The organism is Algoriphagus hitonicola (assembly GCF_900113375.1).
In the GTDB taxonomy this organism is placed as follows: Bacteria; Bacteroidota; Bacteroidia; order Cytophagales; family Cyclobacteriaceae; genus Algoriphagus; species Algoriphagus hitonicola.
Map to the genome: position 1 here is coordinate 57,672 of NZ_FOPC01000003.1, position 57,671 is coordinate 115,342.

Genomic DNA, 57,671 nt, shown 5'->3' on the forward strand with positions numbered 1-57,671 from the left:
CCAGCGGGAGAAATTCAAGATAATCCTGCTTATTCTTACCGTGGCTCTATGCTAGACGTGTCTCGCCATTTTTTGCCAGTGGAAGATGTCAAGCACTACTTGGATCAAATGGCAAACTTGAAACTCAATTACCTTCATCTTCACCTTTCGGATGATCAGGGATGGAGAATTGAAATCAAATCCTGGCCTCAGCTTACAGAGATTGGCGCTCAAACCGAAGTAGGTGGCGGAGAAGGAGGGTTTTTTACTCAGGAAGATTACAAGGAAATCGTTCGATATGCAGCAGAACGGTTTATTACCATCGTACCAGAGATCGATATGCCCGGACACACCAATGCAGCTTTGGCATCCTATGGAGACCTCAATCCAGGGATCAACTTGCCTGATGGAGATTTTGAGACAGTCACCAAAAGTGTGGACAAAGCGGAGGATGAATTCAAAGGCTCCAACATTACTAGAGAAGCAGCCGAACTTTATACTGGCAGAGAAGTGGGTTTTAGTACCTTGGATACGGACTTGGACTTGACTTATGAATTCATCGAAGATGTGGTAAGAGAAATCGCAGAAATCACTCCGGGTCCATATTTTCATATCGGTGGGGATGAATCCCATGTGACTGCCAAAGATGATTATGTATATTTTATCGAGCGAGTCCAGGAAATCGTAAGAGACCACGGCAAAACGAGCATTGGCTGGGATGAAGTTGCTACGAGTAAATTACTTCCAGGAAATGTCGCGCAATTCTGGGCACTCGAAGAAAATGCAAAATTAGCGGTAGATCAAGGAAATCAAATCCTGATGTCCCCTGCAAAGAAAGCCTATTTGGACATGCAATATGATTCCACCACTCGGATTGGACTTCATTGGGCTGCTTACATCGAACTGGATTCGGCCTATTTATGGGACCCGGCTACGTATGTAGACGGAATTTCAAAATCAGATATACTCGGGGTCGAAGCTCCACTTTGGACCGAAACAGTAGAAAATAGAGCCGATACAGAATACTTGGTTTTTCCGAGATTGGGAGCCCTAGCTGAAGTAGCATGGAGCCCTGCCTCTAGCCGGGATTGGGAGAGTTTTAAGTCCCGTATCCGAGTGATGGGACAGCGATGGGAAAATCAAGGGATCGGTTTTTATAAATCTCCTTTAGTAAATTGGGAATAAAGGAATTAGAAAATTTTTGCCCGATATGCCTCCGGGGATATCGGGCATTTCTATTAGGTAAACTGATCAAAAGCAATGATTTTTGGTAAAAATGCAGTAATATGGTGCTTTCTTACCTAAAACTATACGCCAAAATTATCGCCTAATCAATGGGAGACATCATTATTTATTTTGCCAACTGGATTTGGGGCACACCCATGCTTTTATTATTAATGGGGGGCGGACTAATTCTTCTAGTTCACTCTGGTTTTGTTCCCTTTCGGAAAATTGGTCATGCGGTCAGCCTACTCAGTGGCAAATATGATGACGATTTAGCACCAGGACAGATTACTTCATTTCAGGCTTTATCCGCTGCCATCGCTGCTACAGTGGGATTGGGGAATATCAGTGGGGTGGCCATTGCCATAAACATGGGCGGACCCGGAGCAATCTTTTGGATGTGGGTTTCGGCTTTTGTAGGTATGGCTACGAAGTTTTATAGTTGTAGTCTATCGATTATGTTTCGGGGAAAAGATTCGGCAGGAGTAGTGCAGGGTGGTCCCATGTATGTGATCGAGGAAGGAATGGGGAAGAAATGGAAATTCCTCTCTGTAATTTTCAGCGTGGCAGGCGTCATTGGACTTTTGGCAATTTTTCAGGCAAATCAGCTTTCAGCAGTTTTTAGAGCAGTAATGCTCGAGCCTTCGGGAATTTCCACCGGAGAAACCACCCGATGGATCATCGGTATCACGATGATGGTCTTGGTCGCTATTGTCATATTGGGAGGTATTCAGCGAATCGCAACAGTAGCCTCTAAATTGGTTCCTTTTATGGTAGGTTTGTATTTTGTTACGGTTCTTATCATTGTTTTTAAATACATAGGAGCGGTTCCTGAGATGCTTCTTCTGATCGTAACTGATGCATTCACGGGAGAAGCTGCTGCCGGAGGAGTTGTCGGAGCAGTGATCATTACCGGAGCGCGAAGAGCTGCCTTTTCAAATGAAGCAGGTATCGGTACTGCTCCCATGGTGCACGGAGCTTCCAAAAACCGGGAACCCATTCGTGAAGGTTTGATCGCTATGCTCGGGCCATTTATTGACACCATCGTGGTGTGTACCTTGACTGCTTTGGTGATTATGCTTACGGGAGTGTGGCAATCTTCTGAAGCTGATGGAGTTCGATTGACATTGAATGCTTTTGAGACCGCTCTTCCGGGAATCGGCAAATACTTATTGATGCTAGCAGTTTTAATTTTTGCATTATCCACCATGTTTACTTATTCCTATTATGGACATAAATGCTTCAATTACCTTTTTGGAGCTGATAAGGCTGATTATTACAATTACTTCTACCTGATTACCATCGTTGTCGGAGCTGTAGTTTCTTTGGAGGTGGTAATTAGTTTAGTAGATGGGATGTATGCGATTATGGCCATTCCTACGATGATTTCCACTATTTACTTGGCTCCAAAAGTCAGGGCAGCCTACCATGACTATTTCAATCGAATGAAAGCTGAAAAATGAATGTTCTGATTGCTCCAAATGCTTTCAAAGGAACCCTTTCTGCCTCTGAAGCGGGGAGTATCATCGAACAGGAAATTTTAAAAAAGTACCCGAAGGCTAATACCACGATCCATCCCATAGCAGATGGAGGAGATGGTACCTGTCAATTGCTTAGTCAGTATCTCCAACTTCCGACTTATTCTTTTTGGACCTTGGACGCTTTGGGAAGACCGGTATTTTCGAGTTTCGGTTTTGATCAGAAAACAAAAACCGCCTACTTGGATGTGTCCTCCGCATCGGGATTGGGAAGCCTTCGAGACTATGAACAAGATCCTTGGATCACCTCTTCTTATGGGACTGGATTAATGGTTGGCAAAGCAACTGACCTAGGTGCTGAGGAAATAGTTTTGGGATTGGGAGGAAGTGCCACCATAGATTTGGGGATCGGGATTTTACATGCCTTGGGTTGTATTTTTTTGGATCATAATGGAAGGGAATTGGTCCCCTTTTCCAAGCAATTTCCTTCCAAAGCGAGTTTCATCCAATTGAGTCCAACCAAGCCTAAAATCAAGTTTACCTGCCTATGTGACGTCAATAATTCTTTCTTCGGTTCTGAGGGTGCTATTCCTGTTTTTGGTTTGCAAAAGGGACTTAAAGAAGAGGAATTTGAGGCTTTTGAAACCCACTGCCAAAAGAGTATCGAACTCATTGGAAAAAAGGCCGGAAAAGAATTCAAAGATCAAGAAGGATTTGGCGCAGCAGGAGGAATTGCTCTGGGTCTGAGTTTTTTCTTTCCCGTACAAATCCATTTCGGATCCGCTTATTTCTTTGAATTAACTCAACTGGAAAAAGCGATTCAGCAAGCCGATCTTATCATTACTGGAGAGGGGAAGTTTGATACTCAGTCGAGTGGGGGAAAGGCCTGCTATGAACTGCTAAAACTCGCAAAAACTCATGGCAAAAAAACCTGTTTGATCAGTTCCGGAAAAGAAGCACTTGATGGGGGATTTGATCAAGTAATCATTCTGCCCGATCTCGACTTTTCCCAACCTGAGATTAAAAAAATCGCCCGAAAAAAGCTGATCCAAGCTTTGGAAAATCAATTAATTATCTGATAATCATACTCTTCGATAATCCGCTTTCCAGTTTTTAATCGACTTTTTGATTCTTTTGTTATCCCACTTTTCCTGAATAGCATTTTCCATCAAGGGAATTAATTCCTCATCTGAAGCAAATCGAAGCGCGATGATTTGACCCGTTCTTAGCTTCTCTTCTTGATCCTCAAATCGCTTCCCTGTCAATTCAAAATACCGCTGTCTCATTTCCAACACGATAATCCGATTTTGATTTTTCAAGGCATAAATTCTTGCCAGAAGAGGCAAAAGCACAATGATCACCGCCAGGAGAAGCGATTGGATAGCTTGGCTGACATACTGGTGTTGATTGATATGGTATATCGTATATCCCAGATAAATCAAGGTAAGTGGAGTCAGGACGAAATGGTGAAAAGGATAATAGCGCGAATGGTTCTCGAAATTTTGTGCTTTCATAAAAATTTTGGTACAAAAAAAGGAGGCCGATTAGCCTCCTTGATTAAGGATAATTATAATCAATGATTGTTTTTCTTGCTTTTTGAAAAGGTGCTACGGGCATCTATCGCCGAAAGACCTGCTCCTAAACCGATGAGAATGCAGACTATTAAAATAAATAACTGAGCTCCTGATGCAATGGGAGAGGTAAAGATATCTAGTAAAATCATGATTTGATCTATTTGTGTCTAAATGAGTGCCCGAAGATAAATTCAAAGCGTGAATTTACCAAGTCACAGGATCACAGGCTCCAAAATTATTACAAATCATCTTCGAAATCTTCCTCTAAATCGTCTTCGAATTCGTCGTCCTCATCAAAATCCATGATGTTGTCATCTACAAATTCATTTTCCTCATCGAGGTCATACTCATCTTCAAACTCAGAATCGAAATCATCCTCCTCTTCCAAGTCATCAAATTCATCGAAATCTTCTTCAAAATCCTCCATAGCGGTCTTTAAATCGGTTATTTAGTATTGATAGCACGAAATAAATTAAAAAAACAATTAGCGCAATATCAAGTCTGCTAATTTTTTTTCAGCTAAGGATAAATCTTCAATTTGTTGCTCTGAGGCCCATCTATTTCTCAGGAGCTTTGCCCAAGTTTGGAGGTAAAGAATGACGTCTTCTTTCCTGTTTTTACTTAGAGAATTTCTTCTTTCAAACGGAATGGCCTGTAAAACCTGCGGGGAGGAAAGCCGCTCCAAATGACCGAGATCCTCTAAACTCAGACCAAAATCCAACATTTTTTCAATGATCAAATCAATGGGATATCCACTGCTAGGGCAAAACTCCAACAGCTGATCATTCCAATCCCCCGAGCGCTCCATCGCATAGCGGTGAATCTCTGCTTTGCTAAGGTAGGTTAGCTCTTGGGCTAAATTGCCACAGTTGCAGGCACCCATATGTCCCCATTGATACGTTGCACCATCTTTTAATTTTTTGGCAGTTCGTTCTATTGCCGCGATAAGTTCAGGTTTGATCTTTTTCATGGTGATACTTTTTTATGTCAACTCAAAAATAAGAAAGAGTGTTGTCACCTTAGGCCTAAAAATTCTGAGGAAAAGTAATAATCGACAAAAGCAAAAATGAATTTCCGTCAAAGAGGAATAAAGGAGGGGAATTTGAATCAGTTAAAAATACTTTGAATGTATTTTTTGATCAAAGGTTTGGATAGATAGTCTTTCACGACTTGATACTTACTGGCTTTGTTGATATCCCGCTCATCCACAGAACTACTTAAAATGTAGATCTGAGCCTCATTGTTCTTTGGCTCAAAACTATCCAAAAAGTCCCAACCTGTCATCTCAGGCATATTTAGATCTAAAAAAAGATAGTTGGGATTGATCTCATAAATCTCCCTCAGTGCTGCTTTTGCACTTTGATACTTGTAGAACTGAACAGGCTGATTGACGTTTTTGGCAATCAATTTTTCAGTCACAAAAGTACTGATCGGATCATCATCTATGAGAACTATTGTTAACATTAAATACAATTATGTGGGGCCGAAATACAATAAAGCTGTTACAAAAATAACAGTCTTCTCAATATTATCAAATAGTTTGCCAATTATCTTCGTAAAATTTAGTGCTTTAATTTTTTGGGTAAAAAGGCTTCCTAGCCAATCAGCAAGTCAAAGAAAAGTTTGAAATCTGAAATTAGGCTGTAAAAGGGATATTAGAAGGTGGCTACCTTATTCTTTTCAAAGAAAAAATGCCCTATCTAAACAAAGCCATAGCCTCCAATCAGAATAGTAAAAATCCAAAAATAATTTCTTGATCCAATGGAACCCTTCAGGATCAAAAACAAAAATCCAATTTCGATGAAGCGTATGGCAGGTAGGATTTTGATGTTCACCTAAAAAATAGGATTAAAACTCCAGGATGATTGATACCTATGATATTGTTAATTTGAGGTGCTACTAATTTCAATCAGGAATCTTTCCAGGACTTTTTCGGTGGTTTTCAAGACTTTTTTTTGCTTATACTTTGGACTGCTTACTTCCGTAACTCCAGTCAAGGTCATCAAAAATTTGTCTTTCTCAGGATCAATAAAATCCATAATCACCTGTAACAGCTCGTATTCACTGCTTCTAGATCGGTTAAAATTATCATTGTAAAGGTATGGATTGTACATCCAAGGATCCCAAACCCGGAACCCCCACATGGGGAAGGGGGTGTTGTAATTTCTTATTTCCCGCTGCCGTTGATCCTCATTGGAGGTATAGCGAATAATCAAATCCGGATTTACCTTTTCATAGACAAAACCCTGACTTTCCAACAAGAGGCGAATTTCACTTTGAACGAGCTCATCGATTTTTGCATCAGAAAATCCCCGCATCCCTACTTCCTCGTTTACAATTACAAATGAGCGATAAGCCATAGCAGGACGTATTTCGCTATTTTCCTTAAAAACCTCGATAGAACTACAAGCGCCCAAAGCGAGGGTAGCTAAAAGAATAAAAAACAGATGAAGGAATGATTTGATCATAGGGATAAACTTTTTTAATCTTAACGAATAAAATTCGCCCCGGTTAATTTCAGGAAATATCCATAAAATTTCGAAGGTTTTTGGTGCATTCTTATTTCCGACGAGATCAAATGCTATTTTTGGACAAAATTTCATTCATGAGCAAACCCGATTTTGACGATATTTTTATGGAGCTGGCCGTAAACCTGGCCAAGCGATCACACTGCATTAAAAAACATGTGGGGGCAGTCCTCACCAAAGAAACTCGGATTATCTCCATTGGTTACAACGGACCTCCAGCGGGCACGCATAATTGCGACGAGGAATTTCCCGAGCATGGCTGCGCCCGGGATAGCAAAGGCAGCTGTTCACTAGCCCTACACGCCGAGCAAAATGCTATTCTGTATGCGGTCAAAAACAATACTTCGGTGGAAGGCTCCACGCTTTATGTGACTTTGGCTCCTTGTCTACCCTGCGCCAGGATTATTTTCTCCATGGGAATTTCAAAAGTGGTTTATTTATTTTCCTATGCCGAGTACAAAGGGATCGGAAGTGATGAAGGGGTAGACTTTTTGAAAAAATTCGGAATTGATGTGGAACGCTACCAAAAAGAAATCCTGGTAAATGATAATTTGGTTTAAAGGAAATTGACCTCTGGGCTGAGTTTGATTCCAAATTTTTCCTCTACGGATTTTTGAATCTTCTTTGAGAGTTCTTCAATAGCCGCTCCGTCGCCATTTCCATAATTAACCAGCACCAAGGCCTGCTTGTCATGTACGCCCACCTCTCCAAATTTCCGGCCCTTCCAGCCGGCTTGTTCGATCAGCCAGCCTGCAGGAACCTTGACTCCTTCCTTATTGGGGTATCCGGGAATACTCGGAAAATTGGATTGCAGCTCTTCAAACTGAGCAGAAGAGATGGTTGGGTTTTTGAAAAAAGATCCGGCATTTCCGATTTTGGCAGGATCTGGAAGCTTGGATAGACGGATATGAATCACCGCATCTGAAATCGCTTTTACCGTGGGGATTTCAGTGTTCATTGCCTTCAAGGTTTCCTGAATCGCTCCGTAAGCTGTATTGAGCTGTGGTTTTTTGCTCAATTTGAAGGTAACACTGGTAATGATATATTGATTTTTTAATCGGTGTTTGAAGACACTTTCCCGATATCCAAATTCACAGTCAGGACTCTGAAATTGGTGGATTTCTCCGCTTTTACGGTGAAGGGCTTCCAGGTTGTCGAAAACATCCTTGATTTCCACCCCATAAGCACCGATATTCTGCATAGGTGAAGCACCTACCGTGCCCGGGATGAGCGAAAGATTTTCGATTCCTCCCCAGTTTTGGGATATAGCATAGCGAACCAAGTCATGCCAGATTTCTCCCGCACCGACTTTTACCCATACAAAATCTTCATCGGACCCAGTTACCTTAATTCCCTTTAACTCATTCTTGACTACCAGTTTATCTTGATCAGAAGTCAGCAAAATATTGCTTCCTCCTCCGAGGACAAAAAGTTCGATCCCATTTTTCTCCGCAAAAGAAATTGCCTGCCGAAAATCATCGATAGAGGATGCGATAGCAAAAAATCGGGCCTTTTTGTCAATACCGAAGGTATTATAAGGTTTGAGAGAAATGTTTTCTTGTATCTTCATGGAGTCTTTAGGCTTGCGAAATAAACAAGTTTTATCTGAAATTGAAATTTATTTCCATTCATCATCTATGCGAGAAGTACAAATAAACGGAATAAAAATTCGTCCCGGTCAGGCAGTGAATATCGAATTGCCGATTGCTAAGCTCCCCACTCATACCCTGATCGATTTGCCGATTTTTATTCGTGCTGCAAAAGAGGAGGGGCCGGTTGTTTTGGTAAGTGGGGGTGTGCATGGTGATGAGATTAATGGAATTGTTACTGCCAGACGGGTTTTGGAAGAAATCGACGCTGGGCTCGAATTAATAAAGGGCACTTTGATTATTATTCCTTTGGTTAATATTTATGGTTTTTTGTCCAATAGCAGAACTTTTCCGGACGGAAGAGATCTCAATCGGAGTTTTCCGGGTAGTAAGAAGGGCTCCCTCGCCGGGAGAATTGCCTACATCCTCAACGAAGAAATCATCCCGCAAATTGACTATGGAATAGATTTTCATACCGGTGGTAGAATGCTCACCAACCATCCTCAAATCCGGGTGGATTTTAAAGATAAAAAAGGTCTTGAATTGGCTAAAGCCTTCGGCACGCACTACGTCGTCAACTCAAAAATGATTGATAAAACTTTCCGAAAAGCGGCTTACTTGGCAAAAAAACATATTCTCGTTTTTGAAGGTGGAGAGTCCATGCGAATCGACGAATTATCGACCGAAGAAGGAGTCAATGGAACTAAGCGCTTACTAAATTACCTTGGAATGATTGCCGAAAAACCTGAGGCAAAAGACACCTTGATTCTCTCTAATAGTGATTGGGTAAGATCCAGAGCATCAGGTATTTTCAACTCCTCGGTGAAACTGGGAGATCAGGTTAAAAAAGGGCAAATATTGGCTCGGATTTCCGATCCCTATGGACAGGTAAAAATTCCCGTAAAAGCTCCTTCAAACGGTTATGTAATCGGACTGAATAATCTCCCTGTCATCAATGTGGGAGAGGCGCTAGTCCATGTCGGAAAACTGTAGAATCTCCAAGATCAAAAAAAGAAAAGGCAACCCAGAGGCTGCCTTTTCTTTTCCAATTCAATTCCTTCAAGAAAAATACTTTTTTAACCCTTCCAGTCTTTCTTCGAGCTGAGCCTCTACCTTTCGGTAATCTGACCTTTTATTAAGGGGTGCATGTACCGAGAAATAGTATTTGATTTTGGGCTCGGTGCCGGATGGCCGGGCTGATATTTTGCTTCCGTCCTCTAGGTAAAACTGCATGACATTGGAGGATTCCATGTCCAGGTTTTCAGTTTTTCCGGTCAGCTGATGATGAATTTTCCCTTCTTTGACATCGATGATTTTTTCGACTGCCAACCCATTCATGGATATTGGAGGATTCAATCTGAAATCCATCATCAACGCTTGGATTTGCTCTGCACCGTCTTTTCCTTTTTTGGTGACTGAAATAAGCGCTTCCTTGTAAAATTCAAATCGCTGATAAATCTCAGCCAGTACATCAAAAACGGACTTACCTTTGGTCTTGTAGTAAGCGATCAATTCCGCCACAAGCGCACAGGCACTGACTCCGTCTTTATCCCGGACAAAATCTCCCACCAAATAACCATAAGACTCTTCACCGCCACCGATGAAGGTTTTCTTTCCTTCCAGGTCTCGGATAATCGCAGCAATGTTTTTAAATCCAGTCAGGACATTAAAGCACTCCACGCCAAAACCTCTGGCGATGACATTGATCAGTTCGGTGGTTACGATGGTATTGACCATGAATTGGTTTCCGTCCAATTTTCCAGCATCTTCCCATTTGCTGAGCAAATAATACGTAAGCAAAGTACCGGTTTGATTTCCATTGAGTAGCTCAAATTCCCCTTTTTCATTGGGGACGACCGCTGCATAGCGATCTCCATCGGGGTCACAAGCGAGAATTAAATCCGCATTTACTTTTTTGCCCAATTCAATCGACATGGTGAGCGCTTCGGCTTCTTCAGGATTGGGATAAATGACCGTGGGGAAATTGCCATCAGGTTCGGCCTGTTCTTTGACCACATGGACGTTTTCGAATCCATACTCCTTTAGTGCCATCGGAACCATCTTTCCTGAAGCTCCATGAATGGGAGAGAAGACGATAGACAAGTCTTTTTGTGCTTGAATAGCATCCGGCGAAAGGCTCAGGCCTTTGACTTTATCCATATAGATTCGGTCAAAATCTTCCTCGATATACTCAATCAAGTCGTCATTTTTGTTCCAGTTTACCAAATCAAATGAAGTGATTTTTTGAACTTCTTTGATGATGTTTTTATCATGTGGTGCCACTACTTGAGCTCCATCTTCCCAATAAGCCTTATAACCGTTGTATTCCTTGGGATTATGGGAGGCAGTGACCATGACGCCGCTTTTGCATCCGAAATGCCGGATAGCAAACGAAAGCATAGGTGTAGGTCGCATTTCCCGGAAATAGTATACTTTGATGCCATTTGCGGTAAATACATCCGCGGCGGTTTTGGTAAAAAGGGTATTATTGATCCGGCAATCATGGGTAAGTGCCACCGATATTTCCTGATCAGGAAAACAGTCTAGCAAATAATTGGCTAGCCCCTGAGTGGCCATTCCTACCGTATAAATATTCATTCGATTCGTACCGACTCCCATGAGTCCACGAAGGCCTCCAGTGCCAAATTCCAGATCTCTATAAAAGGAATCTACGAATTCCCCTGGATCATTTTCCTGAAGTCTTAAAATCTCTTTTTTTGTTTCTTGGTCTATTTCTCCTTCAAGCCAAGTTTTTGCTTTTGCTAGAATTGATGGATCTATTGAGTTCATATGGGTTAAAAATTAAGGTTGTTCCAATATATAGAAAATGTTAAAATTTGCCATCCCATTTGATCAATTGCTCGAATTAAGTAGCAAAAAAACCAGCCATCAGCCAGCCCTGATTTTTATATGGCCAGAATTCGATTAATTTTAAAATTCATTATCCTACCGATATGACTTCAACCCTTACTCATTTAATAGCTGTATTTTACTTTTTGATGCTGTCTCCATTTTTTCCAACTCCTGGAAAAATAACCAAGGGGAGCGATACGATTTCGATAAGAGAATCCACCATAGACTATCAGCTTCGAGTAGGAGACAGGTTATTTGTTTTCGGAAAAAAATCAGCCGGGCTGGAAAAAATCAAGGTGGGCATGCGAATGTTGGATTTTTACCAACAATCTAAAAATGAGGAATCAGTTTCAGATCAAAGCTTGAAATGGTCTCGCCAGAGTGATGGTTCGGTTGTCTTAGAAAAGTGGTCTGATGCGATTCTTCATTCCAAATGGACCGTTTTTACTTCAGGACAGATTCAATTTGAAAAAATGGTATCGGCTGATCATTCTTTTGATCTTGGATTTCGATTTCTCGATGAAAGATTGTTCGCATACAACTGGCAAAAAGCCAATCAGGCAATTTCTACCTCTACAGATCCTATAGATGTTTCGGAAATTTCCTCCAAAGAAGCCTTGAGGATTGAACAATTTGACCGCTTAAACTTAAACTTTGAAGATCTCAGTGTGAAAATCACTCCCATGGATCAACCGGTTTTAGCAGAGATTCTCCCCAGCGAAGATCTTTCCCAATTTAAAGCGATTAGTTTCAAATCCTTTTCCAACGCAAAAAATACCACTAAAAAACTAGAGCAACCCTCAACTGGTATTGAGACAGCGGATACAATACCCTTTCAATCGCTCAAATTGAACTTTGAATTTTACCTTTAATTACCCTTTTCTCTATGAAAAAGCTGCTACTTCTCTTGTTTTTACCGCTTTGCTCCTATGTGCATGCTCAGTCACCAACATTAAAAACCGAGTGGGCAGATCAGGTGGATCGCCAAAATCCACATGCTGAATATCCCAGACCTCAACTGGTCCGGGAAAACTGGCAAAACTTAAACGGAGCCTGGGAATATTCCATTTTGCCAAAAGGAAGTCTTCCCGAAATGGGTTTTGCGGGGGAAATTCTCGTTCCATTCCCCGTAGAATCACAGCTATCCGGCGTCCAACAGACCGTGGGGCCCGAAATGGAACTTTGGTATGAAAAATCCTTTGACCTAGAATTAAAAAAAGGAAGAAATCGCGTTTTGCTAAATTTTGGGGCAGTAGACTGGGAAACAGAAGTATGGGTGAATGGACAAAATGTAGGAATGCATCAGGGTGGATTTGATTCCTTTTCCTTTGATATCACGCCTCACTTGAATAAAGGTCAAAAGCAAAGCATTCGGGTCAGAGTATGGGATCCGAGCGATTCTGGACCGCAGCCAAGAGGCAAACAGGTCAAAGAACCCAAGGGGATCTGGTACACTCCGGTGACGGGAATCTGGCAGACTGTTTGGCTTGAAACTGTTCCTGAGAGCTTCCTTTCGGGCTTTCATTCAGAAACTGACTGGAGCGCGAATTCTCAGATTTTTTACACCAAAGTGGAGAATGCAGCTGAGAATCAAGAAGTGGAAGTTCAGGTTTTTGACCAGGATGTACGGGTAGGATCGGTTCGGGGAAAAGCCAATGAAAGACTAAAAATGGCCATACAAAATCCAAAAGCTTGGTCTCCGGCTGACCCTCACCTTTATGATATTAAAGTCAGCTTATATCAAGGCAGGAAACAGGTCGATCAAATCGATTCTTATATGGCTTATCGGGATGTACGCATGGGAAAAGATGAAGATGGTTTCCAACGGATTTTCTTAAATGGAAAAGCGCTTTTTCAATATGGACCACTTGATCAGGGCTGGTGGCCGGATGGTTTGTACACCGCACCAACTGAGGAGGCTTTAATATTTGATATCGAAAAGACCCAAGAAATGGGCTTTAATATGATTCGAAAGCATGTCAAGGTCGAACCGGCAAGATGGTATTATCACACGGATCGTCTGGGAATGCTCGTGTGGCAGGATATGCCGAGTGGTGACATGGGAAATCGCTGGGAAGTGCGGCCTGGAGTCATTCGTGAAGGCATGAACAAAGACAGGAGTCCTGAATCAGAGGAGATTTTCAAGCGGGAATGGACCGAAATTATGGAAGAATTTAAATTTTTCCCTTCCATTGTCGTTTGGGTGCCATTTAATGAAGCTTGGGGGCAGTTTAAGACGAAGGAAATTGTTGAAATGACTCGGAGACTCGATCCCACTCGATTGATCAACAGTGCCAGCGGGGGGAATTTTGAAATGGAAGGAAAAGATGTAGTCGGTGATATTTTGGATCTGCACAACTATCCGGATCCAGTTATGCCTGATCCCGGGATTTTTGGTGAAAATCGAATTATGGCCTTAGGAGAATTTGGTGGCTTAGGTTTACCTCTTGAAGGCCATACCTGGCAAAATCGCGATAACTGGGGCTATCAGAGCTTTTCTGATCAAAAGGAGCTGATGGGCAGATATTCCATTTTGTTGGATGACCTGAAGAGAATGATCCCTAAAGGTTTGGCAGCAGCCATTTATACCCAAACGACCGACGTGGAAGTAGAAACCAACGGGCTCATGACGTATGATCGCAAGGTGATCAAATTCGATCCTACTAAGCTGAAAGAAATTCACAGCAGTTTGTACGATCAATAATAACTCAACCAATTTCATACAAAAAAAGCCCGAGCGTAATCCCGGGCTTTTTTCATTTTAGAGCGGATTTACAAGTTTCCTCTCAATTCTTGTTCACGTTCGATGGCTTCGAAAAGCGCTTTGAAATTTCCTTTCCCAAAGGAAGTGGCCCCTTTTCGCTGAATAATTTCAATAAATAAGGTAGGTCGGTCCTGCAATGGTTTGGTGAAAATCTGAAGTAAATACCCTTCATCGTCTCGGTCCACTAGAATATTCAAATCCTTCAGCGGCTGCAAATCCTCGTCTATTTCCCCTACACGATCCAATAAGTCATCATAGTAGGTTTGAGGCACTTCAAGAAACTCCACGCCACGTTTCCTCAGTTCTCCCACAGTATGAATGATATCGTCTGTAGCAATGGCCATGTGTTGTACTCCGGCGCCATTGTAGAAGTCTAAATATTCTTCGATTTGGGATTTTTTCTTTCCCTCTGCGGGCTCGTTAATCGGGAATTTGATGTAGCCATTTCCATTGGAAACTACTTTGGACATTAAGGCCGAATACTCGGTGGAAATATCCTTATCGTCGAAAGTGATCAGTAGCTTGAATCCCATCACGTTTTCGTAGAATTGAACCCAGCGATTCATATCGCCCAATTCCACGTTTCCCACGCAATGGTCAATGTATTTCAATCCTATGGAAGTGGCTTGGTAAGTGCTTTTGCGGGCTTGGTATCCCGGCAGAAATACGCCCTTGTAATTTTTGCGCTCCACAAAGGTATGAACAGTTTCCCCATAGGTCTTAATTGACGCTGTTTTTACCTCACCATGCTTATCGCTGATAATGGTAGGTTCTCCAGCTGATACAGCACCCCGAGCAGTAGTTTCCTTCCAAGATTTCTCTGCATCATCTACCCAAAGAGCCAATACTTTGACTCCATCTCCGTGTGTTTTGACATGCTCAGAAATCGGATGCTCGGCTAAAAGGCTAGAAGTTAGTACCAATCGGATCTTATCCTGTTTCAGTACATAGGAAGCTCTGTCTCTGATACCGGTTTCTGGTCCAGCGTATGCAATCAATTCAAATCCATATGCATATTGGTAAAAAAGCGCAGACTGCTTGGCATTGCCAACGTACAGTTCCACATAATCGGTCCCGTTGATGGGAAGAAAGTCTTCACTCATGATTTGTTATTTTTGGGTTTTTTTTCTTTAGCCCAAAGTTACACAATCATCCAACTTTTATTTGGTCAAGGAGACTTATTCCTGAGGATTTTTGTTCCAAAACAAACTGATTACCGCCATCATCAAAAAAGTCAGGCTCCAAGTAGGAATAGCACTCCCCAACACCAAGCAGATTAAAATAATATACCAAATGGGGGCAAGGAAAAAGCCTATCAAAAATTTAAATGTCCCCTCAAATACCCGGTCTTCAATTTTTGGGCTGATCCAAAGCCAGACCCAATACAAGGGGAAATGAAAAATTTTCATCACTTTATTTCGTAATCCGGAAGGGTTTGAAATCTTTTGCTCTACTTGATGGTTTGATTGAAATTTTGCTACAGCTTCTCGGTCGGTCACATCCACCTGCGCTTCTAAAAGTTTTTCCAATGTGCCCTCATAATCCTCATCCGGAATAGTCACCACCATTTGCTTCAGGCTATTTTCTACCGCTTTGGTGAGTTTTCCTGATTGCGAGTGTGGCATATCCACCGGGATGGCCTTTCCAAAACTGATCCTCACACGACTTCCCGTGCGCTGATGGGCACTGTATTCGATCGCCACGGGAAGAATCACCGGTTGGAGTTGAGGGTATTTTTCTTTCAATCCGAAGGCCATGCGGGTGAAACCTTTGCTCAGCGGTCTGAGATTTCGGATCATACTATGGCTGCCTTCGGCAAAAATGATCACTGTTCCGTTCTTCTTTAAGACCTCAAAAGTGGCCTCAAATGTTTTTTGATTTTGCTGAATGGTGGAGAATCCATCCCTCACCCGATACACAGGAAGCATGCGGATTAAATGAAGGATCTTTGCCGCAATGGGATTTTTAAAAACTGAAGCACGGGTCAAAAACCAAGGTCGCAGGCGGGTATGTGTAGCCAAAAGCAGGGGATCAATCAGGGCATTTTGATGATTGGCCACCAAGATGATCGGTATGTTTTTAGGAATATTTTCCTTACCCGAAATCCTGATTTTTTTGAAATAGAGGTGTAGTGCGATTTTGACTAAAAGTCTCAGAAAAGCATTAAAAAGATTCTTCATAGTTTTTTACTCCAAATGCCCGCAATGAGCATTCCAGATATCAAATGCCAAATTCCCCACAAGGCCGTGATGATGGCCATTCCTCCCAACCCGTCAAAATACGTAAAAATTAATACCAGCCCCAAACCCGAGTTTTGAATTCCAGTCTCAATAGTCAATGTTTTTTGATCGGCTAAGGGGAGTTTTCCGATTTTGGATGTAAAAAATCCGGCAGCCAGAGCAATAAGATTATGTAGAAAAACCCAAAGAAAAATCACCCCGATATAGGCTAAAAACAAATCAAAGTTGCCTGCAAAAGCAATTACTACAAAGGCTGCAAAAATCAAAATACTCAATGGCTTTAGGATTTTAGATAGTTTGGTTGCCAATTGGTCCCGATAGATCCTCGTAAAAATTCCCAAGATCAAGGGAATACCCAAAATCAAGCCGACCGTAAAAAACACCTCCGAGATATCCAGGCTAATTTCACGCAATAAACTAGCCGTAGGACTATAAAAACCCGCCCAAAGGGCAAAATTCAAGGGGGTAGCAACTATTGACAGCAAGGTCGAAAAACCTGTTAAACTAACTGATAAAGCCACATTTCCTTTGGCAAGACTGCTGAGAAAGTTGGAAACATTTCCACCCGGACATGCCGCCACCAAAAACATTCCCAAGGCTACACTTGGGGGAGGGTTTAGCATATTGATCAACCCCCAGGTCAAAAAGGGGAGTAATAAAAACTGTGAAAATATGCCCAGGAAAAAAGCTTTTGGATTTTTCAACAAATACTTAAAATCATCAAGCCGAAGATCCAATGACACCCCATACATAATCAAAGCCAAAGCTAGATTTAGTGCCAGAAGGTCATTGGGTGAAAAGTTTAATCGGACAGCATCCAATTCATGGGCTAGAGTCATGTGCGGCAAATTCTGAAAATTTTAAGGAATACAAAAACATTTTCTTTGTATCATAATCCCCCGCGTTTGCGTATCAATTGGAGTTAAGCCTTTTTAATTAAAACTATGATGAAGATAAATTATTTAGTTGCTTTTGCGACGATGCTTGTTTTTAGTTTTTCCTGCCAGGAAAAAGAAAATCCTATTCAGGCCTGTGGGGTAGAAAATCCGGTAGCAAATCTAACCTGGTTGAATGAACGAGTGGAAGAACTGGAATCCACGGAATTTGGCCGAAATTATTCCTATATCAGTGAAGTACTTTACCAGGGACAAACGCTTTTTATGGAGGGCAATTGCTGTCCAAATTGTAATTCCGTTTTTACCTACTACGATTGCCAAGGAAATCTATTTGAGGATGAAATTGCTTCCACGGAAGTGACGGAAAACAAACTGATTTGGAAGTCAGAATCTAGTCTCTGCACAGTTGGGGAATAAAGGGGCTTGAATTATGACGCGATAGCTGCCTTTTTTCTTACCAGCTGCCGCCGCCACCGCCGCCACCGCCACCACCTGAAAATCCACCTCCACCGGAACCTCCGCTCGAGGATGGTTTCATGCTGGATGAGGATAGGGTATTGCTCAGACTTGAATTTAGGGCATGTCCAAATCGACCGACATTAGAAACCGGTCGATTGTACCAGGTGGGCTGATAACTGCCCGAAGATTGCATAGTGCTGGATTCGGCGAGTTTTTGGGAAAATTTTTCCCCCCAGATTTCTTCCACATCCAGGGCAATGGCATATGGCAAAAGTTTCTCAAATCGCTCTGGAGTAATTTCCGGTGGGTTGAAACTTTGCAGCATTCGCTCTTCCGCGGCACTGAGATACATTTTAAATCCCTCGATATCCGCACGGAGTTGGAGTTTTTTCTTGGCAGGCTTTCGAATAAGCCATTGATAAAAAAGGAATAAAACCACATTCACACCTAAAAAAAGGATAAACCAACCTGTTCTGCCTTCATACACAAAGTAATCGCTCAAGGTGACATTTAGAATAAAATAGAAAATCAAAAGCAAAATGGGAACAACCCAAAATTTTGCATTGAACCCTTCAAAAATCAGGGAATTCCACTGGGATTTTAGACTTTTCCTGTATTTCTCCACAGCGGATGCGAATCCAGGATCGTATTTTCCAGACAAACTCACTTCGGTGTCCGCTCTGAAAATAAACTGATGTAGAATCTTTTCCTCTGATGGAAGGACGTCATCTGCTTCTATTATCTTAGTCAAGACATATTTTTGGGATTTAAAAATTCCAAAAACATAAGACGTACTTTCATCATTGATCTTCAGATATCCCTTTGCCGCAAGATTCACCAACGCTGGTGTAATCATATTTTTGGTATAACTACCCGACTCAATCAGGGCTACAGATGCGGGAGAAAGCCCCGCAGGTGGATCAAATTGAGGAACCACTGTAGGTTTTGGAGGATCGATTCCATATCTCAACCAAGTAAACAAATAATAGAGCAAAAGAATTAAACCCAATCCAAAACCCAAGAGTTGAAAGCCATATTTTTGGAAAAAATTGGGAGGTGGAGCGGGAGCGACCACACCTTGTGTAAATCCTACCGCAACACTGAGATTTTCTCCGGGACCTAAGTTGGATGCCGAAAATCGCATTCCGTTCCCATCAGATTCAGCCGTGCAGTCTTGCTCAGTACTTCCCAAAGCACCGGTATAGCAGGCGGATTGTAATATTTCCACCCTCGACGGCAAACTGATCGCCGCGCTGACTTCTTCCATGGGGAAACTCCAAGCCGTTCCGTTTACATTCCAAAAGAGTTCGTCGTATCCTTCAAAAGCCTCGATTTGATCCGGTAGCGTGTAGATGATTTCGTATTGGTAGGTGCCGGGATCAAGAAATACAGACTCTTCACCCACATAAATGGTTAGAAAGTCGCCACTTTTCTGGGTATGATAGGGGGATTCTTGACTGCCATTTTTGACCGAAATCAGATCTATTTTTGGGCGGATGGTTTGCCCATCGCTCATTTTTCTACTGAGGGGGAGGGATCTGACGATTCCCCGTTTTCCGGTTAATTCAGTGGTGTAGGTGATTTCCTCTGTGACTTCGATAAACCCTGCTGTATCAACCCGGATTTCAGAATGAAACCGATCGATCTTTTCACTTTGTGCAAAAATCCAGGTTGGAAAAATTAGGAGGTAAAAAAAGAAAAACTGCTTCATTAGAATTTGACTTCGGGGACAGTTCGCTCAGCTTCATTGTCCAGTTCAAAGAATGGCGATTTGGTAAACCCAAACGCATTAGCAAAAAGGTTACTTGGGAAGGATTCCACCAGAATGTTTTTATCCCGTGCCGTGCCATTGTAATAGCGCCTGGCCCGCTCAATATCCTGCTCTACGATGGACAACTGCTCCTGAAGATCCAGAAAATTGGCATTGGCTTTCAAATCTGGATATTGCTCTGCCACGGCAAAGAGGTTGACCAAAGCTTTTCCCAATTGATTTTCTGCAGCTTGCTGACCTTCCACGGTTTGTGCGGATTGGGCCTGAGTTCTTGCCTGAGTTACTTTTTCGAAGGTTTCCGACTCATGCTTAGCGTAGCCTTTGACCGTTTCAATAAGGTTAGGGATAAGATTGTACCGTTTTTTAAGTTGTACGTCAATCCCGCTCCAGGCCTCTTCTACCAAGTTTTTTAGCTTGACTAATCGGTTGTAAATACTTACCCCATAAAAAACCAATACCAGGACAAGGAGTCCAATAATTAATAATGTCATAGTGCTGTTGTTTTGTGTTAAAAGCCTTCAAGATACTAGTTTAAATCAAAATTGTCCAAACCAAAACTTCAGATATCACTCAATAATTTTGCTTGGATTCCACTTTTTCCACGTCTCCGATACCGCTGACATTTCGTCGAGTGATTTCTGCATTTCCCGAGTGCTTGACTTTCCCAATGCCACTCACATCCATTGCTAAAGTTTCTGAAGCAAAAATCTCCACGTTACCAATGCCTGAGGTGACTAAATCCACGTTTTTGGCAGAAAATTCTGCCGCGATGATCTCTCCAATTCCACTGTTTTCTAAGTGGAAATTATCCGTAGCTCCCTTAAACGTAGCCTTACCAACAAAACTAAAAACCGCATGAACTTCATCCGCCTCAATATTAAAATCCATTTTTCCCGCACCACTACAGTTGATTTTCAAGGCATTGGTTTGGAGGTAGGGTTGGATATGGAAACTTCCTGCTCCAGCAATATCCAAAATCGATAAATTTTGGACAGTTAGAATTAAATCAACCGATTCATCATTTAGGACAAATTCCATTTCCTCTTTGAGACTGATTTCCAAACGTTCATCCGTCTGCTTCACTTGGACCGCCTGAACCAGTTCCTCAGGCCCTGAGAGGATCAGTTTTTCCTCATCGCCTTGGATTATTTCCGTTTCAAAATTCCCGTTTAGCACCAGATGACTGATGTTGCTAAAGCTTTCTTCGCGTTCTTGATGAGAACCAAAATCCCGGGTTTCGCAGGAAAAGATTAACCCTGAGAGGATTATACAAATGCCAAAAGTGTACGATTTCATTACTATTGTCCGATTTTAATATGATTGTTCTATTAATTTGGTTCAGTTTTTTAAGAATTCAAAGAAAAAATTAAAGACCGTGACTTTTTCTAGAAACCCACCAAAATAACTTTAAATCATAGTTTTATCGGTAATAGGGTATTTATCATTTGAGTCCTTGCAATGGATATGCCTTTGAAGAAAACAATTAGCGAATGAGACTAGAAGTTCATGGTAAAAGTCACGGATGGAAAATGAACGTTACTCTTTTGCAGGAGTTGAATGCTTTTAAAGGATTGTAGGTCTAATTTAAGATTAGCTGCCTTTTTACTTTTAACGGCCGAGCTTATCAATATCGGGATGCTAACAATGGTCAAGGTAGAACCAATGAGAAAAAGTGCAGCTCCAAAAGCACCTTCACCACTTAATAAATCCGATTGAGTTAATAGTAAATATCCAACTCCCGCACTGACTCCACCAAAGGCCAGGAGGGTAAGTCCGGATTTTTTTTGACTCAGACTTTTAGAAGATAAGTGTTCAATTTGTTCTTCTTTGGAGATTTCCTGGGCAGACAAATTCTGGTAAATTCCAAGGTTGATCAAGAAGAATATTAAGATGACAGATTTCATGGGTTAGGAGGGATTGTTGAGGCTGAAATTTCATCAAATCGACTGAATCCCTGGCCTTGAAATTCGCCGATTTCAATTTTTGTTTTTGCAAAAATTACTAACCGTGATCGGACAAAAACAGAGCGTTTTTTGAGGAAATAAAAAACCCGACTCATTGAGCCGGGTTTTTGGTTTTAAATTAGAGATTGTTTATCGCTTCAGGAGTCTTAGTACTTTTGTCTCCTGACCTTGATTCAAGTGAAGGTAATAAAGCCCCTTCTTGAAGCCTTGTCCACGGATTGACAATTCCATTTTTCCTTTGGAGAAGCTGGTTTTTCCAGATTGTAGGATATTTCCACTTTCGTCAAAAATCACATAGGAAACCACCACATCAAGTTGCTGATCCAATTCTACCGAAATTTGATCCGCTATCGGGTTAGGGTAGAAAGTAAGAATCTTCGCATTAGCAAAATTGCTTTCCATATTTGCTGCGGTATTTGAGCTCTCACATGGGATTACACCACATGCACCCAAACTTGCCCCACGAGCCAAGAAGGAAGGAACTGCCGCTTGCGCCACACTGAGTGTATTGGTTTTACCCGATTTACCGGCAGGCATACAAAGCGTCACCTTGTCATTATTTTTACCACTTCTCACATCTACAACGCAGACAGTAACTTCATCGCTAAAGCTGTTGCCTACTTCATCCGTCACTGTCAAGGTGTAAGTGGTGGTCTCAGTAGGAGATACAGTGATTTCCTGACCAACCTGTCCATCACTCCAGGTGTAGGTGTAGTCGCCACTACCACCTGTAGCATCTTCAGCCCGAAGCGTGATACTTTCTAGTGGAGCATAACCCAAATAAACCACTCCACCTTCACCGGCATCTGAGTTGATGGCTTCACCAGCCAAGAAACGGACTGATACCGGCAAGTGGTCTGAGGTGGTATTTGCATAATTTTCAATCAGGTTGAAAGGAATGTAAAGGAACTCCGAACCTTCTAGATAATTGTCATACAGTTCATCGGAGATCACAATATGATCAATCATATTATCATTGAAAATAAAGGAACGTAAACCTGCCTCACTAAGTGAAATGGTAACCCCATCAAAATCGGGATCAGAAATAATCACTTCATAAGTGCTAGGCCCATCTCCAATGGATTCATCCAAATCGTCATTGAAATCTCCCAAAAGAATGATATTATCGTCCGCATAGTAAGCATCCAAGCTGTCCTTCAATACCTGAACATCGTATCGCTTTCTGGCCAAATCCGAGTTGGAGGCACCTGATTTTGCGTGGATATTGATGAAGCTGATTTTCTCGTTCACTCCATTGATATTTGCTATTGCTGTAACCAACCACGGAAGTCGCCCACTAGACCAGAATGAGGAAGGAGTACCGGTAGGATAATCATCCAATAATGAATTTAGTCCCAATCGAGCCTCATCGTAAAATTCCTCAAATAATACCCGCTCGTCCACAAACTCCACAACTGCGGTATTGTAGACCAGGCAGAGTTTCTGAGGAGGGAAATCAGGGTCAAGCCCATCGAACGAACGGGAATAGCGATCCGAACAAATTACCGCATATCCGGGCAATTCACTGATGATATCAGCCAGCAAGGCATCATCACTTACTTCCTGAACGGCAATCACATCCGGTAAGGTAGCCTGGAATAATTTCAAGGCATTTTCCGCTTGCAAAGTGACATTATTTGGCCCGAAATTCCTGTTTGTAGCCCCAAAAAACTCCATGTTCCAAGTCATCACATCGAGGGTCTCCTCGACAGGGATATCCGATCCTATCGGTTCATAAACTGATGTGCCAGGAAGGTCTTCAATAAACCTTGGAAGTAATTGAAGCGTCCCTCTGAAGCTTCCCAAAACCCCAGTGATCCTCTGTGCCTCATCCGGGATCACTCGACCCACCAAACTATTGACCTGACCATCTATTCTCAGTTCAATAGTTCCGCTTCCATCCGTGATTACATAATTGCTTTCTGGGAAAAGAAGTCCTTGAGAAATGGCAAAGGCAGCACTTGAAATGCTGATCAGTTGTCCTTCAAGGCTTGGGTTAATTTCTGAAATTGGAACCTGAAGAGGTTCAACCACATTTCCTGAACTTATCAGTTCGACCTCCCGAACATTCCCCAATTGAATTTGCTGGTTAAACGCTCCCAAAGTACCAAAGAACTTGAGCTCATCTCCAATTTGGAAAAGTCCCTCACCATGGATTTCAGAATCAAACACAGGGATGCCTGCTGTCTCATCTTGGATGAAGGCAGGTCCGCCAAATTCATCACTTGCAGTAAGAATACCTTGAATCCATACTTCTGTTCCCTGGGGCTTTTGTCTGGCTTCCGCAATAGAGATGACTACAGGTTCTGGATCTGGCTCTGGATCTACGATAACGCCCCCAAAGCTTTGACCGGAATTCACCAGGTCATAGGTGCTAGCGATAGAGGTCTCTGACCAGGAAAAGTCAGCATAGGATAAACCGCTACCTTGGAGTTGAAGGGAAGTTCCGATAGGAGTAGTACCGGGCTGATCTACCCCCACATCTTCACTCAGGACCCCATCAGCAGGCCCGCCCACTGCAGTAAAGTTGCCCTCATAGCTCAAAAACTGAATGACTTCATTACTTGGACTTATCAAGGCAAATCCATCCGGTGAACCGTTTTGCAGGCCAGAGATTGGGAAAAATTTTGTTCCAAAGCCATTGTCCTGATTAGTTAGGATACCGCTTAGGTTAAGGGTATTATAAGTGTTTCCGTTCGACCCGTTGTATAACACAAGTTGGTAGCCATTCAGATCTAGCCCTGCTGTTCCCGCTACTTCGATTCCTTCATTGACATCCGCCCCGGCATTGTCATAATGAAATTCGTTGATAAATAGGACAGGAGCACCGGCAAATGTCTGTCCGTTATTTGCAGCACCAAAAGTTGAACTAGCTGGTTCCAACCAAGAGAAATCAGTGTACACCTTTCCCGTACCGCTGAGTTGCAGGGAGAAACCGATGGGTGTCCCGCCATCCTCATCTACACCAATATCTACGCTGCTCATCCCGTCAGCAGGTCCGCCTACAGCTTCAAAACTGCCCTCATAGCTGAGAAATTGAACGACTGTTCCATTGTTTACCAAGGCAATACCATCCGGTCCACCGTTTTGGATTCCGTTTGTCGGATATGTTTCCGAAATAAAACCAAATCCATTGCCTGAGTCTGAAATAGTTCCGGAAAGATTTCTCGTATTGTAATTCGATCCATTGGACCCATTGTAAAGTACAATCGACCAACCCGTCAAATCCGTTCCTGCCGGACCTGCGATTTCAATCTCCTCTCCAGTGTCTGTTCCACTATTATCATAATGGATTTCATTGATAAATACCTCTTGGGCATTTACAGATATTCCCAATAAACCAAAGAATAGAAAATAAATGTTTAATAAAATTTTTCGCATATAATGAAGATTAATTTTGGGACTCAATATCTCACCATTTCTTGCTTTTTAATCAGTTTGAAAATTACCCTTTGGTTAATTTTTATTCTCAAAAACATTGCAAAAAGGTAATGAACTTTTTTAAACAAAAATGGCTAACACTAAAAGGATAGTAACCGATAAAAAAATCGATAATCCACTTCTTTGTATAGGAGGAGGATCTCGATCCCTCGAAAAGCATAATGACCGGATTTTTCAAACTCAGTCGAAGGGAAATCGAATGTTTTGAAAACTCCCTAGGTTCCAAAGGACCTATTTGAATCAATTTCCAAAACAAAAATTTTTGAGCATAAGGAGTCAAATAGTGAAATGGTTTTTGGTGCCCTATGACCTAGCTTCTTTCTACTTAAAGATATTATTCCATTGTGAGTCTCATCGCTCAACCCTATCTTTAAACACCCATCACCCAGCAATAATGTATATAGCCGTTTCAAAAAGAATCGTTCAAACGAAACCAATTCGGATTTTACTTTTCGCCCTTGCCTGTTCACTTTTCTTCTCAGCCTGCCAAAGCAAAGATTCTTCAGGGTCCGAGCAAAACTCCAACTCAAAGTCAGAGGCTGAATTTACCGATCTGAATAGGGAGAAATCCAATCTTTCGGATTATAAAGGTAAACCCATCATCTTGCATTTTTGGGCGACTTGGTGCAAACCCTGCATCGAAGAATTTCCCTCGCTGAAAGAAGCACAACCCCGATTGGAAAAGGAGAATGTGCAATTTTTAATCGCTTCTGATGAAGAGCTAGACTTGATCGAAAAGTTTCAGACTAGATTTAAAACCGGCTTGAATCTAATTCAACTTAGTGAAGGGAGTTTAGCAGAGTTTGGAGTTTACGCCTTACCGACTACTTTGATATTGAATGCAGAGGGTAAAGAAATTAATCGCATATCTGGAAAAATTGATTGGAGTAGCATTGAATCCATCGATCAATTGACCAATTTAAAGCAATGAATAAGCTGATTTTATTCCTCCTAGCATTCACCTTGATTTTCTCTTGTCAACCAAAAAGCGAAAAGCAGATGGAGCTATCGGAGATTTCTTTTCCTGGAAATGCTGATAGCTCCTTACCTTATTTGTACGCATCAGAGGATGGACTTTTCCTGTCATGGACCGAAATGCTCAATGATTCTACCGCTGCTCTTTTTTACGCTCAGTTTAAAAAAGGAAGCTGGAAAGAAGCTCAGATGATAGCAAAAAGCTCCAATTGGTTTGTGAATTGGGCGGATTTTCCTGCAATTGTGGAGCATAAGGGTACTATTTTAACCCATATACTTCCCAAATCTTCTCCAAGTACATTTTCTTATGATGTCAAATTGAATGTGCTTTCAACTGGAGAAAACGAGTGGAAAACAGACCTTCCTTTGCATACCGATTCCACCTTTACAGAGCATGGTTTTGTTTCTTCCATTCCCTATTCGGACAACTCATTTTTGCTTTCTTGGCTTGATGGAAGGAATACAGGTGGTAGCAGTCATGACCATTCTGAACATTCGGGAGCAATGAGTATCAGGGCCGCTGAAGTGGATTTCCAAGGAAATGTCCTGTGGGACGAACTTTTGGATGCCAAAACCTGCGATTGCTGTCAGACAAGTGCTGCGATGACATCTGAAGGCCCCGTGGTTTTGTATAGAAATCGCTCTGATCGGGAGATTAGGGATATAGCAATTACGCGTTTGGTAAATGGAATGTGGACCGAACCCAAGATTATTCATGCCGACGGCTGGGAAATTGCCGGTTGCCCTGTCAATGGGCCCAAAGTGGACGCTCATCAGGAAAATGTTGCCGCCGCCTGGTTTACCGCCGCCAACGACACCCCTCAGGTCAAAGTTTCTTTTTCTACCAATTCTGGAGCTGATTTTATGGAACCTCAGGTTTTATCCGAAGGAAACGCCATCGGCAGGGTAGATGTGGCTCTACTTGAGGATAATTCGGCCTTGGTAACCTGGATGGAAATGGAAGGGGATACCGCTTATATTTTCGTTCAAAAGGTAGGTTTGGACGGTAAAAAATCCCAAAAACACAAAGTGACTCCAATTGATTCGGGAAGAAAAAGCGGATTCCCTCAAATGGAAATAGGAGATGAGCAAGTTTATTTTGCCTGGACGCATCTAGAGAATTCCGAAAGCAATGTGAAACTGTCTACTTTTCCTCTTAGCCAATTTTACTGAGATTCAATTCAACCCATTTTTTCTACAGTTCAAGCTTCAAATTATACGGTTTAAAATCTTTTTCATTGTATTTCAAACCAATAAAAATAGCGCTAGTTAATTGATTTATAAACAATTAACCAAAATCAATAAATCCATGACCAATTCAATCAACCAATTTATCAAGGGAGGGCTAGTCCTTTTTCTCCTTGTATTTATGGCTGCCTGTTCTCAAATTGAAGATCAGGCCACCCCGAAGCAAAATGAGTTAAAGCTCATTCCAGAAGTGCTTAAATCCATGGAAAATGATGGAGATGTCACTGACCCAAATGTACGGAAAAGTGCCGGCCGAACTTTTGCTACTTTCAATGCGGCTTTGGGAAAAAGTGGTTTAGCTTAAGTTTTCACCAGAAATGATCTCACTGTTTTCGCACCAACCGACGCTGCCTTTGCAGAATTTGGATTGAACCCAGGTAATATTGGGAATTTGGAAAATCTGACAACTATTCTACTCTATCATGTCGTGGCCGGTTCGGTTTTTTCTGATGATTTGGAAGAAGGTTTTGTTCCAACTTTAAATGGAGCCGCGGTAGAAATCAGCCTGATGGACGGACCAAAGGTTAATGAATCCAATATCATTTTGGTAGATAAAGAAGCTAGAAATGGGGTAATTCACGGAATAGATGCGGTATTATTTCCTCCAGCTGAGAATATCAAGGAATTGGTGAATACCAATCCTGATTTTTCCATTCTTAAAGCAGCGATCGAAGCTGCAGGAATTGAGGAGATTGTGGCAAATACGCAAAATATCACAGTTTTTGCTCCTACTGATCAAGCTTTTATTGATTTGATTGACGCCCTTCCAACTGTAAATAATCTTGAGGAGTTGGTTGATTTTTTAGGTGGAACTGACGGATTAATCAACGTTTTGGCTTACCATGTTTTTGTAGATGGAAGAGTGTTTTCTTCAGATCTAACTGATATCAAAATTACCATGTTTTCGGGTGACGAAGTGACAATAGATACTTCAGGTCCTAAATTAATTGATCTTGGCAGTGGAGAATCAAACATCATCGCAACTGATATTCAGGGAACAAATGGTGTAGTACATGTTATTGACCGGGTGTTACTGAACTTATAAAACCAACCAACGACCATAATCGAAAAGCGTGGCGATAGCTGCGCTTTTTTTATTTTTTCCGGATGAGTTTATGGAATATGATCATGAGATCTCATTCGTTAGAGGCTGCCTTCAGCAAAAAGTTTTACAACGTTCTGTTCCAGTTAAACAGTTATCCGATTAAACAATTTCACCGATCAATTCCTTGAATTTCCTCTGCATCCTCCCCATATTCGTGGCTTAAATTTTAGCAATAGACCATCGCCCGTGAATATTTCTCATACATTAAAAGCTTTTGACGAACTTACCGTTTACGAACTCTATGATCTTCTCCGTCTGAGAAGTGAGGTTTTTGTGGTGGAGCAAAATTGCGTTTTTCTGGATCAGGATGATAAAGATCAAAAATGTCATCACGTCCTTCTTTACGCGGATAATCAATTAGCGGGGTATTGTAGGTTGGTTCCGGCAGGAATATCCTATAAAGAAGTAGCGATCGGAAGGGTCGTAAGCGCCCCGGATTTTAGAGGGAAAGGAATGGGAAGAAAAGTGATGGAACTTGGGATTGATTATTGTCAAAAGCTCTACGGTCCCTGCAATATCCGTCTGGGCGCCCAAACTTATGCACTTAATTTTTATAAATCCCTCGGATTTGTTCCCGAAGGAGAGACCTATGATGAAGATGGAATCGAGCATATCGAGATGGTGAAAAAGGTTTGAAGAGATGATCATTTGTCAGTGCAATTGAACTTCGAGATTCATCATTTCGCATCTATCATTCGATTTTTTTGGCCGACGTTCGGGAATTGGTTCTATCAATTTCTTTCTTCCTCCTCGGCGCAATGAGGCGTGTATCCATTGGATCCTCGGGCCGAGGTTGAATTCCTTCCTAAAACCTTAACCCCGCATTTTGCTCGTCGTTCCTCCTCGCTCATACGGGGCTACGCCACAGGCGCACAGGTATTCATGGTTAAAGGCCCGCCTGCGTCGGGCAGGCCTTCAAGCTTTTTCGATTTTCCCACTGACCATTGGTTTTAGAACCAGCCTTACAGCATTTACGGTTTTTTGGAGCATTGGAAAACCGTTAAAAAATGAGCTAGTCCCGAACTTGTTTCGGGAATCCGCTCATTTTTAGGTTTGAAAATGCGACAAAAAATCAAATCGCAAACGGGTTGTAAGTCCTTGAAAAGATTTGGAGCGATTTGAAGTAAAGGCTGAGGCTGGTAGGTTTTTGGTTACTTTTTGGCGGCAAAAAGTGACAAATAAGAAGCGGTAAAAACAACTTTGACGGGTTAAATTCATTAAGGATGTTTTCCTAATCAATTTTTGTCTACCTCCTCGGCATAACGAAGCTGGTATCCGACAAATCCTCGGGCCGAGGTGTGGGTTTTTTGGCATGAACAAACCCCGCATTCCATTCGGCATTCTGCCTCACTCCATACGGGGCTATTCATAGATTGACCCCTTCAGGTTCTTTTTTCATGCCTAATGTTGCCTAGTAAAAATCTGTCTTCCACCTATCGCTCTCCAACATCGGACATCTGTCATCGGATACCCGACCCAAACTTGGCTATTCATCTTTTCCCATTCATTATTCGATATTTTTTTCTTGACATGTCAAATTCTCTTAATCCCAATTCCCTTAGCAAAAAATTCAAATTTTGCTTCTGTTAAGATTCCGTATATTCATAGCTAGATATCTTTCTAGTTATTAAATGAAGAAAACGAAAAATCTACCTTACCTAATTGTATTGGCCTTATTCATTTTGGTCTGTTCCTGTAAGCAAAAAAAAGAAAGTGAATGGGTGCCAATTTTCAATGGCAAAGACCTAGATGGATGGTCACCAAAGTTTACTGGGGAGAAGTATGGGGTCAATTACCTGAATACCTTTCGGGTAAAAGAAGGGAAACTCATAGTCTCATATGATGGCTATGACAATTTTGATGAAAATTTTGGGCATCTTTTTTATCAGGAAAAGCTTTCCCGATACCGCTTGCGCTTAGAATACCGCTTTGTTGGAGACACGGTTCCCGGCACCCCATCTTGGGCTTTTAAAAACAGCGGCATAAAATATCATACTCCGCATCCTTCTGAGCTACCTCTTGACCAAATACTGCTGAATGCCGTTGAAGCTCAAATTTTGGGAGGTGATGGCAAAACTGAGCGGTTTACAGGAAATGTATGTACAGCAGGAACCCATATAGTTATGAATGACAGTCTGATTACCCAACATTGTACTAATTCCAGCTATCCCGCGATAAGTGATAGCAGTTGGGTAAAGATGGAAATCGAAGTACAGGGGAGTCAAAAAGTCATTCACAAGATCAATGGGGAGGTTGTGATGGAGTACTCTCAACCCCAATACGATGATACCGATGAATTTGCCAAGGAACTCATGGAAAAGGGTCACCCCAGAATTATCAGTGAGGGTTATATCGCACTTCAGGCAGAAGGACATCCCATAGAATTCAGGAATATTGAGCTGATGAGGTTGGACAAATGATGAATCGATGAGAGAATTATAGAATTGATTAATTGAGCCTACAAAACAATCGGCCAACTGAAAACTGCGACTGCCTACTTTACCCCATTCCCCGATTTTTTACCTACGGAATCATCAGACACAAATTATTTCCTACTTTTAAAATTCATCCTATTATAACCTATTAAATCTTTCATCAATGTTGGCAGCTTTGGGATTAATCACCATTGTGGTTTTGCTCTTTTTGGTCATGGCAAAAAAGACCTCGCCAACTGTGGCCATGATTCTAGTCCCCATTATCACGGCTGGGATCGGTGGTTTCCGCCTGGAAATGCTAGATTTTATCACCCAAGGTATCCTTTCCATCGCTCCCACAGGCGTTATGTTTATCTTTGCCATTCTCTTTTTTGGAGTGTTGATGGACGCAGGTACTTTCAGACCTATCATTAAGGGAATCCTGAAACTGGCAGGAAATGACCCGGCAAAAGTCGCGGTTGGCTCGGCCCTTCTTTCCATGATCGTTCATCTGGATGGATCAGGTGCCAGTACCTTTTTGATTGCTGTGCCCGCTTTTCTGCCGGTCTACGATCAGCTGAACATGAAGCGAACTACCTTGGCCTGCATTGTCGCGTTGGCAGCAGGCACGATGAATATTCTTCCCTGGGGTGGGCCAACTATCCGAGCCGCTGCCGCATTGGAAATCCCGGTCAATGATTTGTTTAACCCCATGCTGCTCCCGGTAATAGTAGGCTTATTTTCAGTGCTTCTGATAGCTTACTTTCTAGGGAAAAAAGAGCGAGGTCTCGTGCGGAACGAAATTATTCAAAACAATCTGGAGGAAAATAGCAGCGAGTGGGAGAGACCCCGTCTTTTTTGGTTCAATATCCTGATGATTGTCATCGCGGTGGCTATTTTGGTTTCGGGATTGATTCCCCCACACATCATCTTTATGATCGCTTTTGCTATCGCCATCACCATCAATTACCCCAACATTAAAAACCAGGCAAGTCGAGTCAATGCCCATGCAAAATCTGTGGTGCTGATGGTCAGTATACTCTTTGCCGCAGGCTGCTTTATCGGAATTATGAAAGGCTCCGGCATGATCGAAGCTATGGCCGAATCAGCTGTGACTCATATTCCGAATTGGGTGGGAAACCACCTACCTGTGGTGGTTGGAATAGCCTCCATGCCCGCCAGTTTGTTGTTTGACCCGGATTCATTCTATTTCGGGATTGTTCCCATTCTTTCCAATACAGCAGTCCACTTTGGCGGGGATCCCGTGGAGATCGGGCGAGCAGCCATTATGGGACAAATGACCACCGGATTTCCCGTCAGTCCGCTGACTGGAGCTACTTTTTTACTGATCGGTTTGACCGGAGTAGGTTTGGGAACGCATCAACGGAAAACCATTCCTTATGCATTTTTAGTTAGTATCATCATATTAATCACTTCCTTATTGGTAGGAGCCATTACCTTGTAAATCATGAAGACTATCAGAATCGGAAGCGGCGCAGGTTATGGAGGGGATCGACTGGAACCCGCCTTGACGCTTTTAGAAAAAGGGAATTTGGATTACCTCTGCTTCGAATGCCTAGCCGAACGGACCATTGCGCTGGCGCAAAAAGAAAAAAGGGCAAATCCTGAAAAAGGATACAACCATCTGCTGGAATATCGGATAAATGAGGTTTTGCCCTTGGCAAAAGAGACGAATACAAAAATCATATCCAATATGGGGGCGGCCAATCCAATGTCTGCCATGCGAAAAACCGCCGAAATTGCTCAAAACCTAGGGATCAAAGGCTTAAAAATCGCCGCCGTTTACGGAGATGATGTCTTGGACCAACTCACAGATCTCAAGGAACTCAAGATCTTGGAAACAGGTGAGCCTTTACATTCTTTGGGAGATGCCATCATTTCCGCCAATGCCTACCTTGGTGTAGATGGAATCCTGCAAGCTTTAAAATCAGGAGCAGACATTATCCTAACAGGCAGGGTGTCTGATCCTGCCTTATTTTTGGCACCGATGATTTATGAATTTGGCTGGGAAATGAATGATTACGGGAAATTGGGAAAGGGAACGCTAATCGGGCATTTGCTGGAGTGTGCCGGGCAACTTTCAGGAGGATATTTTGCGGATTTGCAGCAGAAATTTGTGCCCGAACTCTGGGACTTGGGCTTTCCATTTGCCCAAGTGGATGAAAAAGGAGATGGCTATGTTTCAAAGGTGGACGGAACCGGCGGGAAAATTACTCCCGCCACTTGTACCGAACAGTTGCTCTATGAAATCCATGATCCTGCCAATTACCTGACGCCAGATTGTATCGCTGATTTTTCTCAGGTGGAATTCAAAACCTTGGCAGAAAACAAAATTCAGTTCCAAGGCGGAAGCGGTAAAAAGCCAACAGACTTTTATAAAGTCAGTGTGGGCTACCGCAATGGCTTTTCAGGAGAAGGACAAATCAGCTATGGGGGCTACGATTGCGTCAATCGCGCTAAATGGGCGGGGGAAATCGTCAGAAAACGCCTTGAAAAATGGGGTTTCGAGGAAATTAAAACCGAGCTCATCGGTTATGACTCCATCACCCCTTATGAAGCAAATCCAGCGTCCATTCCCGAGGTTCGTTTGCGCATATCTGCGAAGGCAGCAACTCTGGATATGGCCAGAAAAGTCGGACAGGAGGTCGAAACCCTCTATACCAATGGCCCTGCAGCCGGAGGAGGAGTCAGTCAATCTGCAGAGGAAATTATCTCTGTGGTTTCAGTTCTTTTACCCAAGGAACTGGCCCAAGCCAAAGTCGAATATCTTAATTGCTAAACCTATGCTACTTCGAGAAATCGCACATGCCCGTACGGGGGACAAAGGAAACATCAGTAATATTTCTTTGATCGTATTTGATTCATCAGATTTTGAACTGATCAAAGAAAAAGTCACTCCCGACCGGGTTAAAAAGTGGCTGGGCAAAATCGTAAAAGGAGAGGTGCTTCGCTACGAACTCCCAAAACTCCGAGCCCTTAATTTTGTGCTTTATGATGCCTTGGATGGAGGCGTCACCAGTTCCTTGCAGCTCGAAAAACACCGAAAGACTCTAAGCTCTTATTTATTAGAAATGCCGATTGAGTAACAATTCAAACCTAGTGTAAGACTTCAGATTTATCTGCCGTAGGCAGACTTGTGCTCTTTAGTTGACTTAAAAACCAACAATTACTTAGTTTAGCGCAAGTCTTTGGACTTGTGCTTTTGAGACTTGATTGATCAATTTTTCCCGCAGATGCCCACAGAAAAAGATGCGGATACTCGCAGATTCATGGACGATGGAAATAAAAATCAGCGTCAATCAGCGAAATTAATCTGCGAAAATCTGCGGGCAATCATTTGTCTCGCTGAAAAAGACGCACATTGCACTTGAATCAAAATCAGTCCAAGGCAACATGCGAGAGCCAGGTCTGAAGACTTACCTTCAACAATCAATTTCTCAATTCACCGCTGCATCCAGAAAGTCCCCGTTTGGAAATTTTTGCGTATATTCTAAAAAAACAATCACTTACGAACAAAAATATAAGACCATGGATAAGTTAGAGAAATTTGAGATGATGGAAAAAATTCTGAGAGAATTTGAAGATTTGAAAAACAGTCAAACCTCCGTCCTAAAAAAGATATCTAAGATTGAAGCGGATAATATCAATTTGGGTGTAAAGCTCCTGGAGGAAAAATTACCGGATATATTTTTTGCCGTAGACAACAACCTCACTTTGGTTACTGAACTGGAGGAGCAATTTCAGGAGTACCGGGATAAGTTTTTCAAAGAAAACAACCTAGCCGCTTTGCAGGAAGAGCGAAGTAAGGAATAAGCACTGTCCTTTTCCACAGTTCAGCACCGAACTAGGCTAGCGCAAAGTCTTCAGATTTATCTGCCGTAGGGAGACTTGTGCTCTTTAGTTGACTTAAAAACCAACAATTACTTATATTTGAACTATGGCGACAATAAAACTCAAGGTCAGTGAAAAAATTTTGGACAAAGTCCTATGGCTTCTTGGACAGTTTAAATCCGAGGATCTTCAGATTATTGAAAATGACGGGAAGTTTGAAGCTGATAAAGTGTATGCTCAGAATGAACTCCGGCGATTGGACTCTGGCGCATCCAAATCCCATTCCATTGACGAATTAGACGAACTTTTGGAAAAAAGTATAGGACAACATGAAAATCGAATTTCTTGACAGTCTAGCGCAAGTCTTCAGATTTATCTGCCGTAGGTAGACTTGTGCTCTTACTGCCCTAGCCCTAGCCCCTAGCGCAAGTCTTTAGACTTGTGCTTTATGTTTATCATTTTGCCACGCAGATACCGCAGAAAAAGACACAGATATTCGCATATTAATAATTAATGAAAAGAAGGATCAGCGAAAATCAGCGAATCAAATCCGCGAAAATCAGCGGGCTATATTTTTACGCAAACGAGATATAGCGCAAGTCTTTGGATTTATCTGCCGTAGGGAGACTTGTGCTCTTAAGACATGAACTTTATACCCTAAGATTTAAGACCAAAGCTAAACTTCATATCCTTTTTCAATCTCATTTAAAAACCTAGATATCTCCCGCTCATCCGTCGCATCTTCCTCCGTCCACTCAAAATTCTCGAACTCATGCCACTCATGATCAATTTCAGGATCATAGGCATACTTTTGAAGCCTAGCTAAACCCCAATCCTGAGGCACAAAATATTCCCCGTAAATCAGCTTCTCCTTGAATTGTTCGGCCGCTCTGCGAGGGCACAGGAAGCCGGGGTTTGCAAAAATCACCCAGCCAAACTGCTTGTAATTCGCTCCGTCCCGATACATGTAATTGAGTTTTAGATTCAAAGCCCGCTTGCCCGCGTTGAATGGCAGCTGCTCTAAAAACTCATCCAAATCTTCCTCTAAATCAAAAGAATAAAGCGTTTCTTTCCCCAGTTCAAAAAACCGGATTAAGTCCACCAAACTTTCAAAAACCCGGAAATGAGTCCCTTCATAATTGTACAAATAGACCGACTTACTTTCCTCAAATTGGACCAGGTTCAGAGTTTCTAGGGTTCTTGATGGAGTAAGGTATTCGGTGGAGATTGGGACGAATTTGTTCATTTCTAAAGCCTTTTCTCAAAAATACTAAAAATATCATTTTGTAGACTATAGTCCGTGGTACAATAGGCTACATTTTTTCAGATTGCATAATGGATATCAAAGTGGCTTACGGAAAGAAAGTCAGGCAAATTCGAAAAGATAAAGGTGTTTCTCAAGAAAAATTGGCTGAGTTAGCTGAGCTTGATAGGACATATATTTCTGGTATTGAAAATGGGAAAAGGAATGTTTCGATTGAAACCATTTTCAAGATTGCTGAAGCTTTGAATATCCCTGTGATTGAGTTTTTTGAGTTCTAAAGAAATTTAATATGATTGAAGAAAATATTGATTTTATTATTGAATGTGCTATAAAATTTGGAGCAAAGCCTGAATTAGAGTTTAATAAGCCTTATGTACTAAGAAAAAATATTGGAACTGAAGCCCTTAAGGATAATGGAGCTTATTTTGGATTTATTCATCCAGAAGAAGAGTCTGCCGGGCCCTTTCATGATTTTTCTTTGACAATTTTTCCAAACGATGAGAAAAAACCTTGGCTGGTATGTCTTGGAATTGGTATAAGTGGATTCAAAAATGATTATGAACTTGCTACGTATCCAGGACTTAGAAGATTATTCTCAAAGCTGATTGATGAAAGAGGATTTTGTAAATCTGACTTTTCAGACATTGAAACTAGTCTACCAAAATCGATTACTGGAAACTTGGATTTGCAACATATAAAAAATACAATTAAAACTTACACTAAAGTTTTACCTACTTGCCAAATCGTTGATGACCCAGAAAGCGAAGAGGGAAAACAAATTATTGCAGCCTTCGTAGCTGGATATGCTAAACTTAGAGATTGGCCTTCTAACAAAGACCATAGAAAAGCTATCTCTGAAGCTTTAGATTCATTTTTAAAGACAGAAAAAATTGATGAAACAGAAGAAGTAAAAAATCTCTTAAACGAAAGAAAGTACATAGTTCTTCAAGGACCTCCTGGTACTGGTAAAACTAGAACTGCAAAAAGTATTGCAGAAAAAATAGCAGCCAAAACCTTCTTTACTCAATTTCACGCAGAGACAAGTTACTCCGATTTTATTTTTGGAATTCGGCCTGACACACAAAACGAAGAACTAAGATACAAAGAAAGTTTAGGTAGCTTCTCAGATGCTTTAAAATATGCCATTGACCATGACAATGAAAAAGTCATTTTAATCATTGATGAAATAAACAGAGCTAATCTTTCCAATGTATTAGGACCAATTTTTTATCTTTTTGAACATAAAATGGATGTTTCGAATGTTGAAATTGAAATTGCTCCAAATTTCAAAGTAAAAAAACTACCTGAAAACTTTTCTGTCATTGCTACAATGAACACAGCTGACAGGAGTTTGGCAGTTGTTGACTTTGCGTTAAGAAGGCGTTTTGCCTGGTACACTATGAAGCCAAAAATTATAAAATCAAGAATTTTTTTTAATGAAGACTTTATCAAGATTCAAGAAATTTTCGATTGGTATGCCTCAAGCACTGAATTAAACTTACAACCTGGTCAAGGATACTTTATAGCAGAATCCGATGACGAAATGAAGAATCGCATTCGATATGAAATATTCCCTTTAATAAAAGAATATTTACAAGAGGGCCTCTTGCGAAATGCTAAAGAAGAGTTCAATAACTATTTTTCAAATAGAATAAATTTATCTCTTTTCGAATGACAAAGCCCTTAGATGTTTTTTGTGAAATTCCTTGCTTAACTGAGAAATCAAAACAGTTAGGTGGAGTTGCTTTACAAAAAAAGTGGTTCAAGTCAGCTGATAAAAGAATTATAGGTCAATACCTCCAGAAATTCATTAACTACAACTCTGAGCAATTTGAATTCCTAGGCGTTCAGCCATACTTAATTGGTACAGACCAAAGTATAGCATTAACATTTCGTTCATCTGGTTTCATAGGCTCAATTCCTTTGAGGGCTTCAGACACTGGGAAGCAAATCGGTGATTTTGTGGTTACGCCTAGATTCACTGGACGTGAAAAATTTGAGGACTACATTGAAATTCTTAATCTGCTAGGTACTGAAATTAGCCCCGAGGTTATTGACAGTTTACCATTGGCATCTGGTAAAAATTTCAGGCCCCCGTTGTATTTGGAGGCTGTGAAATTTATAGCAGCTCTTGAAAAACTGACAATAAGACCGTGGAGAAAGTTTGATAATATTGAAAAGGTATCAAGTGAGCCTACTGGTCAAATCAATTGGACTAAATATATAAACAACGAATACAAAGTTGAAAACAGATTAAAATTCCCGGCAAGAACAAATTTTTTAAGCGAGTTTCATACTGAATATTCTGAAGTTAGATATGTCTTTGACATTTGTAAAAGGGAGCTACTTTCTGCAAATACACCCCAGAGGATTAAGAATACTTTGCGAACCAAATTAAGTTTTCTTGAAGAACAATTATATCATCATAAACCAAAAGCAACCAATAAAATCATAATCCGATTTTCCGATAATCCAACGGTGAAAGCTTGTAAAGAACAAGCTAATAGAATTTTAAACTTTAATCTTGTAGACAGCACAGCTTGGCGGGTAGACTTTTCAGATGTTTTTGAGAAGTTTATACAGTACATTTTTAAACAAGCTGCAAAAGAAACTGGAGGTCGGCTTTATTCAAACCTTAAGTTTCATTCGAGGACTTTGAAGCATTTCTCTTGGGAATTGAAACATATTGAGCCAGACGCAATCTTTCAAAAAGAAAATTTTTTGGTTTTTATCGATGCCAAATACAAGTCTAATTTATACAATAGGTTTGACCAAAATGAAGGCTTGAAAGAAACTCATAGACAAGATTTACATCAAATTATGGCTTATTCTTCGTTCAGTAAAACAGATTTAAAATATGGTTTTCTTTGTTATCCATCAGATCAAATTGAATTAAAAACGATTGAATATAGAAACGGAATTAATGAAGTAAAAAATTCGATTTTGATTTTAGGTGTACCCTTAAAACTTAAAGTTATCAATGAGGTAAAAAAGTTATTGGTCGAAACATTAAATAAATTAGAGGCAGAGTCTTTAGATAGATTTTCTTAAATTATTTCTAATAAGATTAGGCTAACTCCCTCAAATCCACCGGAACCACTCTACTTACTCCCGCCTCAATCATGGTAATCCCATAAATGATATCGGTACTCGCCATGGTGCGCTTATTATGCGTCACGATGATAAACTGACTCTCTTGGCTGAACTTCTGAATGATCTGATTGAACTTGTCAATATTGGCATCATCCAATGGTGCATCCACCTCATCGAAGATACAGAAAGGGGCCGGCTTCAGCAGGTAGATGGAGAAGAGTAGGGAAGTGGCAGTTAGAGTTTTTTCCCCACCGCTGAGTTGGTTGATGGTCAATGGACGCTTACCCTTGGGCTTGGCCATAATCTCGATGCTTGACTCCAGCGGATTATCCGGATCGGTCAGCTTCACATCGCAGTCGTCCTGCTCGGTAAAGAGGCTGCGGAAGACCTTGACAAAGTTCTCCTTGATTTTCTCAAAAGCATCCAAGAAGGTTTCCTTGGCCACCTGATCAATCTCATGAATAGTGCTCAACAAGGATTCCTTGGCTTTGACCAAGTCTTCTTTTTGCCCCTGAATAAAACTATGGCGCTCCTTGATCTCATCATAGGCTTCCATTGCCATCGGGTTGATCGGTCCCATTTTTTCCAACTTCTCCTTATGCTTTTGAACCAGACTGCGAAGATCCTCCTCCTTAAACTCGGCAAATTCGGCATCGAGTTCGGGGTTTTCTTCCATCAGTTGATCCAGGTCCAACTCAAACTCCACACTTAAGCGCTCTTTCATCGAAGTCATCTTGAGTTTGATCTCATTGATATGGTTTTGGAGCTCCTGCAAAATCTGATCGTGACTTTCCTTGCCTTTCTGTAGGCTTCGGATCTTCTGATCGGTCTCATCAATTAGCCCACGGCTTCCGTAGTAATCCTTTTCGGCCTCGTTTACTCCCTGCTCGATTCCTTCCTTTTCGGAGTACAGCTCCATGAGTTCATCATCCTTGACCTCATTGTTTTCCAGCAATCCCTTGATTTCGGTATCCAATTGGGCGAGTTCTGCCTGGGATTTTTCGATCCGCTCTTTGGAGGATTCGTAGGCGTTTTGCTTGAATTCGATCTCCTGATCTAGGCTGTTTACTCTGTTGAGTTGCTGATGGTATAAAATATTTTCCTGATTGAAGGCTTGAGATTTTTCGGTGAGCACCGTTGATTCCTTTTCCACTTCCTCAGTCAATACCTCCAAATCTTGACTTAAGGACTCGAATTCGCCCCGCTCTTCTATAAGGGTGGGTTGAATCTCGGTCAAACTCTCCTCCAGTTCGGCAATCCGATCCAAAATATCCTCCCGCTTATTGGCATTGGAGGAAAGGAGTTCGGCGAGTTGCTCTTTTTTGGTGCGAACGGAAACGTAAGATTGATTGAGTTCGCTGATCAATCCCTGCTTCTCTTCGATCTGCTTTTTGTAGGAAATTTCCTTGAGTTTCATCAAGTCAGAAAGCTTCTGATCCAAATTGGAGCGGGTGGCAGAGACTTTTTTATTCAACTCCTTGATTTCCTTGTCAAGTTTCTCCAGATTCTTTGCTCTACCGATTCGCTTTCCCTCAAAAAGCCCTACCGAACCTCCGGAAAGGGAAAATTTCCGCTTGGTGTATTTGCCACTTTCGGAAATAAAAACAGCTTCAGGATCTTGAGGAAAATCCTTGTAATCGCCCTGAACGATGTAGACATTGTCCAGAATAAAATTGATAAGGCGACTGTATTTGACGTCAAACTCAATGATCTCAGTGGCTGCGATGGCATTGGAAAACAACTTGCTTTGACTGGTTTTGAATCGCTCAAAATGCTCCAATACGAAAAAGTTGGCCTTTCCCCGTGAGGAATCCGAAAGCAGATGGATAGCCGCAATGGCTTGCGCTTCTGTTTCGACCACATAGTAGTTCATGTAGCCCTCGAGGTAGTTTTCGATGGTCACCCGATATTTTTCATCGGTTGTGAGCAAGTCGGAGAGGAGGGGAATATCCTTTCCCCAAGAGGAGTTTTTCTTTAAAAATTTGATGGCCTCGGGAAAACCTTCCAGATTCTCCACCAGGGATTTGGTCAGGTTGAATTCGTTTTGTTTGGAGTCAAGTTTTCGGGAGGAAGTGGTCAGTTCCTCCCGGATCATTTCGATCACCCGATTGGATTCTTCGATCTTTTGATCCAAGTCTTCCTGCTTAGCTTTAAGTTTCTCGTATTCGGCAGTTTCCTGATCAAGCTGATCTTTGAAGTCCACGATTTTTGCCTCAAAATCCACCAGGGAAGCTTCCTGATGAGAATCGTCTGAGGAAGTTCGCTCGAGTTCCTGCTTTAAGGTAGAAAGCTGAATTTGCTTGATTTCCAAGTCTTTATTGAGCTGATAGACGCGCTCCTTAAGTTGCTCGTATCGGGCTTGGAAACTCTTCTGCCGCTGTTGCTTGTCGGATTGGATCAACTTTTGGGAATCAAAAGCCTCTCGGAGTTCGGAGACGATGAGTTCCTTTTCGGCGAGCATTTTTTCCGCAGATTCTTTTTCTTGCTGCAGGGAACGAATGGAAAATCCAGCCCGATCATTGGATTTACGATCGGCATCGATTTGCTCACGGAGTTTCTGAGAGCGGTCTTCGAGAAATCTCAGCCGCTCGTTTTTGATCTTTTTTTCCGACTCAAAGGAGCGAATCTTATTGACATGCTCGTTGAGGGTTTTCTGACGCGAGGCGAGGAGTTTTTCCTTGGAAATCAAATCTGTTTTGAGCTGCGAAAGCAAAGCTTCCTGATCGGCGATACGGGACTGGAGTTCAAGTTTTCGGTCGGATTCCTCTTGGATTGTCTGATTGGAATCGATCAGTGATTTGGAATATTTTTCTATGCTCTTTTTAGCCAGATTGATGGAAGCTGCCTTGTATTCTTTTTTGATTTCGAAGTATTTGGCTGCCTGCTTGGCTTGTTTTTCCAGGGATTTGAGGTTTTTATCGATCTCATAGAGCAAATCCTCGACCCGGTCGAGATCGGCATCGGTATCTTCCAGCTTTCGCAGGGTTTCCTTTTTGCGGGTTTTGAATTTGGAGATTCCGGCTGCCTCTTCAAAAAGCTCCCGACGGGAGTTGTTTTTATCATTGAGCAACTCATCGATCATTTTCAACTCAATGATGGCGTAAGAATTGGAGTTGATCCCCGTATCCATAAAGAGATTGGTGATATCCTTCAGCCGGCAGGTGACCCCGTTGATTTGATATTCACTTTCCCCGGATCGATAGTAGCGACGGGTGATGGTAACGTGGGTGTATTCGGTGGGTAGGAGGTTTTTGGTGTTTTCGAAGGTCAGGGAAACCTCGGCTAGATTGGATGCTTTGCGGTTTTTGGTGCCGTTGAAGATGACGTTTTCCATCTTATCGGAGCGCAGCATGCGGGTTTTTTGCTCACCCAGCACCCATCGGATCGCATCGACGACATTGGACTTGCCACAGCCATTGGGACCTACGACTCCGGTGATTCCCTTGTCAAAATTGATGACCATTCGGTCCCCAAAACTCTTAAAGCCTTTGATCTCCAGTTTACTAAGTAACATGTAATTTTTTCCTCCTTGTAAAAGCAAACAAAATAGTAGGAAAAATCGAAACTTTGAAGGAAAGGATGTTTCTAAATTGGATTTAGCGCTAGTCTTCAGGTTTGTACTTTATCAAATAGGGATAATACGGTCCAAGTCTGATCTGAAGACTTGAACCAAAAATGTGTTTATGGGGTAATCGGGTCCAAGTCTGAAGACTTGAACCATTCGCGTAATAACCACCCAATTGGTTTAGCGAGTCTTCAGACTTGTGCTATTCAGACTTGTGCTTGTGCTATTCAGACTTTCGCAACTGTTCCTTTTAAGAACTTGAATCAGTTACATTGATTATGTATTTTAGTTTATGATTTAAACCTCAACACTTTTTAGTCATGAGTCGAAAGTACAAAATCCGAGATCAGGACAAGCAATATTTTGTAACCTTCACCATTGTAGAATGGATTGATCTATTTACACGAAAGGTTTATCGTGATATTTTCATGGAAAGTCTGAAGTTTTGTCAAAAAAATAAGGGCTTAGACTTGTGTGCGTATTGCATCATGTCAAGCCATATTCATTTGATTATCGGAAGAAATGGGGAAGAAAAATTAGAAGATGTGATCAGGGATATCAAAAAATTTACCTCGATCAAGTTCCTTGAAGAAATCCGAAATTCTCCTGTGGAAAGCAGAAAACCATTTTTGCTAGAACATTTTGGAAAAGCAGGCCGAATAAATTCGAATAATGTAACTTTTCAAATTTGGCAACAACATAATCATCCCATTGAACTGAATACAACAGGAAAAACTCAGCGCTGTCTCAATTACATTCATCAAAATCCGGTGGTTGCAGGAATAGTTTGTTCTCCAGAAGAATACCTCTACAGTAGTGCGAAGAATTATGCTGGCCTACCTGAGAAATTGATTGAGGTGATTTTGATTGATTAATATGAAAAGGTCCAAGTCTGAAGAACCATTCGCGTATCCAAACGTCAAGGTCCAAGTCTGAAGACTTTGACCAGGTATGTCGGAAGACTTGAACCATTCGAGTATCTAGGTCCATGTCTGAAGACTTGAACCAAAAATTACGGGACTTAAACCATACGTATACTTTAAACCATTTTAGCATATCAACCCATTCTCCTCAAAAACTCCTCCCGCTTGGAAGTGGAAAGACTAACTGCTTTGTCATTACTCATTACAATATAACCCCCATCGCTTTTGACGTATTTTTTCACCTCGGAAAGATTAATCAAGAAACTATTGTGAATCCGCATAAACTGATGATTTGTTAGCATATTCTCGTATTCTTTTAGGTTTTTGCTTACCAATAATTTTCGGCCCCCGTTCAGAAAAAACTCCGTGTACGAACCATTTGCCTCACAATACAGGATTTCTCTTACCGGAATAAATTCTATCCCATCGGAGGTAGAAAGGGCTATTTTTTGATCTTCAGAACTCGTGTTTTTCCAGTTGACCAACAAGTTCTCCAAAACAGATTGTCGGTTTTCTTGCTCCTTCAGCCCGATAGCCTTTTTAACGGCCACCTGTAATTCCTCCAGATCAATGGGCTTGAGCAAGTAATCTACCGAACTGAATTTGATCGCGCGGATGGCATAATGCTCAAAAGCAGTAGTGAAGATCAAATGAAAATCCAGGTGCCTGACCCGTTGTAGCACATCAAAACCTGTCCCTGTTTGGAGTTCGATATCCATAAAAACCAACTCGGGTTGGAGACTGGAGATTTTTTGGACAGCTTCCTCCACCCGTCCGGCTTCATCGAGTAACTCAACCTCGGGACAATACTCTCTTAAAAAACCCTTCAAGGTTTCTCTGCTGTGAAATTCATCTTCCACAATGATTGCTTTGATTCCCTTATTCATTGTTTGTTGAGTTTTATGGTGACTTTGGTGCCTTGGCCTAAATCCTCGATTTTAATGGATGATTCCCTTTCTCCCTTTGCCTGCATTCGCAGTCGTTCGGCCGTCAATTCCATTCCTCGTGAAGGCCTGTGTTTTGATTTTCCGGAAAGTTCCTGAGCCCTTTTACGACCGATTCCATTATCCTCTATTTCGCAGCGGATAAAATCCTCCTCCTCTATAAACCTCACCCACAACCTGCGATCTCTCTCTTGCTTGGGCATTAAACCGTGTTTGATCGCATTCTCCACAAATGGCTGCACAATCAGCATAGGCACCTCAAAGAAACTCAAATCCAGATGTTCGGGTACTTCGATTTCATAATGAAATGCATGGTCAAAGCGAAGGGATTCGAGGTCCAAATACACCTTGAGCAGTTCGATCTCTTTCTCCAAATTGACATGAACATCAATGGAGTTTTCCAAGACCTGACGGACAAACTTACTGAACTTGCTGAGGTAGGAGAGGGCTGCTTCCTTTTGTTCGGTATTGATGAGGTATTGGATTGAACTGAGGGAATTGAAAATAAAATGAGGGTTGATCTGGGCCCGTAAGGCGCCGAGTTTGGTCTGGTAAGCATTTTTTTCGGCTATTCGCTTTTCCTGGCTGATTACCTTGATTTTGTAGGAAAGCCCCAATGCGAAAATCGTACTCTCTATCGCCGAGGCTGTGACCATAAATTTTAACTCCAATAGAAACATAGTCATCAAAGCTCCGGTCGTAAAAACCAAGGTGCCGGCAATGACAAAATATTTTAAGTTCCCGGGATAGCGAAGCCAAAGGTAGATAACACCCCCAAATGCAAAGGAAGCCATAAAATACTGGTGATAATCCATCAATCTGGCCTGAAACAGTTGGTAGGGATTGGTCATAATCAATCCGGAGTTGAGGACCACTAGAGCAATCAGGAGCAAGGCCACGGCAATCACAATTCGATCAAAAACGGGAAGAAATTTGGGGAATTCTAAAAAGTAGCGGATAAAAAGAAGATAAAATAGGTTGATCAAAATTTGCGCTATGGTGCTCAACCAAAAGAAAAAGGCAAGGTTTCCAAACCCAAAATAACTTGCCAGAAATGGACTGATTTGAGAGAAGTAGATCAATTGGAAAAGAAGAAAGCCTCCATAAAAAAAGTACTGCTTTTCCTTCATGTAGAAAAAAAGGATAAGGTTAAAAACCATTAATACCGCAGCAACTCCCAGAAAGAAATAAGCCAAAACCTGATTTTTGAAACTCGCATGACTGATAAACCCGGAGAAAATCCGATGAGAATCAGGATCGGAAAAATAGAGCAACCTGCTGTCTAGATTTGGTGTGGCCCTATAGAAATGAGCTTTGATGTAAAGCTTGTTGGGTTCAAAAAAATTTCTTTTCGCAATACCCACATATTCATTAATGGGAAAAGTGGCCTTTTGTAAATCGTTTTTCCCCAAGCGGGTCAGATTCATGGAATCCAAACCTGATCCTGAAATAATATACAGGGTGGAGACTTCAAGATTTCCGGGATAAAGGTAAATGCTGTCCATTTCCTCCAGAATATCGTGATAACTGTCGAAATCAAGTTCCAACCAATAGATATATTTCCTTTTGGCTACGCCCACTGCTTCGGCTTTTTCAAATACCCCATCATTGGCTAAATCCAGGATCTCATCAATGGTGGCTGAGGAATCCGTGGAAATAATTCTTGGCTTGATTGGTTCTCTAAAATGATAGTCAGTTTGCTGGGCAAAAAGGGGAAACTGAACCAAGGATAAAACTAGTATCCATACTTTCATTTTGCTGGATCTTGAAGGTTGGGCAAAAGTAAGATAACATATTTACATTGATTCTGAGAGTGTTCGCAGGGTTTTGTCCCCATTTTATACTTGATTTTATAGGGTCTGATGGCATTGATCAAACCGATAAAATCCTTCCAAGGGGAAATCCTATGTCCCTCCTTTTTTAATTCGTGGTCCTCGTTATTCTTTGAATTAGTGACAAGGGTAGTAAAATGAACTCCGTCTTCCTCAATTTCGAATTGAACATGAATAGATAAGTCTCCTTCAGAATGTTGAATTTGTTCCTCCAAGAGGTTTTCGATCAGATTTTGAACTACAATGGAAGGGATTTTCACCTTGGATATTTCTTGGATTTCTGAATGGTCTATCCGGTATTGAAGTTTTTTCCCAAAGCGCATTTGCTGTAGTTCTAGATAATTTTCCATCATTTTTATTTCATCCTTTAATAGTGCTTCCTCCTTTTGCAACTGCTGTAAAAAATAGCGGAGTAATTTCCCGAATACTCCCAGAAATCTCAGGGAAGTTTTTTTGTCCTCAAGTAAAATATGATGCTGAATGGCATTGAGTGAATTAAAGACAAAATGGGGACTGAGTTGGGCTGAAATCGCCTCCAATTGCAATTGATAGGCTTTCTTTTGAAGTTCCATACGGTACTCCTGCTCTAGTCTTGCTTTGCGCTCCGCTCTGATCCGTGCAATATGTCCTGCATAAATGGAAGCCACGGCGGTCAATATTCGCAAGTGTTGTATAGCAAAATATCCCAGTTCCGAATTTTCACTGTCTATTACCCCGATGACTTTCCCCTCCAGAAATATAGGCACGGCGATCTCCGAAAGTCTAAATTCATCATCTTTGATGTATTCCGGATGATTCCGGGTATCAGCCACCAGACAGGGAAGCCCACTAGCTGCCACCTTACCGGTTACCCCTTCTCCGATTTTGATTTTAATCGGATTCAAGAGTTTTTTTTCATCTGGGTTTTTTGGACCGTAGGCTGCTTTTTGAACCAAATTTTCCCCTTCTACGAGGTAGATTACCGCATCTTCAAAGTTCAGGATACGAATGCAGTTTTTGACCAAATCCCAAAGAATATCTTCCTCATCGGTCAAATTCTGAAGGGTATTCGAAAAATGAAGCAGAATCTCTTCTATTTCTTTGGGCTGAATGCTCTTCATTTGCTTCAAACTAGTGGTGATTAGAATTTAGGAAAATTTTGATACAAATATTTCCAACCTATTTCTTCAGAATAGTTTTCCTACCTAATGGATTGTCTGTGGAAAAAAATCATTGATTTTCTCACTGATTAGCAGGCTGGATTTCCTTCACAGTCAAAATCATCACAATCCACAAAGCCGTCACCGTCATTGTCTAAATCATCAGAACAATTGCACTCGATCAAATTAGACGATTGACATCCTAAATCTTCACAATCAATAAATCCATTTCCGTCATTGTCAATTCCGTCATTGCAAATTTCTGATGCCCCGGGATTTGCACTTGCATTGGCATCATCAAAATCCGTATTGTCGCTTACAAAACCGCTAGGTTGATCACAGGCAAGTGTAGAATTCAATGGATCACCGAAACCGTCACCATCTGCATCTCTATACCATGATTTTTCCGTACAGTTTTCACCGCATGAGAAGTAAGAGATACATACAACTAGAATTATTAGAGTACTTTTTTTTGGCTTCATGAGTTTATAATTTGATTATTTGAGAAAATAATTTCGCCCCGGTTTAAAAATAGAGAAATGGAAATGGAAAAATTCTTACACTTCTCCAATCAGCCCTCCCGTTTGACCAAATGTGAATTTCAATTGAGGAAATAAAAACCCTTGGAAAATCAAGCCTAAGTTTCTGTATTTTTTTATGAAATCAACCCAGGCAATCAATTCATCCATTGAAATTTGAGATCGATCAATTGCCAGATAAATCCCTTGAGATGTCAAGCTAAGTTTGTCCAGACAAGGAGCCAAAAGCTCTAGTATATCACTTTAAAATATTATCCCAATCATGAAAAAAATTCTTTTATCGATGGGTTTGACAGCATTCATAGTCCTGTCAGCCTGTGATCCGATGGCCAAGGAAGAGATTGAGCCAGGCCTTCAGGAAAGCTCCACTGCTCAAGCTGAGGGTGAAAATTTTAGAAAAGCTCTAGAGGAGCAAACTCAGCTGGTTCAAAAGCTGAAACGCAATTATGGATTGGCAGAAGGCAGCTACTCCAATCTTGCCCACGCTATCCCATTGGAAATGGCTAAACGCTATGCCGCAAGTAGCCGGTCCAAAGAAGAGTTTGGACGGATGATGATTCTGAAGTCCTTAGAGATCTTTGATGAAACAATCCAAAACAAGGGACAGTTTTTAAGTCCTATTTCCAGAAGGAGACATCAACAGACCGCTGGAGATGAGCATGAAATCGAATACGATATTCTTGCCTTTGATGACGATGAAGCTGCTTTTGATTATTACATCAAAATCCCGGATATCGATGGGGAAAGTGATGAAGAGGAACCAACCGAGGAGGAGGAAATGCGAGGAGGTTTCCCGATTTCTATGATTATCGGAAATAGTTCTACCACAACCACAGATTGTGGAAAGGCAGCTGACAAAAATCCATTTTGTGCCAGTCTTAAGCGGATTAAATTTGATCAATTGATGGAATTGTATAAAAGTGTCCCTACACTTAAGCGGGGAATATTCAGTCCTGCTGATGCTGAAGAAGCACTAAATGAACTGTCAATAAACGCCGGATTGGACCCGGTTCCTGTGGCCTTATTGCTTCCTGCTGTTCAAAAATATGCCGAAACCCCACAGGCTAATTCTGATGGGCACAAGGATTGGATCAATCTTTTGAGTCTTCATTTCGAGGTGGATTTGAATCCTGAAAGGGGGAGAATGTATTATTATGGTGCTGGCGGAACCATTTTTGGGCTAATCAACGAAAAATACGATTCCTCCGGAGATCTAGACTGGGCCAGTGTCCAGCTAAACCGAAGAAAATTCGAATTTGAAATGATCTTATTTTGGTCAACCTTTTGGGATCAGCAGCAGCCTGAGGAATTCCCAAGGCGCTAAATCCAACCATAAAAACCGGGTCCAAGGATCCGGTTTTTTTTTGCTTCACGCAAGTCTTCAGGTCTGTCTGCCGTAGGAAGGCTTGTGCTTCCGCCGCCGTGAGTCTCATCACTTACGGCTTATATACATCAAGGGTCCAAGCCTGCCTAACGTCAAGGTAGGTCTGAAGACTTAATCATTCGCAGCGTAGATCAACGGGCCTAGGAAACAAAATAGTGGTAAAAATCGAAAGATTGAAAGATTGGGAATGAAACAATGTGCTGGATTTAGCGCAAGTCTTTAGGTTTGTACTTTATCAAATAGGGATAATACGGTCCAAGTCTGAAGACTTGAACCAAAAATGTTCTTCGGATTTATCTCCTGAAGACAGGCTTGTACTTTTCAGACTTGTACCCCTCAAGTTTTTGGACTACTTTCAGGTATGGATTTGGGAAATATCATTTATATCGTGGCGATACTGGCTTATTTTATCTATCAAGCTACCCGTAAGAAAAGTCAGGAAGGTGGAGAAACGGAATTGCCGGAAGGAAATCCCAGCCGTCCTGAAAAGGAAGTGACCTTTGAGGATTTGCTAAGGGAAATCCGTGGGGAACAAAATCAAAGTCCCAAGCCTGCTCCCAAACCGATTCCCCAAACGAAATTTGAGGAAACCAAGGTAGAGAAACTAGAAAAGCCAACGACCCGATATCGATCCCTGGAAGAGCAGGACGATGAGATCCAATACTATGAAGGGGCATTTGAAAATGTGGACTTCAAGGGTAAAAAATCATCTCCCGGAATTCCTGATATTCAGACAGTGGGTTCGGAACATCATCACAGAGCGCGGGTTTCCAGAAAAAGTAAGTATGCAGCGCTTTTAAAAAACTCAAGTTCGGTAAAGGAAGCCATGGTGCTAAAGGAAATCTTAGACCGTAAGCATTTTTAATTTCAACTTACTAGTTGTTAAGTCCCTTTCTCCTGTTTTTTAGGCTTTTACCTAATTTAAATTTTTCGAATACAAACATTTTCAATCCACGAAAGCTTTATTCCTCGTTTATTATTAAAATGAAATAAAGCAATGAAAAACACAGCTTTTAAGTCCGGATCTCTGGATAGTTCCAGAAGGCAGTTTATCGAAAAATCGGGTACTGCAATAGCCATGTCATTATTTGGCTTGTCATTTTTTACAGCTTGTTCAGATCCAGAGGACCAAACTCCCAATACGCCACCTCCATCCAGCACAAATGGTATCAGCATTTCAGGAGGAATTATTCAAATCAATCTTGACCAACAAACAGACCTCAAAAAAGATGGTTCCTGGCTTCTTATCATAGCAGCCCAAACGCTTGTCGTCAATGTAAACGGCTCCTACAAAGCGCTGACCTCGGTCTGTACCCATTCGGCATGCGACCGGAATTGGACCTTCAACTCCAACGAATTTACCTGCACATGCCATGGATCAAAGTTTAATACCGATGGAGATGTGCTTACAGGCCCTGCCAATCGTCCTTTGGAATCTTTCGCCACCCGATTGAATGGGGTAACTTTAATCATTGAAAAATGAAGTACCTATTAATCATATTCCTTGTTTTAAGCTTCAACTCGGTTTTTGCGCAAGCTTATCAAACCAAAACCGGGAAAGCAATATTTTTATCCAAAGCCCCATTAAACGAATTCACCGGAGTATCGGAGCAACTTCAAGGATTGATTGATCTTGAAAAAAATATGGTGGACTTTTACCTGGATCTCAATACCTTAAAAACTGGGATTGGGCTAAGAGACAGGCATATGCGGGACAATTACCTCGAAACAGAAAAATATCCTTTTGCTGAATTTACCGGTAAATTAACCAGCATACCGGAGTTGAAAAGTGGGCAGACCCAAGCGGTTGCGGTAAATGGAAGGTTTAAAATTCATGGGGTAGAACGGGATATGGAAATTACCGGCCAACTCCAACGAATGACTAATGGAGACCTTTCTTTAAAAGCAAATTTTGATATTTTACTGGGAGACTACGAGATCCCCTTGCCAAAATTGGTTTTTTATGAACTGGCAGAAAAACAAGAAGTAAGTATCGAGGCTTTTCTTAAACCCAAAAAACAATGAAAAAACTACTACTGATCATATTAGTAACTTGTTCATTACCGGCTTTTGGGCAATTGGAACGAAAATTAGCCAATGAAAATCAACCTGTAGATTTGATTTTCCATGCGCCTCGACACATCAATTTGTTGACTGTGGAGCCACTTGACCCGAAAAGCATGCATTTTGCCATTATGCATACATTCGGATCGGTAAATGGAGGTATTCAAAATCTCTTTGGTCTGGATAATGGAGCCAATATTCAGTTTAGCTTTGAGTTTGCCCTTTCAAACAAATTATCCTTAGCTGCTTCAAGAAGCAGTCGGGATAAGATTTATAATCTCTTTGGCCGCTATCATTTGCTCCAACAAACCCAAAATGAATCCATGCCTTTTAGTCTTAGTTTGGCAGGAGGAGCAGGAGTGAATACCAGTGCATATGATTTTTTGCCGGAGGGAAGTCCTAGTTTCTCTGAGAGGAGCAGCTTTTTTGGGCAAATTATGATAGGTAGGAGGTTCTCCCCGAAGTTTTCAGCCCAACTCAGTCCCATGATGGCTTATTTTGTGGACCCTAGAGCGGTTTACCAAATCCAAGGCGATCAAAACCTTTACTTGGCCTTGGGACTAAGCGGTAAATTAAAAGTAACCGACCGATCCTCGCTGACTCTACAGTATATCCCAAATTTAAATTCTGATCTACGGAGTAATTATGGGATAGGTTGGGATGTCGAAGCCGGGGGACATGTTTTCCAGATGTATTTTGTTACCTCACAGGGACTAAATGAACAGTATCTTTTGGCTGGAGGAAATGGAGTTCCGGGTGAGGAATTCAGACTGGGATTTAATGTCAACCGAATTTTTGCTTTAGGTCAGAAAAAGCAAAAGTGGTAAGTCCATTAATCTGATCTTTTGGAATATTCTCTGATTTCCACAGGCTTTCGATCTATTCGACCGGTGAGTTGGTAATCACTCTGCAGCCATTTTTCCAATTCTTTCACGTCCTCAGATTCTTTTGGATAAGCGTGAAGGTAATAATCATAGATCATTACCTTAAGCTGCTTGGGTGCAATACTCTTCAGAGAATCTAGCTTTTCAATTGCTACCCAATTTTGGGTTTGATTTTCATCAGGAAAAAGCATGTTTCTGCTGAAATACACAAAATTATTTACAAGAATAATCTCCTCTTTATCAATGGATTGAATTGATTCATTAAAGGTATTGATAAAATAAGAATAGTCTTTGACTTGTTTCTGATAATAGACTGAAAAGAGGGTAGGTAGAATCAATAAACCCCCTAAAAATATGGTTTGAATTTTAATTTTCTGAATCCAAATCACAGGGATAAACGCCAGCAGAAATGCAGTATTTTTTAGATCATTCTGAAAGAGGGCCAAGCCAATACCCATTAGGAGCAATGTGGTCAAAGCTTGCTTCCATTTCCTTGAGAAAACCCAGGATTCCCAGCCCAAACTGATCAAATAAGCCAAGGCAGGAATCAGAATAATCAGGTGCCGGGGATTGAGATAGATGGGATTGTAAAAGTCCAGCGTAGAACTCATAAACCAAAAACCAATCAGGAGTAAAAGAAAGCCTAAACCAACTTCAAAACCTTTTTCATTTTTGGAATTCAAACTCCGAACTAATCCCGGCAGAGCAAAAACTAGCCAAGGCCAGTAGTTTCGTTCCACAAAAGTCAAAAACGGGGTAATCGTCAATCGCTCCACTATTGCTCCCAAACCTTTATCAGCATAGGTGAATTCGGAAATGTAATGTCCAGCATTAATTGAAGAAATCCGGTAGAAGGGATCTCCAAAGGCCAGCCAGAAATAGCTTAAGTAAAGACTCAAAAAAATCAGTCCTGTGACAACTAAACTCAGATAAAACCTCCAAACGAGCTTATTTGACTTTTGGTCAACATAGAGCAAAAGAAAAGGAAAGGGAAAAAGAAAAACAATGGTTTCCTTGCTTATAAAGCCTATAAACAAAGCCAAACTCATCAAGATACCGCCTAAAATAGGCTGTTCTTTTCTCCGAATTGCCGCAAAAAAGGTCAGTGCCACGCAGACAACCAGTAAACTATCAGGATAAACCTTGGTCAGGAAATGAAGGAAATACACTTGCGTAATAAACCAAATGCTCAGGATAAAGGGAGAATGCCCTTTGGGAAGGATTTTTAAAAGCAAAATCAAGGAAATTCCATAACTCAATAAGGAAACCAAGGACATGGCCTGCGGAGAAAACCCGAAAATCAATCCCATCAAGCCCGCAGGAATATACGCTCCCCATCGGCTGGAAAAATGATGTTCGTTGACCTGAAAATCTCCCATCCAAAACTCCTTTCCGGCCAACATGTAATACACATCATCGGAGAAAGTAATCCCATCAAAGCCCAGCCACCAGTAAAGCCCTAAGAAGACCAATCCAAAAAGCCCAAAAGTCCACTTTTTACGCTGAACCTCTATTTTATTCCTTAAATTACCTGCTTGGATTTTCATTAAAATAACTCTGTGGAATTTACGATTTAAGAATTACGATTTACGTGTTTCACAGTAGATTTTTGAACTTGTTTCCTCAATTTACTCTTTTAGCTTCTTTATTTTAGACGTCTAATTTTAAAGCCTACTGTCAATTGCAACCGCCTACTAAATTTTGATTTACGAATTGCGATTTACGAGAGTAGATTTTGAGCATTTTCTCAATTCAAAACTTTCAGCTTTTTAACTTTAGCCTTCTGACTTCAGGCTTTCCTCTTCCGTCTTCGGTCTTCGGTCTTCCGGCTTATTCCCGACATTTACTGTCAAAACTGAATTCAATTTCAAAATTCCGTTTACATTTGATTTTCATTTACCTTCAAAACTATGGCTATTTCGGGAAAAGTCGAGCAACAAAAAATTTTACGCGTTTTCAAGCTGATCAATTTGCTTCAGGGCACTATTGGAAAGCCTGTTCACCGATTAGCCGAAATGCTGGAAACAGATGAACGCACGATTTATCGTTACTTCAAATTGCTGGAAGCCTTGGGATTTGAGATTATTAAGGAATATAGCAAATACAAGCTACAGCAGCCCATAGGGCAGGAGGCAACGCTCAATTATGGTACTTTTTCACCAGAAGAAAGTCAGTGGCTCAAAAGCCTGATTGAATCACAGGGGAAAAAGAATCTGCTTCGGGACTCCGTTTTACAGAAACTTCACCTTCGATCCGAGCTCAAAGTAGGTACGGAGGAGCTTTTCAAAGCCAACTTGGGAAGATTGGTGGATTTGATCGGTCAGGGGATTCAAAATAGAAAGCAAATCTGGCTCAAAGAATATTATTCCCTGAGTTCGGATACCACATCGGATCGCTTGGTCGAGCCGGTGGCCTTTAGTTCTAATTATGAATCCATCCACGCATTCGAACCTGAAAGCCAATCCATGAAGATTTTTAAAATCGAGCGAATAGGAGAGGTGGTTTTGGCAGATGAAGAGTGGAAGTTTACCAAAAAACACGAAATCCCTGAATCTTCCCTTTTTGGTTTTTCGGGAAAAAGACGATTTACCGTCAAGTTGAAGATGAGCAAAAAGGCCTATCAGTTGATGCAGGAAGAATTTCCAAACGCAAGACCATTTATGTTTATCAAAAACCGGAATCAGTATTATTTTAAAGGGGAAATTCCTCATTTGCCAGGATTGGGCAGGTTTATCCTTGGCTTACCCGGAGAAATCAAATTGGAAGAAGGAGAGGAAATGCGAGTTTATCTCCAGGAACAATTGGCGAAGGCTAGTTTTTGAATTTTTCTCGAATATGTACTGCTTCAAAGGCAAGGTCCAAGCCTGCCTGACGTCAAGGCAGGTCTGAAGAACCAACGGATTTAGCGCAAAGTCTTCAGATTTATCTGCCGTAGGTAGACTTGTGCTGCCTAATGTCTGATATGAACCTTTAACCAACTTTATCAATTACAAAAAAAAGCCTAAGGAGTATTGTTTTCTCCTCAGGCCTTTTCAATTTCTGACGCTAGCGTTTATTACATCCTCTCTACCAATCCATCAATTTTTGTGGCCAAATCCAAGATAGCAGCAGCGTATCGCTTATCCCATTCTTCCAGTTTCTCTGTCCGCTTAATCGCTACCTCATACTGAATTCCCGGTAAAATCCAGGAAGCATAGCCTGAAAAAGGATCGTTACAGACATACAAGGACTTATACCAGTCCCCGTAGTACATGCCTTGAGGATCGATCCAACTTTTCTCCAAGCCAATCAATCCTTGATTAATTGCTTTTAACTGATCCTCGCTTAGCGAACCTGAACTCAATGCTTTTTCCAAGGATTCCTGATACGTTCGGGAGCTTATATCCAATTTGATCAAGGCTTCTTTCACCAGATAAAACTCAGTAAAATCGGGATTGATTCCTTTGACTTTTTCAGTAACATTTGCAAAGTGACCTTTCAAATCCTGCGCATAGCGAGGCACATCGTAAGGAATCACATCTCCATTGGCCAATCTCAGCGTCACCAGACCAAAAAGCTGAGCCACGGCTCCACCCATTTTGAAGCTGGGATCTACGAATTTGCTGTAATAGTTAAAGTTGTCATAATTGGAATGATAGGCAGTCACACCACCCGAACCTCCGCTTAAGCTGGGAATACCCACATGCATGTAAAAGGCAATATGATCCGATCCCCCACCTAAGTTCCCGATGCCAGGTTCAGCTTTTTCTCCTGCCCAAATTTCAAAAACAGTCTTTGCCGAATCCGGATACATGACTTCCTTAGAAGCATCGATAATCAATTTTTTTAAGGTTGGAGCAGCTGATGCTCCAAAGTTTCTGCCCGAAACTCCCGCGTCAAAGTTCATATAAGTCACTGCCTTGGCACTCAATTCGTCTCGAAAATGCTCTACCCATTCGGTCGAACCGATGACTCCCTGCTCTTCAGCATCCCAATGTCCAATCATAATTGACCGATCTGGACGGATTCCATTTTTTGCCATTTCTCCCAAAGCCTCAGCTAAAGTCAAAAGCATCGCCGTGCCCGAATTGGGATCCGTCGCCCCAAAGCTCCAAGCATCATAGTGTGAACCCAAAATAATCCACTCATCGGGGTATTTTGCCCCTTCAAAGGTTCCAATAATATTATTCGCCCGGATAAAATCAATCGGTTGATCAACCATCACCCGTACTTTCAAGTCTGGTCCACCTTCGATTTTGTAGTCTATCGGTAGACCACCTTCCCAGTTTTCGGGAACTTCCTGACCTTGCATTCTGGATAGGATCTCCTCAGCGGCACCATAACCAATCGGGGTAACGGGAATTTTGTGAAAGGCTACATCCTTGGGATCCAAACGCTCCACCTGCTCATCTCCATCCAAAGGAAGCGCTGGTTCATAGGGAGTAAGTGGATCTCCGGTCCAGTCCAAAGTCAGCATAGATCCACGCTGAATGGTGGTCTCATTGTAGTAGGGCCCATCTGGATACACATCCCCACGGGTAAATCCATTGTCCTTGGGATCGGTATAAACCACCAACCCGACTGCACCATATTGCTCGGCATATTTGGCTTTAAAACCCCGAAAGTTACCACCATATCGGGCGATGACCACTTTTCCTTTGAGATCTACACCCATTTCTTCGAGCAACTGAAAATCCTCCCGTGTCCCGTAATTCACATAAACCACTTCGGCAGTCACATCATCACTTCCCGAAAAAGCATTGAATCCCAAATACAATCTGTCATCTTTGGTAAATGGATCTTCATCCAGTTCTTTTTCCTGCTGTGAAAGGGTCATCTGAACTGGAGAGGTGATTTGCAACATGGATTTTCCAGGATGGTTGGGAAGGTAAACGTCGTAGGGATATACCTTGACTTTCATGCCTGCCTCTTCCATGATTTTTGACATGTATTGCTGTACCAATTCGTTTTCGGCTGTGCCGGCGATATGGGGATTTTTGGTCAGTTCCTGATGGTGAATCTTAAATCGATCGTAATTCACCGAGCGAAGAAACTCTGACTCCAATTCATTTTGACCTGTTTGGTTTTGTTTAAAAAAACCGTCTTGTGCTAGGGTTTCGGTCAAAGAAAAAGCCGAAATTCCAAGCATAAGCGTTGCAACTTGGGTTGAAATCTTCATAGTTTGTTGGGTTGAATTATTTCTGATACAGACAAAACTCCATCAGATTTTTGGTTGACAATTCGTTTGGTTCTTAAATAGCGATTGAGCTCGTATTCATCATAGTTTGGATTTTCTGGATCAAAACTGGAAATCCGAACCCGACCTCTGGAATGAATGAACTCGTTGTTTCCGATCCACATCCCTACATGGACTACGCGCTCCTTACGGTCTGAAGTGGCTTTTTCTCCGAAAAACAACAAATCACCAACTTGCAGGTTTTCCCAGTTTTTGTCAGTATCCACTTCTTCGCCTTCATTGATTTGCTGAGAGGCGTCCCGGGGAATGACCTGTCCATTGAGGTAAAAAATAGTTTTAGTGAATCCACTGCAGTCCATTCCTTTGATGGAAGTACCTCCCCAGAGATAGGGGACACCCAACATGGATTTGGCTGTCGTAATCAAATTGTCCATACTAGTTTCCCGACTGCTGATCCATTCTTCCCATGGCATCATTTGCGAAGCTTCCACATATCCGCTGCGTCCATCC

Annotated in this window: 55 protein-coding genes and 1 pseudogene (2 of these 56 cut by a window edge); 30 read left to right on the plus strand and 26 right to left on the minus strand. The window is 41.6% G+C overall.

Going from position 1 to position 57,671, the window contains the following annotated elements; all coding sequences use genetic code 11:
- The 3 genes from BM043_RS05060 to BM043_RS05070 form a co-directional block, all read left to right on the plus strand.
- Positions 1-1,164 carry the 3' portion of a beta-N-acetylhexosaminidase gene (locus tag BM043_RS05060; protein ID WP_092789475.1) on the plus strand. It extends 447 nt beyond the left edge of the window, so 1,164 of the gene's 1,611 nt are visible here — the last part of the coding sequence; its start codon lies off the left edge, out of view; the stop codon is at positions 1,162-1,164.
- Between the two features lie 149 nt (positions 1,165-1,313).
- A complete protein-coding gene (locus BM043_RS05065; protein WP_092789477.1) occupies positions 1,314-2,666 on the plus strand; it encodes an alanine/glycine:cation symporter family protein in 1,353 nt (450 codons plus the stop codon).
- Complete coding sequence (locus BM043_RS05070; protein WP_092789479.1) at positions 2,663-3,760, plus strand: glycerate kinase family protein; 1,098 nt, start codon at positions 2,663-2,665, stop codon at positions 3,758-3,760. The genes BM043_RS05065 and BM043_RS05070 overlap by 4 nt, the downstream gene beginning before the upstream one ends.
- Before the next feature lie 3 nt (positions 3,761-3,763).
- On the opposite strand, the gene BM043_RS05075 is transcribed toward BM043_RS05070, so the two are convergent.
- The 6 genes from BM043_RS05075 to BM043_RS05095 all read right to left on the minus strand — a co-directional run bounded on the left by BM043_RS05075 (position 3,764) and on the right by BM043_RS05095 (position 6,723).
- Positions 3,764-4,195 (minus strand): DUF6526 family protein, encoded by a 432-nt coding sequence (locus BM043_RS05075; RefSeq protein WP_092789481.1) that lies wholly within the window; start codon positions 4,193-4,195, stop codon positions 3,764-3,766.
- 59 nt (positions 4,196-4,254) lie between these two features.
- Complete coding sequence (locus tag BM043_RS19455; RefSeq protein WP_177188423.1) at positions 4,255-4,404, minus strand: hypothetical protein; 150 nt, start codon at positions 4,402-4,404, stop codon at positions 4,255-4,257.
- A gap of 89 nt (positions 4,405-4,493) precedes the next feature.
- A complete protein-coding gene (locus BM043_RS05080) occupies positions 4,494-4,682 on the minus strand; it encodes a hypothetical protein (RefSeq protein ID WP_092789483.1) in 189 nt (62 codons plus the stop codon).
- Between the two features lie 57 nt (positions 4,683-4,739).
- Positions 4,740-5,225: a hypothetical protein gene (locus tag BM043_RS05085; RefSeq protein ID WP_092789485.1), complete on the minus strand. Its 486-nt coding sequence runs from the start codon at positions 5,223-5,225 to the stop codon at positions 4,740-4,742.
- A gap of 137 nt (positions 5,226-5,362) precedes the next feature.
- Positions 5,363-5,719, minus strand: a complete 357-nt coding sequence (locus tag BM043_RS05090) for a response regulator (protein ID WP_092789487.1) — start codon at positions 5,717-5,719, stop codon at positions 5,363-5,365.
- Between the two features lie 419 nt (positions 5,720-6,138).
- A complete protein-coding gene (locus tag BM043_RS05095) occupies positions 6,139-6,723 on the minus strand; it encodes a DUF4136 domain-containing protein (protein ID WP_092789916.1) in 585 nt (194 codons plus the stop codon).
- 137 nt (positions 6,724-6,860) lie between these two features.
- On the opposite strand from BM043_RS05095, the gene BM043_RS05100 reads away from it, so the two are divergent.
- On the plus strand, positions 6,861-7,343 hold the full coding sequence (locus BM043_RS05100; RefSeq protein ID WP_092789918.1) for a deoxycytidylate deaminase: 483 nt from the start codon (positions 6,861-6,863) through the stop codon (positions 7,341-7,343).
- On the opposite strand, the gene murB is transcribed toward BM043_RS05100, so the two are convergent.
- A complete protein-coding gene (gene murB, locus BM043_RS05105; RefSeq protein ID WP_092789489.1) occupies positions 7,340-8,353 on the minus strand; it encodes a UDP-N-acetylmuramate dehydrogenase in 1,014 nt (337 codons plus the stop codon). The two genes, BM043_RS05100 and murB, sit on opposite strands and share 4 nt — an antisense overlap.
- A gap of 67 nt (positions 8,354-8,420) precedes the next feature.
- Between murB and BM043_RS05110 the strand changes: the two genes are divergently transcribed.
- On the plus strand, positions 8,421-9,365 hold the full coding sequence (locus BM043_RS05110; protein WP_092789920.1) for a succinylglutamate desuccinylase/aspartoacylase family protein: 945 nt from the start codon (positions 8,421-8,423) through the stop codon (positions 9,363-9,365).
- A gap of 66 nt (positions 9,366-9,431) precedes the next feature.
- Here the strand turns inward: BM043_RS05110 and BM043_RS05115 are convergent, their stop codons facing one another.
- On the minus strand, positions 9,432-11,162 hold the full coding sequence (locus BM043_RS05115; RefSeq protein ID WP_092789491.1) for a phospho-sugar mutase: 1,731 nt from the start codon (positions 11,160-11,162) through the stop codon (positions 9,432-9,434).
- A gap of 164 nt (positions 11,163-11,326) precedes the next feature.
- Here BM043_RS05115 and BM043_RS05120 point away from each other — a divergent pair, with 164 nt between their 5' ends.
- Both BM043_RS05120 and BM043_RS05125 read left to right on the plus strand, forming a co-directional pair.
- The gene (locus BM043_RS05120; protein ID WP_092789494.1) at positions 11,327-12,097 is read left to right on the plus strand and encodes a hypothetical protein; all 771 of its coding nucleotides are present in this window, start codon (positions 11,327-11,329) and stop codon (positions 12,095-12,097) included.
- A 14-nt stretch (positions 12,098-12,111) separates the two neighbouring features.
- Positions 12,112-13,929, plus strand: a complete 1,818-nt coding sequence (locus tag BM043_RS05125) for a glycoside hydrolase family 2 protein (protein WP_092789496.1) — start codon at positions 12,112-12,114, stop codon at positions 13,927-13,929.
- Between the two features lie 68 nt (positions 13,930-13,997).
- On the opposite strand, the gene hppD is transcribed toward BM043_RS05125, so the two are convergent.
- The 3 genes from hppD to BM043_RS05140 all read right to left on the minus strand — a co-directional run bounded on the left by hppD (position 13,998) and on the right by BM043_RS05140 (position 17,068).
- Positions 13,998-15,092 (minus strand): 4-hydroxyphenylpyruvate dioxygenase, encoded by a 1,095-nt coding sequence (gene hppD, locus BM043_RS05130; protein WP_092789498.1) that lies wholly within the window; start codon positions 15,090-15,092, stop codon positions 13,998-14,000.
- A gap of 75 nt (positions 15,093-15,167) precedes the next feature.
- Positions 15,168-16,169, minus strand: a complete 1,002-nt coding sequence (locus tag BM043_RS05135) for a lysophospholipid acyltransferase family protein (protein WP_092789500.1) — start codon at positions 16,167-16,169, stop codon at positions 15,168-15,170.
- Entirely contained in the window at positions 16,166-17,068 is a 903-nt protein-coding gene (locus BM043_RS05140; RefSeq protein ID WP_092789502.1) for a bile acid:sodium symporter family protein, read from the minus strand. Before BM043_RS05140 ends, BM043_RS05135 begins: the two co-directional genes overlap by 4 nt.
- A gap of 105 nt (positions 17,069-17,173) precedes the next feature.
- Between BM043_RS05140 and BM043_RS05145 the strand changes: the two genes are divergently transcribed.
- Positions 17,174-17,542 carry a hypothetical protein gene (locus BM043_RS05145; protein WP_143189475.1) on the plus strand — a complete coding sequence of 123 codons (369 nt, stop codon included), beginning with the start codon at positions 17,174-17,176 and terminating at the stop codon, positions 17,540-17,542.
- A gap of 37 nt (positions 17,543-17,579) precedes the next feature.
- Here the strand turns inward: BM043_RS05145 and BM043_RS05150 are convergent, their stop codons facing one another.
- From BM043_RS05150 to BM043_RS05170, 5 genes are all read right to left on the minus strand, one after another.
- Entirely contained in the window at positions 17,580-19,295 is a 1,716-nt protein-coding gene (locus BM043_RS05150) for a DUF2207 domain-containing protein (RefSeq protein WP_092789506.1), read from the minus strand.
- On the minus strand, positions 19,295-19,846 hold the full coding sequence (locus BM043_RS05155) for a LemA family protein (protein ID WP_092789508.1): 552 nt from the start codon (positions 19,844-19,846) through the stop codon (positions 19,295-19,297). The genes BM043_RS05150 and BM043_RS05155 overlap by 1 nt, the downstream gene beginning before the upstream one ends.
- 79 nt (positions 19,847-19,925) lie before the next feature.
- Positions 19,926-20,651, minus strand: coding sequence for a head GIN domain-containing protein (locus BM043_RS05160; RefSeq protein WP_092789510.1), 726 nt, complete (start codon positions 20,649-20,651; stop codon positions 19,926-19,928).
- Between the two features lie 200 nt (positions 20,652-20,851).
- Positions 20,852-21,259, minus strand: coding sequence for a hypothetical protein (locus BM043_RS05165; RefSeq protein WP_092789512.1), 408 nt, complete (start codon positions 21,257-21,259; stop codon positions 20,852-20,854).
- A gap of 189 nt (positions 21,260-21,448) precedes the next feature.
- Positions 21,449-24,700: an endonuclease/exonuclease/phosphatase family protein gene (locus BM043_RS05170; protein ID WP_143189476.1), complete on the minus strand. Its 3,252-nt coding sequence runs from the start codon at positions 24,698-24,700 to the stop codon at positions 21,449-21,451.
- A gap of 454 nt (positions 24,701-25,154) precedes the next feature.
- Here BM043_RS05170 and BM043_RS05180 point away from each other — a divergent pair, with 454 nt between their 5' ends.
- The 5 genes and pseudogenes from BM043_RS05180 (at position 25,155) to BM043_RS05200 (ending at position 28,724) form a co-directional block, all read left to right on the plus strand.
- The gene (locus BM043_RS05180; protein WP_092789517.1) at positions 25,155-25,691 is read left to right on the plus strand and encodes a TlpA family protein disulfide reductase; all 537 of its coding nucleotides are present in this window, start codon (positions 25,155-25,157) and stop codon (positions 25,689-25,691) included.
- Entirely contained in the window at positions 25,688-26,908 is a 1,221-nt protein-coding gene (locus BM043_RS05185) for a hypothetical protein (protein ID WP_092789519.1), read from the plus strand. Before BM043_RS05180 ends, BM043_RS05185 begins: the two co-directional genes overlap by 4 nt.
- 136 nt (positions 26,909-27,044) lie before the next feature.
- Positions 27,045-27,287: a hypothetical protein gene (locus tag BM043_RS05190; protein ID WP_143189477.1), complete on the plus strand. Its 243-nt coding sequence runs from the start codon at positions 27,045-27,047 to the stop codon at positions 27,285-27,287.
- Between the two features lie 24 nt (positions 27,288-27,311).
- Positions 27,312-28,028: pseudogene (locus tag BM043_RS19850) on the plus strand (fasciclin domain-containing protein); the annotation flags it as partial.
- Positions 28,029-28,274: 246 nt separating this feature from the next.
- A complete protein-coding gene (locus tag BM043_RS05200; protein WP_092789525.1) occupies positions 28,275-28,724 on the plus strand; it encodes a GNAT family N-acetyltransferase in 450 nt (149 codons plus the stop codon).
- Between the two features lie 599 nt (positions 28,725-29,323).
- Here BM043_RS05200 and BM043_RS19785 read toward each other — a convergent pair.
- Positions 29,324-29,458: a hypothetical protein gene (locus BM043_RS19785; protein WP_262481153.1), complete on the minus strand. Its 135-nt coding sequence runs from the start codon at positions 29,456-29,458 to the stop codon at positions 29,324-29,326.
- A gap of 261 nt (positions 29,459-29,719) precedes the next feature.
- Here BM043_RS19785 and BM043_RS05205 point away from each other — a divergent pair, with 261 nt between their 5' ends.
- The 7 genes from BM043_RS05205 (at position 29,720) to BM043_RS05230 (ending at position 34,703) form a co-directional block, all read left to right on the plus strand.
- Positions 29,720-30,508: a 3-keto-disaccharide hydrolase gene (locus BM043_RS05205; RefSeq protein ID WP_092789526.1), complete on the plus strand. Its 789-nt coding sequence runs from the start codon at positions 29,720-29,722 to the stop codon at positions 30,506-30,508.
- 178 nt (positions 30,509-30,686) lie between these two features.
- Positions 30,687-31,967 carry a CitMHS family transporter gene (locus tag BM043_RS05210; protein ID WP_092789528.1) on the plus strand — a complete coding sequence of 427 codons (1,281 nt, stop codon included), beginning with the start codon at positions 30,687-30,689 and terminating at the stop codon, positions 31,965-31,967.
- A 3-nt stretch (positions 31,968-31,970) separates the two neighbouring features.
- Complete coding sequence (locus BM043_RS05215) at positions 31,971-33,302, plus strand: acyclic terpene utilization AtuA family protein (RefSeq protein ID WP_092789530.1); 1,332 nt, start codon at positions 31,971-31,973, stop codon at positions 33,300-33,302.
- A 4-nt stretch (positions 33,303-33,306) separates the two neighbouring features.
- Positions 33,307-33,609, plus strand: a complete 303-nt coding sequence (locus BM043_RS05220) for an AtuA-related protein (RefSeq protein ID WP_092789532.1) — start codon at positions 33,307-33,309, stop codon at positions 33,607-33,609.
- Between the two features lie 147 nt (positions 33,610-33,756).
- A complete protein-coding gene (locus BM043_RS19460; RefSeq protein ID WP_177188425.1) occupies positions 33,757-33,894 on the plus strand; it encodes a hypothetical protein in 138 nt (45 codons plus the stop codon).
- 157 nt (positions 33,895-34,051) lie between these two features.
- Entirely contained in the window at positions 34,052-34,336 is a 285-nt protein-coding gene (locus BM043_RS05225; RefSeq protein WP_092789922.1) for a hypothetical protein, read from the plus strand.
- A 124-nt stretch (positions 34,337-34,460) separates the two neighbouring features.
- Positions 34,461-34,703: a hypothetical protein gene (locus tag BM043_RS05230; RefSeq protein WP_092789534.1), complete on the plus strand. Its 243-nt coding sequence runs from the start codon at positions 34,461-34,463 to the stop codon at positions 34,701-34,703.
- A 327-nt stretch (positions 34,704-35,030) separates the two neighbouring features.
- Here BM043_RS05230 and BM043_RS19690 read toward each other — a convergent pair whose 3' ends face one another.
- Positions 35,031-35,600, minus strand: coding sequence for a hypothetical protein (locus tag BM043_RS19690; RefSeq protein ID WP_245752949.1), 570 nt, complete (start codon positions 35,598-35,600; stop codon positions 35,031-35,033).
- An 89-nt stretch (positions 35,601-35,689) separates the two neighbouring features.
- On the opposite strand from BM043_RS19690, the gene BM043_RS05245 reads away from it, so the two are divergent.
- Genes BM043_RS05245 through BM043_RS05255 form a run of 3 tightly spaced genes read left to right on the plus strand, consistent with a single transcriptional unit; the run spans position 35,690 to position 38,669 of the window.
- Positions 35,690-35,896, plus strand: a complete 207-nt coding sequence (locus tag BM043_RS05245) for a helix-turn-helix domain-containing protein (protein ID WP_092789535.1) — start codon at positions 35,690-35,692, stop codon at positions 35,894-35,896.
- 11 nt (positions 35,897-35,907) lie between these two features.
- A complete protein-coding gene (locus tag BM043_RS05250; protein ID WP_092789537.1) occupies positions 35,908-37,293 on the plus strand; it encodes an McrB family protein in 1,386 nt (461 codons plus the stop codon).
- Positions 37,290-38,669, plus strand: coding sequence for an McrC family protein (locus BM043_RS05255; RefSeq protein WP_092789539.1), 1,380 nt, complete (start codon positions 37,290-37,292; stop codon positions 38,667-38,669). Before BM043_RS05250 ends, BM043_RS05255 begins: the two co-directional genes overlap by 4 nt.
- Before the next feature lie 16 nt (positions 38,670-38,685).
- On the opposite strand, the gene smc is transcribed toward BM043_RS05255, so the two are convergent.
- Positions 38,686-42,225 carry a chromosome segregation protein SMC gene (gene smc / locus BM043_RS05260; RefSeq protein WP_092789541.1) on the minus strand — a complete coding sequence of 1,180 codons (3,540 nt, stop codon included), beginning with the start codon at positions 42,223-42,225 and terminating at the stop codon, positions 38,686-38,688.
- Between the two features lie 371 nt (positions 42,226-42,596).
- Between smc and BM043_RS05265 the strand changes: the two genes are divergently transcribed.
- Positions 42,597-43,151 (plus strand): REP-associated tyrosine transposase, encoded by a 555-nt coding sequence (locus tag BM043_RS05265; RefSeq protein ID WP_092789542.1) that lies wholly within the window; start codon positions 42,597-42,599, stop codon positions 43,149-43,151.
- 182 nt (positions 43,152-43,333) lie between these two features.
- Here the strand turns inward: BM043_RS05265 and BM043_RS05270 are convergent, their stop codons facing one another.
- The 4 genes from BM043_RS05270 to BM043_RS05285 all read right to left on the minus strand — a co-directional run bounded on the left by BM043_RS05270 (position 43,334) and on the right by BM043_RS05285 (position 47,596).
- The gene (locus tag BM043_RS05270) at positions 43,334-44,086 is read right to left on the minus strand and encodes a LytR/AlgR family response regulator transcription factor (protein ID WP_092789544.1); all 753 of its coding nucleotides are present in this window, start codon (positions 44,084-44,086) and stop codon (positions 43,334-43,336) included.
- Positions 44,083-45,897: a sensor histidine kinase gene (locus BM043_RS05275; protein ID WP_092789545.1), complete on the minus strand. Its 1,815-nt coding sequence runs from the start codon at positions 45,895-45,897 to the stop codon at positions 44,083-44,085. Before BM043_RS05275 ends, BM043_RS05270 begins: the two co-directional genes overlap by 4 nt.
- A complete protein-coding gene (locus BM043_RS05280) occupies positions 45,894-47,075 on the minus strand; it encodes a histidine kinase (protein ID WP_092789547.1) in 1,182 nt (393 codons plus the stop codon). The genes BM043_RS05275 and BM043_RS05280 overlap by 4 nt, the downstream gene beginning before the upstream one ends.
- A 128-nt stretch (positions 47,076-47,203) precedes the next feature.
- Positions 47,204-47,596, minus strand: coding sequence for a MopE-related protein (locus BM043_RS05285; protein ID WP_092789549.1), 393 nt, complete (start codon positions 47,594-47,596; stop codon positions 47,204-47,206).
- Between the two features lie 319 nt (positions 47,597-47,915).
- On the opposite strand from BM043_RS05285, the gene BM043_RS05295 reads away from it, so the two are divergent.
- The 5 genes from BM043_RS05295 to BM043_RS05315 all read left to right on the plus strand — a co-directional run bounded on the left by BM043_RS05295 (position 47,916) and on the right by BM043_RS05315 (position 51,928).
- A complete protein-coding gene (locus BM043_RS05295; protein ID WP_092789553.1) occupies positions 47,916-48,977 on the plus strand; it encodes a hypothetical protein in 1,062 nt (353 codons plus the stop codon).
- Between the two features lie 421 nt (positions 48,978-49,398).
- Positions 49,399-49,902, plus strand: coding sequence for a hypothetical protein (locus BM043_RS05300; RefSeq protein ID WP_092789555.1), 504 nt, complete (start codon positions 49,399-49,401; stop codon positions 49,900-49,902).
- A gap of 132 nt (positions 49,903-50,034) precedes the next feature.
- A complete protein-coding gene (locus BM043_RS05305; RefSeq protein ID WP_092789557.1) occupies positions 50,035-50,520 on the plus strand; it encodes a QcrA and Rieske domain-containing protein in 486 nt (161 codons plus the stop codon).
- Positions 50,517-51,062 carry a YceI family protein gene (locus BM043_RS05310; RefSeq protein ID WP_092789558.1) on the plus strand — a complete coding sequence of 182 codons (546 nt, stop codon included), beginning with the start codon at positions 50,517-50,519 and terminating at the stop codon, positions 51,060-51,062. Before BM043_RS05305 ends, BM043_RS05310 begins: the two co-directional genes overlap by 4 nt.
- Positions 51,059-51,928 carry a DUF5777 family beta-barrel protein gene (locus BM043_RS05315; RefSeq protein WP_092789560.1) on the plus strand — a complete coding sequence of 290 codons (870 nt, stop codon included), beginning with the start codon at positions 51,059-51,061 and terminating at the stop codon, positions 51,926-51,928. The genes BM043_RS05310 and BM043_RS05315 overlap by 4 nt, the downstream gene beginning before the upstream one ends.
- Before the next feature lie 5 nt (positions 51,929-51,933).
- On the opposite strand, the gene BM043_RS05320 is transcribed toward BM043_RS05315, so the two are convergent.
- Positions 51,934-53,532 (minus strand): ArnT family glycosyltransferase, encoded by a 1,599-nt coding sequence (locus BM043_RS05320; protein WP_092789562.1) that lies wholly within the window; start codon positions 53,530-53,532, stop codon positions 51,934-51,936.
- A 363-nt stretch (positions 53,533-53,895) separates the two neighbouring features.
- Between BM043_RS05320 and BM043_RS05325 the strand changes: the two genes are divergently transcribed.
- The gene (locus BM043_RS05325; RefSeq protein ID WP_092789564.1) at positions 53,896-54,807 is read left to right on the plus strand and encodes a helix-turn-helix transcriptional regulator; all 912 of its coding nucleotides are present in this window, start codon (positions 53,896-53,898) and stop codon (positions 54,805-54,807) included.
- A 233-nt stretch (positions 54,808-55,040) separates the two neighbouring features.
- Here the strand turns inward: BM043_RS05325 and BM043_RS05330 are convergent, their stop codons facing one another.
- Complete coding sequence (locus BM043_RS05330; protein WP_092789566.1) at positions 55,041-57,143, minus strand: M28 family peptidase; 2,103 nt, start codon at positions 57,141-57,143, stop codon at positions 55,041-55,043.
- Positions 57,140-57,671, minus strand: the end of a protein-coding gene (locus tag BM043_RS05335) for a C40 family peptidase (RefSeq protein ID WP_092789568.1). Its footprint extends 644 nt past the window's final position; the window shows 532 of its 1,176 coding nt (coding positions 645-1,176); the start codon falls outside the window, past its right edge — the gene reads right to left on this strand; it ends in the stop codon at positions 57,140-57,142. Before BM043_RS05335 ends, BM043_RS05330 begins: the two co-directional genes overlap by 4 nt.

Excerpts from the sequence above, each read along its gene's own strand:
- BM043_RS05185 (WP_092789519.1), top strand. The coding sequence starts at position 25,688 with ATGAATAAGCTGATTTTATTCCTCCTAGCATTCACCTTGATTTTCTCT.
- BM043_RS05215 (WP_092789530.1), top strand. The coding sequence starts at position 31,971 with ATGAAGACTATCAGAATCGGAAGCGGCGCAGGTTATGGAGGGGATCGA.
- BM043_RS05315 (WP_092789560.1), top strand. The coding sequence starts at position 51,059 with ATGAAAAAACTACTACTGATCATATTAGTAACTTGTTCATTACCGGCT.
- BM043_RS05270 (WP_092789544.1), bottom strand. The coding sequence starts at position 44,086 with ATGAATAAGGGAATCAAAGCAATCATTGTGGAAGATGAATTTCACAGC.
- BM043_RS05205 (WP_092789526.1), top strand. The coding sequence starts at position 29,720 with ATGAAGAAAACGAAAAATCTACCTTACCTAATTGTATTGGCCTTATTC.
- smc (WP_092789541.1), bottom strand. The coding sequence starts at position 42,225 with ATGTTACTTAGTAAACTGGAGATCAAAGGCTTTAAGAGTTTTGGGGAC.
- BM043_RS05210 (WP_092789528.1), top strand. The coding sequence starts at position 30,687 with ATGTTGGCAGCTTTGGGATTAATCACCATTGTGGTTTTGCTCTTTTTG.
- BM043_RS05140 (WP_092789502.1), bottom strand. The coding sequence starts at position 17,068 with ATGACTCTAGCCCATGAATTGGATGCTGTCCGATTAAACTTTTCACCC.
- BM043_RS05295 (WP_092789553.1), top strand. The coding sequence starts at position 47,916 with ATGAAAAAAATTCTTTTATCGATGGGTTTGACAGCATTCATAGTCCTG.
- murB (WP_092789489.1), bottom strand. The coding sequence starts at position 8,353 with ATGAAGATACAAGAAAACATTTCTCTCAAACCTTATAATACCTTCGGT.
- BM043_RS05220 (WP_092789532.1), top strand. The coding sequence starts at position 33,307 with ATGCTACTTCGAGAAATCGCACATGCCCGTACGGGGGACAAAGGAAAC.
- BM043_RS05145 (WP_143189475.1), top strand. The coding sequence starts at position 17,174 with ATGATGAAGATAAATTATTTAGTTGCTTTTGCGACGATGCTTGTTTTT.
- BM043_RS05110 (WP_092789920.1), top strand. The coding sequence starts at position 8,421 with ATGCGAGAAGTACAAATAAACGGAATAAAAATTCGTCCCGGTCAGGCA.
- BM043_RS05100 (WP_092789918.1), top strand. The coding sequence starts at position 6,861 with ATGAGCAAACCCGATTTTGACGATATTTTTATGGAGCTGGCCGTAAAC.
- BM043_RS05065 (WP_092789477.1), top strand. The coding sequence starts at position 1,314 with ATGGGAGACATCATTATTTATTTTGCCAACTGGATTTGGGGCACACCC.
- hppD (WP_092789498.1), bottom strand. The coding sequence starts at position 15,092 with ATGAGTGAAGACTTTCTTCCCATCAACGGGACCGATTATGTGGAACTG.
- BM043_RS05285 (WP_092789549.1), bottom strand. The coding sequence starts at position 47,596 with ATGAAGCCAAAAAAAAGTACTCTAATAATTCTAGTTGTATGTATCTCT.
- BM043_RS05255 (WP_092789539.1), top strand. The coding sequence starts at position 37,290 with ATGACAAAGCCCTTAGATGTTTTTTGTGAAATTCCTTGCTTAACTGAG.
- BM043_RS05180 (WP_092789517.1), top strand. The coding sequence starts at position 25,155 with ATGTATATAGCCGTTTCAAAAAGAATCGTTCAAACGAAACCAATTCGG.
- BM043_RS19690 (WP_245752949.1), bottom strand. The coding sequence starts at position 35,600 with ATGAACAAATTCGTCCCAATCTCCACCGAATACCTTACTCCATCAAGA.
- BM043_RS05225 (WP_092789922.1), top strand. The coding sequence starts at position 34,052 with ATGGATAAGTTAGAGAAATTTGAGATGATGGAAAAAATTCTGAGAGAA.
- BM043_RS05190 (WP_143189477.1), top strand. The coding sequence starts at position 27,045 with ATGACCAATTCAATCAACCAATTTATCAAGGGAGGGCTAGTCCTTTTT.
- BM043_RS05070 (WP_092789479.1), top strand. The coding sequence starts at position 2,663 with ATGAATGTTCTGATTGCTCCAAATGCTTTCAAAGGAACCCTTTCTGCC.
- BM043_RS05135 (WP_092789500.1), bottom strand. The coding sequence starts at position 16,169 with ATGAAGAATCTTTTTAATGCTTTTCTGAGACTTTTAGTCAAAATCGCA.
- BM043_RS05155 (WP_092789508.1), bottom strand. The coding sequence starts at position 19,846 with ATGACATTATTAATTATTGGACTCCTTGTCCTGGTATTGGTTTTTTAT.
- BM043_RS05125 (WP_092789496.1), top strand. The coding sequence starts at position 12,112 with ATGAAAAAGCTGCTACTTCTCTTGTTTTTACCGCTTTGCTCCTATGTG.
- BM043_RS05245 (WP_092789535.1), top strand. The coding sequence starts at position 35,690 with ATGGATATCAAAGTGGCTTACGGAAAGAAAGTCAGGCAAATTCGAAAA.
- BM043_RS05325 (WP_092789564.1), top strand. The coding sequence starts at position 53,896 with ATGGCTATTTCGGGAAAAGTCGAGCAACAAAAAATTTTACGCGTTTTC.
- BM043_RS05150 (WP_092789506.1), bottom strand. The coding sequence starts at position 19,295 with ATGAAGCAGTTTTTCTTTTTTTACCTCCTAATTTTTCCAACCTGGATT.
- BM043_RS05300 (WP_092789555.1), top strand. The coding sequence starts at position 49,399 with ATGGATTTGGGAAATATCATTTATATCGTGGCGATACTGGCTTATTTT.
- BM043_RS05170 (WP_143189476.1), bottom strand. The coding sequence starts at position 24,700 with ATGCGAAAAATTTTATTAAACATTTATTTTCTATTCTTTGGTTTATTG.
- BM043_RS05080 (WP_092789483.1), bottom strand. The coding sequence starts at position 4,682 with ATGGAGGATTTTGAAGAAGATTTCGATGAATTTGATGACTTGGAAGAG.
- BM043_RS05075 (WP_092789481.1), bottom strand. The coding sequence starts at position 4,195 with ATGAAAGCACAAAATTTCGAGAACCATTCGCGCTATTATCCTTTTCAC.
- BM043_RS05265 (WP_092789542.1), top strand. The coding sequence starts at position 42,597 with ATGAGTCGAAAGTACAAAATCCGAGATCAGGACAAGCAATATTTTGTA.
- BM043_RS05085 (WP_092789485.1), bottom strand. The coding sequence starts at position 5,225 with ATGAAAAAGATCAAACCTGAACTTATCGCGGCAATAGAACGAACTGCC.
- BM043_RS05120 (WP_092789494.1), top strand. The coding sequence starts at position 11,327 with ATGACTTCAACCCTTACTCATTTAATAGCTGTATTTTACTTTTTGATG.
- BM043_RS19455 (WP_177188423.1), bottom strand. The coding sequence starts at position 4,404 with ATGATTTTACTAGATATCTTTACCTCTCCCATTGCATCAGGAGCTCAG.
- BM043_RS05090 (WP_092789487.1), bottom strand. The coding sequence starts at position 5,719 with ATGTTAACAATAGTTCTCATAGATGATGATCCGATCAGTACTTTTGTG.
- BM043_RS05165 (WP_092789512.1), bottom strand. The coding sequence starts at position 21,259 with ATGAAATCTGTCATCTTAATATTCTTCTTGATCAACCTTGGAATTTAC.
- BM043_RS05250 (WP_092789537.1), top strand. The coding sequence starts at position 35,908 with ATGATTGAAGAAAATATTGATTTTATTATTGAATGTGCTATAAAATTT.
- BM043_RS05305 (WP_092789557.1), top strand. The coding sequence starts at position 50,035 with ATGAAAAACACAGCTTTTAAGTCCGGATCTCTGGATAGTTCCAGAAGG.
- BM043_RS05115 (WP_092789491.1), bottom strand. The coding sequence starts at position 11,162 with ATGAACTCAATAGATCCATCAATTCTAGCAAAAGCAAAAACTTGGCTT.
- BM043_RS05310 (WP_092789558.1), top strand. The coding sequence starts at position 50,517 with ATGAAGTACCTATTAATCATATTCCTTGTTTTAAGCTTCAACTCGGTT.
- BM043_RS05095 (WP_092789916.1), bottom strand. The coding sequence starts at position 6,723 with ATGATCAAATCATTCCTTCATCTGTTTTTTATTCTTTTAGCTACCCTC.
- BM043_RS19785 (WP_262481153.1), bottom strand. The coding sequence starts at position 29,458 with ATGAATAGCCCCGTATGGAGTGAGGCAGAATGCCGAATGGAATGCGGG.
- BM043_RS05320 (WP_092789562.1), bottom strand. The coding sequence starts at position 53,532 with ATGAAAATCCAAGCAGGTAATTTAAGGAATAAAATAGAGGTTCAGCGT.
- BM043_RS05230 (WP_092789534.1), top strand. The coding sequence starts at position 34,461 with ATGGCGACAATAAAACTCAAGGTCAGTGAAAAAATTTTGGACAAAGTC.
- BM043_RS05280 (WP_092789547.1), bottom strand. The coding sequence starts at position 47,075 with ATGAAGAGCATTCAGCCCAAAGAAATAGAAGAGATTCTGCTTCATTTT.
- BM043_RS19460 (WP_177188425.1), top strand. The coding sequence starts at position 33,757 with ATGCCCACAGAAAAAGATGCGGATACTCGCAGATTCATGGACGATGGA.
- BM043_RS05275 (WP_092789545.1), bottom strand. The coding sequence starts at position 45,897 with ATGAAAGTATGGATACTAGTTTTATCCTTGGTTCAGTTTCCCCTTTTT.
- BM043_RS05330 (WP_092789566.1), bottom strand. The coding sequence starts at position 57,143 with ATGAAGATTTCAACCCAAGTTGCAACGCTTATGCTTGGAATTTCGGCT.
- BM043_RS05160 (WP_092789510.1), bottom strand. The coding sequence starts at position 20,651 with ATGAAATCGTACACTTTTGGCATTTGTATAATCCTCTCAGGGTTAATC.